The 56535-nt window shown below is 69.2% G+C and carries 53 protein-coding genes and 3 tRNA genes (2 of these 56 running past the window's edge); 32 read left to right on the top strand and 24 right to left on the bottom strand.

Annotated features, from left to right (window positions below):
• Positions 1-934, bottom strand: partial view of an AI-2E family transporter gene (locus tag KE274_RS12900; RefSeq protein WP_211544341.1) — the 5' portion only. Its footprint begins 128 nt before the window's first position; 934 of the gene's 1062 nt are visible here — the first part of the coding sequence; the start codon lies at positions 932-934; its stop codon lies beyond the left edge, outside the window.
• Positions 935-1111: 177 nt separating this feature from the next.
• On the opposite strand from KE274_RS12900, the gene KE274_RS12895 reads away from it, so the two are divergent.
• Both KE274_RS12895 and KE274_RS12890 read left to right on the top strand, forming a co-directional pair.
• Positions 1112-3076 (top strand): glycosyl transferase, encoded by a 1965-nt coding sequence (locus KE274_RS12895; protein WP_211544339.1) that lies wholly within the window; start codon positions 1112-1114, stop codon positions 3074-3076.
• Positions 3073-4008 (top strand): tetratricopeptide repeat protein, encoded by a 936-nt coding sequence (locus KE274_RS12890; RefSeq protein WP_211544337.1) that lies wholly within the window; start codon positions 3073-3075, stop codon positions 4006-4008. Before KE274_RS12895 ends, KE274_RS12890 begins: the two co-directional genes overlap by 4 nt.
• A 45-nt stretch (positions 4009-4053) precedes the next feature.
• On the opposite strand, the gene glgB is transcribed toward KE274_RS12890, so the two are convergent.
• The 3 genes from glgB to glgX all read right to left on the bottom strand — a co-directional run bounded on the left by glgB (position 4054) and on the right by glgX (position 10467).
• Positions 4054-6261 carry a 1,4-alpha-glucan branching protein GlgB gene (glgB, locus tag KE274_RS12885; protein ID WP_211544335.1) on the bottom strand — a complete coding sequence of 736 codons (2208 nt, stop codon included), beginning with the start codon at positions 6259-6261 and terminating at the stop codon, positions 4054-4056.
• The gene (locus tag KE274_RS12880; protein WP_211544333.1) at positions 6258-8330 is read right to left on the bottom strand and encodes an alpha-1,4-glucan--maltose-1-phosphate maltosyltransferase; all 2073 of its coding nucleotides are present in this window, start codon (positions 8328-8330) and stop codon (positions 6258-6260) included. Before KE274_RS12880 ends, glgB begins: the two co-directional genes overlap by 4 nt.
• A gap of 64 nt (positions 8331-8394) precedes the next feature.
• Positions 8395-10467: a glycogen debranching protein GlgX gene (gene glgX / locus KE274_RS12875; RefSeq protein ID WP_211544331.1), complete on the bottom strand. Its 2073-nt coding sequence runs from the start codon at positions 10465-10467 to the stop codon at positions 8395-8397.
• A gap of 104 nt (positions 10468-10571) precedes the next feature.
• On the opposite strand from glgX, the gene KE274_RS12870 reads away from it, so the two are divergent.
• From KE274_RS12870 to ligA, 3 genes are read left to right on the top strand one after another with little or no spacing between them, the layout of a single operon-like run.
• Positions 10572-11747 carry a cysteine desulfurase family protein gene (locus KE274_RS12870; protein WP_211544329.1) on the top strand — a complete coding sequence of 392 codons (1176 nt, stop codon included), beginning with the start codon at positions 10572-10574 and terminating at the stop codon, positions 11745-11747.
• A gap of 9 nt (positions 11748-11756) precedes the next feature.
• Positions 11757-12854, top strand: a complete 1098-nt coding sequence (gene mnmA / locus KE274_RS12865; RefSeq protein WP_211544327.1) for a tRNA 2-thiouridine(34) synthase MnmA — start codon at positions 11757-11759, stop codon at positions 12852-12854.
• Between the two features lie 38 nt (positions 12855-12892).
• Complete coding sequence (gene ligA, locus KE274_RS12860) at positions 12893-15208, top strand: NAD-dependent DNA ligase LigA (protein ID WP_211544325.1); 2316 nt, start codon at positions 12893-12895, stop codon at positions 15206-15208.
• 16 nt (positions 15209-15224) lie between these two features.
• Here the strand turns inward: ligA and KE274_RS12855 are convergent, their stop codons facing one another.
• From KE274_RS12855 to KE274_RS12845, 3 genes are all read right to left on the bottom strand, one after another.
• Entirely contained in the window at positions 15225-15686 is a 462-nt protein-coding gene (locus KE274_RS12855; RefSeq protein ID WP_211544322.1) for a GNAT family N-acetyltransferase, read from the bottom strand.
• A gap of 2 nt (positions 15687-15688) precedes the next feature.
• Positions 15689-17521, bottom strand: a complete 1833-nt coding sequence (locus KE274_RS12850; protein WP_211544961.1) for a DEAD/DEAH box helicase — start codon at positions 17519-17521, stop codon at positions 15689-15691.
• A 63-nt stretch (positions 17522-17584) separates the two neighbouring features.
• Positions 17585-19285 (bottom strand): long-chain-fatty-acid--CoA ligase, encoded by a 1701-nt coding sequence (locus tag KE274_RS12845; RefSeq protein ID WP_211544320.1) that lies wholly within the window; start codon positions 19283-19285, stop codon positions 17585-17587.
• 64 nt (positions 19286-19349) lie between these two features.
• On the opposite strand from KE274_RS12845, the gene gatC reads away from it, so the two are divergent.
• From gatC to KE274_RS12815, 6 genes are read left to right on the top strand one after another with little or no spacing between them, the layout of a single operon-like run.
• Positions 19350-19649, top strand: a complete 300-nt coding sequence (gatC, locus tag KE274_RS12840) for an Asp-tRNA(Asn)/Glu-tRNA(Gln) amidotransferase subunit GatC (RefSeq protein ID WP_211544318.1) — start codon at positions 19350-19352, stop codon at positions 19647-19649.
• A complete protein-coding gene (gatA, locus tag KE274_RS12835) occupies positions 19646-21163 on the top strand; it encodes an Asp-tRNA(Asn)/Glu-tRNA(Gln) amidotransferase subunit GatA (protein WP_211544316.1) in 1518 nt (505 codons plus the stop codon). The genes gatC and gatA overlap by 4 nt, the downstream gene beginning before the upstream one ends.
• Positions 21163-22680, top strand: a complete 1518-nt coding sequence (gatB, locus tag KE274_RS12830) for an Asp-tRNA(Asn)/Glu-tRNA(Gln) amidotransferase subunit GatB (RefSeq protein ID WP_211544314.1) — start codon at positions 21163-21165, stop codon at positions 22678-22680. The genes gatA and gatB overlap by 1 nt, the downstream gene beginning before the upstream one ends.
• Before the next feature lie 47 nt (positions 22681-22727).
• Entirely contained in the window at positions 22728-23984 is a 1257-nt protein-coding gene (gene dinB / locus KE274_RS12825; RefSeq protein WP_211544312.1) for a DNA polymerase IV, read from the top strand.
• Positions 23985-24022: 38 nt separating this feature from the next.
• Positions 24023-24340 (top strand): hypothetical protein, encoded by a 318-nt coding sequence (locus tag KE274_RS12820; RefSeq protein ID WP_136031854.1) that lies wholly within the window; start codon positions 24023-24025, stop codon positions 24338-24340.
• The gene (locus KE274_RS12815) at positions 24324-24905 is read left to right on the top strand and encodes a hypothetical protein (protein ID WP_211544310.1); all 582 of its coding nucleotides are present in this window, start codon (positions 24324-24326) and stop codon (positions 24903-24905) included. Before KE274_RS12820 ends, KE274_RS12815 begins: the two co-directional genes overlap by 17 nt.
• A 16-nt stretch (positions 24906-24921) precedes the next feature.
• Here the strand turns inward: KE274_RS12815 and KE274_RS12810 are convergent, their stop codons facing one another.
• The 6 genes from KE274_RS12810 to orn form a co-directional block, all read right to left on the bottom strand.
• A complete protein-coding gene (locus KE274_RS12810) occupies positions 24922-25404 on the bottom strand; it encodes a DUF2017 family protein (protein ID WP_211544308.1) in 483 nt (160 codons plus the stop codon).
• Positions 25401-25697, bottom strand: coding sequence for an ATP-dependent Clp protease adapter ClpS (gene clpS, locus KE274_RS12805; RefSeq protein WP_211544306.1), 297 nt, complete (start codon positions 25695-25697; stop codon positions 25401-25403). Before clpS ends, KE274_RS12810 begins: the two co-directional genes overlap by 4 nt.
• Positions 25694-26041 carry a metallopeptidase family protein gene (locus KE274_RS12800; protein ID WP_211544304.1) on the bottom strand — a complete coding sequence of 116 codons (348 nt, stop codon included), beginning with the start codon at positions 26039-26041 and terminating at the stop codon, positions 25694-25696. The genes clpS and KE274_RS12800 overlap by 4 nt, the downstream gene beginning before the upstream one ends.
• A gap of 34 nt (positions 26042-26075) precedes the next feature.
• The gene (locus KE274_RS12795) at positions 26076-26705 is read right to left on the bottom strand and encodes a LysE family transporter (protein WP_211544302.1); all 630 of its coding nucleotides are present in this window, start codon (positions 26703-26705) and stop codon (positions 26076-26078) included.
• A gap of 88 nt (positions 26706-26793) precedes the next feature.
• Positions 26794-26866 (bottom strand) — tRNA-His (locus KE274_RS12790).
• A 36-nt stretch (positions 26867-26902) separates the two neighbouring features.
• The gene (gene orn, locus KE274_RS12785; protein WP_211544300.1) at positions 26903-27529 is read right to left on the bottom strand and encodes an oligoribonuclease; all 627 of its coding nucleotides are present in this window, start codon (positions 27527-27529) and stop codon (positions 26903-26905) included.
• A 61-nt stretch (positions 27530-27590) separates the two neighbouring features.
• On the opposite strand from orn, the gene KE274_RS12780 reads away from it, so the two are divergent.
• Positions 27591-27663, top strand: a tRNA-Arg gene (locus KE274_RS12780).
• A gap of 24 nt (positions 27664-27687) precedes the next feature.
• On the opposite strand, the gene KE274_RS12775 is transcribed toward KE274_RS12780, so the two are convergent.
• The gene (locus tag KE274_RS12775) at positions 27688-27957 is read right to left on the bottom strand and encodes a hypothetical protein (protein ID WP_211544298.1); all 270 of its coding nucleotides are present in this window, start codon (positions 27955-27957) and stop codon (positions 27688-27690) included.
• Positions 27958-28162: 205 nt separating this feature from the next.
• Here KE274_RS12775 and KE274_RS16580 point away from each other — a divergent pair, with 205 nt between their 5' ends.
• The 4 genes from KE274_RS16580 (at position 28163) to KE274_RS12755 (ending at position 31579) form a co-directional block, all read left to right on the top strand.
• Positions 28163-28783: a single-stranded DNA-binding protein gene (locus KE274_RS16580; protein ID WP_249186316.1), complete on the top strand. Its 621-nt coding sequence runs from the start codon at positions 28163-28165 to the stop codon at positions 28781-28783.
• Positions 28784-28831: 48 nt separating this feature from the next.
• Entirely contained in the window at positions 28832-29326 is a 495-nt protein-coding gene (locus tag KE274_RS12765) for a DUF6993 domain-containing protein (protein WP_211544296.1), read from the top strand.
• An 81-nt stretch (positions 29327-29407) separates the two neighbouring features.
• Positions 29408-31087: an energy-dependent translational throttle protein EttA gene (ettA, locus tag KE274_RS12760; RefSeq protein ID WP_211544294.1), complete on the top strand. Its 1680-nt coding sequence runs from the start codon at positions 29408-29410 to the stop codon at positions 31085-31087.
• Positions 31088-31090: 3 nt separating this feature from the next.
• Entirely contained in the window at positions 31091-31579 is a 489-nt protein-coding gene (locus KE274_RS12755) for an acyl-CoA thioesterase (RefSeq protein WP_211544292.1), read from the top strand.
• 42 nt (positions 31580-31621) lie between these two features.
• On the opposite strand, the gene KE274_RS12750 is transcribed toward KE274_RS12755, so the two are convergent.
• The gene (locus KE274_RS12750) at positions 31622-32512 is read right to left on the bottom strand and encodes an acyl-CoA thioesterase (protein WP_211544290.1); all 891 of its coding nucleotides are present in this window, start codon (positions 32510-32512) and stop codon (positions 31622-31624) included.
• Positions 32513-32561: 49 nt separating this feature from the next.
• Between KE274_RS12750 and KE274_RS12745 the strand changes: the two genes are divergently transcribed.
• Positions 32562-33227, top strand: a complete 666-nt coding sequence (locus tag KE274_RS12745) for a hypothetical protein (protein WP_211544288.1) — start codon at positions 32562-32564, stop codon at positions 33225-33227.
• Positions 33228-33239: 12 nt separating this feature from the next.
• On the opposite strand, the gene KE274_RS12740 is transcribed toward KE274_RS12745, so the two are convergent.
• The 4 genes from KE274_RS12740 to pepN all read right to left on the bottom strand — a co-directional run bounded on the left by KE274_RS12740 (position 33240) and on the right by pepN (position 39051).
• Complete coding sequence (locus tag KE274_RS12740) at positions 33240-34904, bottom strand: FAD-binding dehydrogenase (RefSeq protein WP_211544286.1); 1665 nt, start codon at positions 34902-34904, stop codon at positions 33240-33242.
• The gene (locus tag KE274_RS12735; RefSeq protein WP_249186425.1) at positions 34901-35392 is read right to left on the bottom strand and encodes a globin; all 492 of its coding nucleotides are present in this window, start codon (positions 35390-35392) and stop codon (positions 34901-34903) included. Before KE274_RS12735 ends, KE274_RS12740 begins: the two co-directional genes overlap by 4 nt.
• Positions 35347-36420, bottom strand: a complete 1074-nt coding sequence (locus tag KE274_RS12730) for a mechanosensitive ion channel family protein (RefSeq protein ID WP_211544282.1) — start codon at positions 36418-36420, stop codon at positions 35347-35349. The genes KE274_RS12735 and KE274_RS12730 overlap by 46 nt, the downstream gene beginning before the upstream one ends.
• Before the next feature lie 78 nt (positions 36421-36498).
• Positions 36499-39051: an aminopeptidase N gene (pepN, locus tag KE274_RS12725; protein WP_211544280.1), complete on the bottom strand. Its 2553-nt coding sequence runs from the start codon at positions 39049-39051 to the stop codon at positions 36499-36501.
• Between the two features lie 166 nt (positions 39052-39217).
• On the opposite strand from pepN, the gene KE274_RS12720 reads away from it, so the two are divergent.
• From KE274_RS12720 to KE274_RS12700, 5 genes are read left to right on the top strand one after another with little or no spacing between them, the layout of a single operon-like run.
• On the top strand, positions 39218-40402 hold the full coding sequence (locus tag KE274_RS12720; protein ID WP_211544278.1) for a ferrochelatase: 1185 nt from the start codon (positions 39218-39220) through the stop codon (positions 40400-40402).
• A gap of 38 nt (positions 40403-40440) precedes the next feature.
• Positions 40441-40926: a ribose-5-phosphate isomerase gene (locus KE274_RS12715; protein ID WP_211544276.1), complete on the top strand. Its 486-nt coding sequence runs from the start codon at positions 40441-40443 to the stop codon at positions 40924-40926.
• 1 nt (position 40927) lies between these two features.
• Positions 40928-41926 carry an Fpg/Nei family DNA glycosylase gene (locus KE274_RS12710; RefSeq protein ID WP_211544274.1) on the top strand — a complete coding sequence of 333 codons (999 nt, stop codon included), beginning with the start codon at positions 40928-40930 and terminating at the stop codon, positions 41924-41926.
• 38 nt (positions 41927-41964) lie between these two features.
• Complete coding sequence (locus tag KE274_RS12705) at positions 41965-42606, top strand: FMN-binding negative transcriptional regulator (protein WP_211544272.1); 642 nt, start codon at positions 41965-41967, stop codon at positions 42604-42606.
• Complete coding sequence (locus KE274_RS12700) at positions 42603-44108, top strand: amidohydrolase (RefSeq protein WP_211544270.1); 1506 nt, start codon at positions 42603-42605, stop codon at positions 44106-44108. The genes KE274_RS12705 and KE274_RS12700 overlap by 4 nt, the downstream gene beginning before the upstream one ends.
• A 52-nt stretch (positions 44109-44160) precedes the next feature.
• Here the strand turns inward: KE274_RS12700 and KE274_RS12695 are convergent, their stop codons facing one another.
• Positions 44161-44646, bottom strand: a complete 486-nt coding sequence (locus KE274_RS12695) for a Dps family protein (protein ID WP_211544268.1) — start codon at positions 44644-44646, stop codon at positions 44161-44163.
• 132 nt (positions 44647-44778) lie between these two features.
• Here KE274_RS12695 and KE274_RS12690 point away from each other — a divergent pair, with 132 nt between their 5' ends.
• The 4 genes from KE274_RS12690 (at position 44779) to KE274_RS12675 (ending at position 47140) form a co-directional block, all read left to right on the top strand.
• Positions 44779-45333 (top strand): gamma carbonic anhydrase family protein, encoded by a 555-nt coding sequence (locus KE274_RS12690; RefSeq protein ID WP_211544266.1) that lies wholly within the window; start codon positions 44779-44781, stop codon positions 45331-45333.
• Between the two features lie 13 nt (positions 45334-45346).
• Positions 45347-45420, top strand: a tRNA-Ile gene (locus KE274_RS12685).
• Between the two features lie 84 nt (positions 45421-45504).
• Positions 45505-46722, top strand: a complete 1218-nt coding sequence (locus KE274_RS12680) for a globin domain-containing protein (protein WP_211544264.1) — start codon at positions 45505-45507, stop codon at positions 46720-46722.
• A gap of 157 nt (positions 46723-46879) precedes the next feature.
• On the top strand, positions 46880-47140 hold the full coding sequence (locus tag KE274_RS12675) for a DUF6458 family protein (RefSeq protein WP_211544262.1): 261 nt from the start codon (positions 46880-46882) through the stop codon (positions 47138-47140).
• Between the two features lie 53 nt (positions 47141-47193).
• Here the strand turns inward: KE274_RS12675 and KE274_RS12670 are convergent, their stop codons facing one another.
• Entirely contained in the window at positions 47194-47511 is a 318-nt protein-coding gene (locus KE274_RS12670) for a DUF7882 family protein (RefSeq protein WP_211544260.1), read from the bottom strand.
• Between the two features lie 174 nt (positions 47512-47685).
• The gene (locus KE274_RS12665; RefSeq protein WP_211544258.1) at positions 47686-48603 is read right to left on the bottom strand and encodes a helix-turn-helix transcriptional regulator; all 918 of its coding nucleotides are present in this window, start codon (positions 48601-48603) and stop codon (positions 47686-47688) included.
• Positions 48604-48718: 115 nt separating this feature from the next.
• Between KE274_RS12665 and KE274_RS12660 the strand changes: the two genes are divergently transcribed.
• Complete coding sequence (locus KE274_RS12660) at positions 48719-49618, top strand: alpha/beta fold hydrolase (RefSeq protein WP_211544256.1); 900 nt, start codon at positions 48719-48721, stop codon at positions 49616-49618.
• On the opposite strand, the gene KE274_RS12655 is transcribed toward KE274_RS12660, so the two are convergent.
• Entirely contained in the window at positions 49578-50063 is a 486-nt protein-coding gene (locus tag KE274_RS12655; protein WP_211544254.1) for an Lrp/AsnC family transcriptional regulator, read from the bottom strand. The genes KE274_RS12660 and KE274_RS12655 overlap by 41 nt on opposite strands.
• A 171-nt stretch (positions 50064-50234) precedes the next feature.
• Between KE274_RS12655 and pdhA the strand changes: the two genes are divergently transcribed.
• Genes pdhA through KE274_RS12640 form a run of 3 tightly spaced genes read left to right on the top strand, consistent with a single transcriptional unit; the run spans position 50235 to position 53726 of the window.
• Positions 50235-51350 (top strand): pyruvate dehydrogenase (acetyl-transferring) E1 component subunit alpha, encoded by a 1116-nt coding sequence (gene pdhA, locus KE274_RS12650; protein ID WP_211544252.1) that lies wholly within the window; start codon positions 50235-50237, stop codon positions 51348-51350.
• Position 51351: 1 nt separating this feature from the next.
• On the top strand, positions 51352-52362 hold the full coding sequence (locus KE274_RS12645; protein WP_211544250.1) for an alpha-ketoacid dehydrogenase subunit beta: 1011 nt from the start codon (positions 51352-51354) through the stop codon (positions 52360-52362).
• The gene (locus KE274_RS12640) at positions 52359-53726 is read left to right on the top strand and encodes a dihydrolipoamide acetyltransferase family protein (RefSeq protein WP_211544248.1); all 1368 of its coding nucleotides are present in this window, start codon (positions 52359-52361) and stop codon (positions 53724-53726) included. The genes KE274_RS12645 and KE274_RS12640 overlap by 4 nt, the downstream gene beginning before the upstream one ends.
• On the opposite strand, the gene KE274_RS12635 is transcribed toward KE274_RS12640, so the two are convergent.
• Positions 53719-54321, bottom strand: a complete 603-nt coding sequence (locus KE274_RS12635; RefSeq protein WP_211544246.1) for a TetR/AcrR family transcriptional regulator — start codon at positions 54319-54321, stop codon at positions 53719-53721. The two genes, KE274_RS12640 and KE274_RS12635, sit on opposite strands and share 8 nt — an antisense overlap.
• Before the next feature lie 112 nt (positions 54322-54433).
• Here KE274_RS12635 and KE274_RS12630 point away from each other — a divergent pair, with 112 nt between their 5' ends.
• Complete coding sequence (locus tag KE274_RS12630) at positions 54434-55987, top strand: carboxyl transferase domain-containing protein (RefSeq protein WP_211544243.1); 1554 nt, start codon at positions 54434-54436, stop codon at positions 55985-55987.
• A 5-nt stretch (positions 55988-55992) separates the two neighbouring features.
• Positions 55993-56535, top strand: the beginning of a protein-coding gene (locus KE274_RS12625) for an acetyl/propionyl/methylcrotonyl-CoA carboxylase subunit alpha (RefSeq protein WP_211544241.1). It continues 1377 nt past the right edge of the window; the window shows 543 of its 1920 coding nt (coding positions 1-543); its start codon is at positions 55993-55995; its stop codon lies off the right edge, out of view.

Genomic DNA, 56535 nt, shown 5'->3' with positions numbered 1-56535 from the left:
CGACCGCGCCGGGGACCGACACCGCACGGCTCATGATGCGCGGGGAGATGACGTAGGCCTCGATCTGCATGTAGATCAGGTAGTAGATGCCGGCGGCCAGCGCCGTGGCGGGGGAGCCCAGCCCGGGGATCAGGCAGACGAGAACGATGATCGTGGAGCCGGTGAGCGTGCCGACCAGGGGGATGAGCGAGAAGAAGAAGGCGATGACCGCGAGGACTGCGGGGAACGGCGCCTCGATGATCGTCAGGTAGATGGCACTCAAGACTCCGTTGATGACGCCCTGGGACACCTGGCCCATGACGTAGTAGCCCACGGAGTCGGTGATCTGCTCGGACAGGTCGATGAAGCGGTCGCGCTTCGACGACGGGACGAGCTGGTACACGGCGCGCTTGAGCGAGGGCGTGGAGGCCGTGAGGTAGATCGTGAGGATGAGCACGATGAAGGCGCCGAACACACCGCTGAGGACGGCGCCACTGGCGATCAGGACTCCCTGCCCGATCGAGCCGCCGATCTCCGCCAGGTTCGTGGTCAGCCAGTCCTCGATGTAGTTGAACACGTCGTCGACGAGCAGGTTCGGGAAGGTCTCCTGGATCCAGTCCTTGAGATCGTCGATCGCGGTGCCGCGCTGGACGATGGTGGTGATCTGTGCGATCAACTGCGAGATCTGGTCGACGAGAACCGGCAGGACGATCAGGATGATGCCCACGAAGATCGCCAGCACGGCGAGGATCGTCACGAGCACCGCGAGCCACCGCGGCAGGCGCCGTCGTTCGAGGAACGACACGAGGGGGTCGAGGCCGAGGCTCAGGAACAGGGCGGTGCCAATGTAGAGCAGCACCGTCGACAGGGTCTGCACGCTGCTGATCAGCAGGATCCCCAACCCCACACCGAGCGTCGCCACGAGGGCGGTGCGGAAGGGGTTGTGGATCTTCATGCGGACTCCTCGCGACGGCTGCAGCAAGGCTATCGACCCTGGCACGCCGCGCCGTGGCGACGTGCCGTTCGTCGCGCATGCGAACTGCTCGTGGGCAACACACAGGTGACTTCGCTAGTCTGAAATGTCGAGTGTGGCGTCGCGGGCGGGTATTCGCGATGCGTGAGGAGACTATTCGTGCGTTTCGTATGGGCCGTGGTGGCCTTCGTGCTGGCTGCCGTGCTGATCGGCGCGGGGATCGCTCAACGGACGGTCTTCATGGGCCCATCGAGCCAGCAGGAGCGCGTCTCGATCGAGGAGCCCGCCCCGTTCGTCCTCATGGACGGTGACGTGCTGCGCACGAACCCCGGGGCGCAGAAGCTCGCGGTCAGCGGCGAGGGCGAGATCTTCGCCAGCTATGGGCGCACCGCCGACATGCAGGCGTGGCTGTCGGACTCCGACTACAACCACGTCTCGGTCGGGAAGGACGGCGAGTTCCGCGTCGAACACCTCGCGGCCGCCGACGAGACGGCAGACCCGGGTGAGGATGCGGGCACCACTCCGGCGCCGGAAGAGACGCCGGCGACGGATCCGACCGCGGAGGAGCCCACCGGCCGCAATCCGGTCGGCTCCGACCTCTGGCTGGATTCCTTCAGCCAGGAGAATCTGCTCACGGTCGACAACATGCAGCTTCCGGAGGGCACCAGCGTGCTCATCGCCTATGACGGCACGAAGGACGCGCCGGATGACATCGTCGTGTCGTGGCCGGTCGACAACAGCACCCCGCTCGCCGGACCGTTGATGGTCGCCGGAGGTGTCGTCCTCCTCATCGGCCTCATTCTGTATGTGCTGGCGATCCGTCACCAGCGTCGTGGCCGCGGTCCTCGCCGTAAGGGTCCCGGGCCGCTGCCGATGACGGAGCCGATCGAGGTCGCTGCTCTTCCGGCCGGGGAGCGCGCCGCCCTGGACGCCGGTGACACGGCGAACGCCAGTGCCCCTTCCGAGCCGGTCGTCAAGGATGCGGAGGTCGTGGAGGACGAGCCCGGCACGCGCACCGAGCCCGACGGGAAGTCGTCCATGCGCGCTACCGGCCCGACTCGCCGTCGCCGCATGCTGGCGCTGCCGGCACTCGGCCTCACGGCGCTGCTCGCTGCGGGGTGCTCGGCGGACTCCTGGCCGCAGCTGGGCGACGCGTCCGCTTCGCCGTCGCCGTCTCCCACGGTGATCGCTCCCGAGAACCAGAAGCCACCGGCGGTGACCGAGGCACAGGCGAAGCGCATCCTGAAGAACCTGTCGGAGACCGTGGCCGAGGCGGACAGCACGCTCGACGCGGACTTGGCGGGTACGCGTCTCGCCGGTCCCGCGCTCGAGGAGCGGGTGACCGACTACGCCGTCCGGGCGAAGGTCACCAACGACGCGCCGCCCGTCGCGATCCCCACGGATGATGTGCGCGTCGTGCTGCCCGAGGCCACCGACCGCTGGCCGCGCACGGTGCTCCTGCTCTCGCAGAACAAGGACGACGACACTGTTCCACCCGTACTGCTCACGATGACACAGGACGACCCGTGGTCGAACTACAAGGTGACCAACCTGGCGCAAATGGCCGCCGACGCGCAGTTCCCTGAGGTCGCGGCGAGCTGGCTCGGCACCTCGATGGTGCCCGCCGACTCGGCGTTCCTCACGCTCCCGCCCGACCAGGTGGCTGCGGCGTTCTCCGACGTGGTCGACAACGTGGAGAAGAGCCAGTACTACGGGCAGTTCGACGATCTGTCCCTCGCCGTTGCCCAGTCCATCCGCGACGGGCGCCAGACCGTGGTGCAGGGACTCGCGGACGCCAACGCCGCAGAGACCTCGAAGGCAGCGTTCAAGGCCCTGCCATCGGATACGGAGCCCGTCTCCATGACCACTCTCGACAGCGGGGCGATCGTCGCGGTCTCGGTGCTCGACGTCGAGACGATCACTCCGGTCAACTCCGACGTGGTGATCCGTTTCGGTAGCAACGAGCAGGCCAAGGCGCTCACGGGTGCGACCGAGTCGGCGACCGGCGTCGAGACGACTTATCTGAGCCAGTTGTTCTTCGCCGTCCCCTCGCAGGGGTCGAGCGAACCGATGAAGCTCCTGGCCTCCACCCAGGACCTGCTCTCCGTGAAGGTGATCAAGTGACCGACATCTCTCCCGCGGCCCTCCGAGGCGCGGTCGATCTCTCCAGCCTCCGTAATCGTCCCGCGGCCCCCGCCGCCGGCGCGCCCGCAACGCAGGGGCAGGGCGTCGCCGACGTGGTGGTCGACGCGACCGATGAGACCTTCGGACAGGTACTGGAGATCTCGCGCACGGTGCCGGTCGTCGTCGACCTCTGGGCCGAATGGTGTGGGCCGTGCAAGCAGCTGAGCCCGATCATCGAGAAGGTCACGCGCGAGCTCGGCGGCCGGGTGCTGCTCGCCAAGGTCGACGTCGACGCGAATCCGCAGCTCGCCCAGAGTTTCCGCGCGCAGTCGATCCCGATGGTCGTCGCGCTCATCGCGGGGCAGCCGGTGCCGATGTTCACAGGGGTCGTGCCGGAGCAGCAGGTGCGCGAGGTGTTCGCGCAGCTGCTCCAGGTCGCCGCGCAGAACGGCGTTTCCGGGACGCTCTCGGTCGGGGGAGACGCCGGGCAGGATGCACCCGAGCCCGTCGAGCCCGAGCTGCCGCCGCTGCACGCCGAGGCCTACGCCGCGATCGAGGCCGGCGACTACGCCGCGGCCATCCGCGCATACGAGAAGGCGCTCGCAGAGAACCCGCGCGACGAGGAGGCCAGTGCCGGACTGGGGCAGGTGAAGCTGCTCCACCGCGTGCAGGGCCTGGATCTGCAGGAGGCGCGCGCCGCTGCTGCCGCGGCCCCGCTCGACGTGCAGGCGCAGTTCGACGTGGCTGACCTCGATCTGGCCGGGGGCCACGTGGATGACGCGTTCGCGCGGCTGCTCGATCTGTTCGCGCAGCTTCCCTCGGACCAGCGTGCACCCGTGCGTGAACGACTCGTGGAGCTCTTCGGGCTCATCGGTGCGGCCGACCCTCGAGTCGTGTCGGCACGCAACCGCCTCTCGTCACTGCTGTTCTGACGTCGCCCGGCGCCCCGGCGCTGCGCCGACGGGCGCCGCGGGCCCTCACCCGTGGTTCACGGTGGGTACGTGCGGCTCGGGCTGAAAACGCAGCCACAGGGTCGACAGTGCCGGGAGAGTGATGGACCCCACCGGGGTGCTGCTGTCGTCGGGAGCAGCGACCACCATCCCGAGATTGCCCGACCCCCACCCGCCGTACTCGGCGGCGTCGGAGTTCAACACCTCCTGCCACACGCCTTCGCGAGGCAGCGCGAGGCGGTAGCCGGTTCGCTCGACCCCGGCGAAGTTGCTCACGACCGCCAGCCGCCCGCCGTGGGCGTCACGGCGCTCGAACGCGATCACGGACGGATCCCAGCTCGGTGCCCCGAGTCGTGTGAAAGAGGAGCCATCGCCGTCTCGCTCCCACAGCGGTGCCTGGGCGCGGTACACGGTGTTCAGTGCTGCCACGAAGTCCTGCAACTGGGCGTGCGACGGCTGGTCGCGCAGCCACCAGTCGAGTTCCCGTCCCTCCGACCACTCGGCGAGCTGCCCGAACTCCTGCCCCATGAACAGCAGCTTCTTTCCCGGATGCCCCCACATGTAGGCGAGGTAGGCGCGAACGTTCGCGAGCTTGTGCGCGTGGTCCCCGGGCATCTTCGCGAGCAGGCTGCCCTTGCCATGCACGACCTCGTCGTGGCTTATCGGCAGCACGTAGTTCTCCCCGAAGGCGTACACGAACGAGAAGGTCATCTCGCCTTCGTGGTGCGCGCGGTACATCGGATCTCGGACGATGTACTGCAGCGAGTCGTTCATCCAGCCCATGTTCCACTTGAACCCGAAGCCCAGGCCCGCGTGGTCGGTGGGAGCGGTGACGCCGGGGAAGCTGGTCGACTCCTCCGCGATCATGAGAATTCCCGGGTGCAGGCGGTATGCCGTGGCGTTGACCTCCTGCAGGAAGCGAATGGCCTCCAGGTTCTCGCGCCCGCCGTGGATGTTCGGCTCCCACTCGCCGGCACTTCGCGAGTAGTCGAGGTACAGCATCGAGGCGACGGCGTCCACGCGCAGCCCGTCGATGTGGAACTCCTCCAGCCAGTAGAGGGCGTTCGCGACGAGGAAGCCACGCACCTCCGGACGGCCGTAATCGAAGATGAGCGTTCCCCAGTCCTGGTGCTCGCCCCGGCGCGGGTCGGGGTGCTCGTAGAGGGGCTGGCCGTCGAATCGGGCGAGCGCGAACTCGTCCTTGGGGAAGTGCCCGGGCACCCAGTCGAGGATGACGCCGATGCCCGCCTGGTGCAGCCGGTCGATCAGATACCGCAGGTCGTCCGGCGTGCCGTACCGACTCGTGGGCGCGTAGTAGCCGCTGACCTGGTAGCCCCACGAACCCCCGAAGGGGTGCTCGGCGAGTGGCAGGAACTCCACGTGGGTGAACCCCGTCTGCTGAACGTGCTCGATGAGCGGGTCGGCCACGTCCCGGTAGCCGAGGCCTCCGCGCCACGAGCCCAGGTGCACCTCGTACACGGAGAGCGGCTGCGCGACCGCGTGGGTGGCGGCGCGACGGGTCATCCACGCCCCGTCCTGCCACGAGTACGACGAGGCGGTGACGACCGAGGCCGTCTCGGGAGGCACCTGCGCGGCCAGAGCCATCGGGTCTGCCTTGAGGATCCACGCGCCGCTGCGGGTGCGGAGCTGGTACTTGTAGCGCGTGCCGACGGCCACGTCGGGGATGAACAGCTCCCACACCCCACTGGCACCCATCGATCGCATCGCGTGCGTCTCACCGTTCCAGCCGTTGTGGTCGCCGACCACGCGCACCGCGGTGGCGTTCGGTGCCCAGACCGCGAACGCGACGCCGGACTCGCCGTCGTGCGTACGGGGATGAGCGCCCAGCACCTCCCACAGGCGTTCGTGGCGACCTTCCGCGATCAGGTGCAGGTCGAGGTCGCCGAGCGCGGGGGAGTGACGGTACGGGTCGCCCGCGACCGCCTCCTCGTCCACGTCGCGGTACCGGGTCGCCAGCCGGTATGGAACGGGCGGACCGGGGTGGCGTCCCTCCCACAGCCCGTGCGTGACGTGTGCGAGCTCGAGCCGGGTGCCGTCGGCGAAGACGGCGGCGACGGAGGCGGCGAGCGGACGCCGCGCCCGGATGATCGTGACCGTGCGACCGGCGGCGTCCTCACCGGGGTGGATGCCCAGGACGGCGTGCGGGTCGTGGTGGGCGGCTTCGGCGACAGCGACCCACTCGGCGGATGCGATGGCTTCTTCGGCGTAGCTCATGCTCGGTCCCTCACCTTCAGGATGTGCACGGGCTCGGCGAAGGCGTCGAGCCGCACGTAGTTGTGGTCGCTCCAGGTCCAGACGCTCCCGGTCAGCAGATCCTCCACCTCGAAGGGCTCACCGGGAGTCACCCCCCAGAGCGTCGTGTCGAGGTGCACGGTGGTCTCGCGGACGGAGTGCGGGTCCACGTTCGCGACGACGATGATCGTGTCCGCGCGTCCGGTGCCCGTGAACTCCGCATCGAGGTGCTTGCTGTAGACGAGAACCGCGTCGTCGTCGCTCCAGTGCGTCTCCAGGTTGCGCAGCTGGCGCAGCGACGGATGTTCGGCGCGGATCGCGTTGAGCCGGCGCAGCAGCGGAGCGAGTGACTCGCCGCGCTCCTCGGCACCGCGCCAGTCGCGGAACTTGTACTCGTACTTCTCGTTGTCGATGTTCTCTTCGGACCCGGGGCGCGCCACGTTCTCGAACAGCTCGTAGCCGGCGTAGACGCCGTAGACGGGGCCCGCGGTCGCCGCGATGCAGGCTCGGATGCGGTAGGCCGCCCGTCCGCCGAACTGCAGGTACTCGGTGAGGATGTCGTGCGTGTTCACGAACAGGTTCGGACGCATGTAGTCCGCCGTGTCGTGGGAGATGCTGGTGAGGAACTCCTCGAGCTCGGCCTTGGTGTTGCGCCAGGTGAAGTAGCTGTAGCTCTGCTGGAACCCCACGGCGGCGAGCGCGCGCATGACCGCTGGTCGGGTGAAGGCCTCCGCAAGGAACACGACCCCCGGATCGGCCTCGTTCACGGTGCGGATGAGCCATTCCCAGAAGCGCAGCGGCTTGGTGTGCGGGTTGTCGACGCGGAAGATGCGCACACCCTGGGCCACCCAGTGCTGCACCACCCGCAGCATCTCCGCCGCGATGCCGTCGGGATCGTTGTCGAAGTTGAGGGGGTAGATGTCCTGGTACTTCTTGGGCGGGTTCTCCGCGTAGGCGATCGTCCCGTCGGGGAGCGTGGTGAACCACTCCGGGTGTTCACGCACCCAGGGGTGGTCGGGGGACGCCTGCAGCGCCAGGTCGAGCGCGACTTCCAGACCCTCCCTCTGCGCGGAGCGGACGAACGCGCGGAAGTCCTGGGCGCTGCCGAGGTCGGGGTGGATGGCGTCGTGTCCGCCCTCCGGCGCTCCGATCGCGTAGGGGGAACCGGGGTCGCCCGGTTCCGCGGTGAGGGTGTTGTTGCGGCCCTTGCGGTTGGTGGTGCCGATGGGGTGGATGGGCACCAGGTAGATCACGTCGAACCCCATGGCGGCGACGTCGGGCAGACGCTTCGCGGCCGTGCGGAACGTGCCGCTGCGGACCGTGCCGTCCTTCAGGCGGCGGGCGCCCTCCGAGCGCGGGAAGAACTCGTACCACGCGCCGACCCCGGCCCGGGTGCGATCCACATGGAGGTGCTGGTCCGCCGACGCCGAGCGCAGCGTCATCAGCGGCCGTTCGGCGAACACGGTCGCGAGGTCGTCGTCGGCCGCGACGGCAGCGGTGGCGGCAGGATCCCCCGCACGCAGGGTCTCGGCGAGCTCGCGCAGCCGGCGGCGCTGTACCTGGGGACGGTCCTTCTCGGCGGCTGCACGGGCGAGCAGCTCCGCGCCCAGAGCGGCCATGACCGGAACGTCGACGCCGGCGGCGACCTTGAGGCGGGCGGCGTGCGCCCACGTGGCGAAGTCATCGGAGAACCCCTCGAAGCGATAGCGCCACGGGCCCTCCTCGTCCAGGGCGATCGACACGGCCCATCGGTCGGTGCCGTCCGCGAGCGGGCTGAGCCGGTGCAGGCTCTCGCCCCCGCGAGGGTCCGTGAGGCGCACGTGCACGCCGATGAGGTCGTGCCCTTCCCGGAACGACACCACACCGAACGGCACGACCTCGCCGGCGAACGCCTTCGCGGGGAAGCCGCCTGGAACGGCGGGGGATCCGTCGAGCAGGGGGATCCGCGTCGTGCGCAGCTCGCCCGGCAGGTCGGCGTCGGCGAAGGCGCGCAACGGGATCTGAGCGGGGCTCCGCAGAGCCGAGGACCGGGTACCAGCGCGTGCACTCACAGTGCGAATCTACCGCTCCGGTGTATCGGAACCTACCGCTCGACCGTGGCGCAGAACCGTGCTATCACTCCACCCGGAAGAGCCGCATCGACGTGCCGGGGACGGACAGCACGTCGCCGGGCTCGAACACTTCCGCCTGCTCGGACGGCTGCTCCTCCGCACTCGACCACAGGGAGACGAACCGCGTCGCCCCCTCGATCTCCACGGGCAACCGGACGTCGATCGGGGCCTCCGTGCCGTGCACGATCAGCAGGATGCGATTCGCGGCCTCGGTGTCGGGGGTCGAGGCGGCGACGTACTGCAGTGTGCGGTTGCCCGGGTCGTTCCACTGTCCCGGCTCCATCGTCTCGCCGTCCTGGTCGTACCAGTCCATGACCGACGCGTTCGGGATGTGTTCGCCGAGCCGTGCATAGCGACTCGGACGCAGCGCGGGGTTCTCCTGCCGCAGCCGGATCAGCCGGGTCACGTGGGCCCGGAGGTCTTCCTGCCAGGGTTCCAGCTCCCAGCCGAGCCAGGACAGCGGCGAGTCCTGGGCGTAGGCGTTGTTGTTGCCCCGCTGGGAACGACCGACCTCGTCTCCGGCCGTGAGCATGGGAATGCCGGCGGAGAGCAGCACGGTGCCGAGGAGGTTCCGCATGGCCTTGCGGCGGGCGGCGAGGATCGTGGGATCGTCGGTCGGCCCCTCCACGCCGTGGTTGAACGCCCGGTTGGTGTCGGCACCGTCGCGGTTGTTCTCGCCGTTGGCTTCGTTGTGCTTGACGTCGTAGGACACGAGGTCGTGCAGCGTGAAGCCGTCGTGCGCCGTGACGAAGTTGATGCTGGCGAGTGGGCCGCGCTCCTCGCTGAACGTGTTGGAGGAACCGGCCAGGCGCGTGGCGAAGCCGCCGATGCCGACCGGAGCCGAGGCGCGTCGCGCATAGTCGATGTCGCTCAGCCAGAAGTTGCGCACCCGGTCCCGGTAGCGGTCGTTCCACTCGTGCCACCCCGCGGGGAAGTTGCCGGTCTGCCAGCCGCCCAGTCCCACGTCCCAGGGCTCGGCGATGAGTTTGGCGTCGGCGAGCAGCGGGTCGGCGGCGATCGCGCGGAGCAGCGGGTGGTCGGGGGTGTAGGTGTGCGCGGCGTCGCGGGCGATCGCGGTGGCGAGGTCGAACCGGAACCCGTCGATCTGCATCTCCTCGGCCCAGTAGCGCAGCGAGTCGAGGACGAGGCGGGCACCCGCGTCGGTGCTCGTGTTCAGCGTGTTCCCGCACCCGGTCGTGTCGATGTAGACGCCGTTCGCGTCCTGCCGGTAGTAGCTCGCATTGTCGATGCCCCGCAGGCTGGATCGCGGACCCCCGATGCCCTCTTCGGAGGTGTGGTTGTAGACCACGTCGAGGATCACTTCGAGGCCCGCCTGATGCAGGAGCTTCACCATGCCCTTGAACTCGGCGATGATCGCCTCCGGTCCGCGCTTGCGGGCGTCCTCGGTGGCGTACGCGGCGTGGGGCGTGAAGAAGTTGAGGGTGTTGTACCCCCAGTAGTTCGTGAGGCCGCGCTCCAGCAGACGGGGCTCCGGCACGAACGCGTGGACGGGGAGCAGCTCGATGGAGGTGACGCCGAGCGAGTGGAAGTGCGCGATCATCGCGGGGTGCGCGAGCCCGGCATAGGTTCCGTGCAGCGCGGGCGGAACCTCGGGGTGCCGCTTCGTCATGCCTTTCAGGTGGCCCTCGTAGATGACGGTGCGGTCCAGCGGGATCCGCGGTTTGACGGTGTCGCCCCAGTCGAAGCCGTCCACGATGACGACCGACCGCCACTCCTGGTACCCGTGCCCCTGCGCAAGGCCTCGGGCATACGGATCGAGGAGCAGCGTCTCCGGGTTGAAGGTGTTCCCCGGTCCGTGTGGTCCGCCGACGCGGATCGCGTAGCGGGTGCCCGGCTGCAGCAGCGGGCTCGTCACCTCCCAGACGCCGCCGGGGCGCCGCTCGAGCGGAGCCTGATCCGTGACCCAGTCGAGGTCGGTGGCGTCGAACACGACGAGCTCCATCGACGCGGCGTTGCCCGACCAGACGCGCAGGGTGCCACCACCGTCGTGGAGGCGGACACCGAGATCGTCGAGGGCGGATCCGCCGGGGACGACGGGAACGCGGGAGGCAGGCATGCATACACCCTAGGCGTGTTGCATTTCCGTCTCATGTCAGGGCGGACCCGGTCTCGCGCGTCGTCGCGCGTCCGAGCGGTCGCGGATCGGGGGAGAATCGTTGCATGCGGCACTACCTCGACCACGCGGCGACGACGCCTCTGCGCGCGGAGGCCCGCGACGCCTGGCTCGAGGCCGCGACCGTCGTCGGCAACGCCTCCTCGACCCACGGCTCGGGTCAGGACGCGCGGCGCCTGCTGGAGGAGTCGCGGGAGCGGGTCGCCGCCGTGCTCGACGCCGACCCGATCGAGGTCGTGTTCACCTCGGGCGGCACCGAGTCGATCAACCTCGCCCTGCAGGGACTGTGGCGCGCGCGAGCAGAGGGAACGTCCGCGATCGTGCTGCCGGACGGAGAGCATCACGCCACGATGGACACGGTCGCGGCGCTCGCGGACGAGGGGGCCGAGGTGCGGGCGGTGCCGATTTCGGCGGAGGGCCGCATCGACCGTGACGGCTTCGCCGCCGCGCTGCCCGGGTCCGCGCTCGCGACCGCTCTGGTGGCCAACAACGAGGCGGGGACGATCAACGACGTGGCGACGCTCGCGGCGGAGTCGGCCGACGCCCTCGTGCCGCTTCACCTCGATGCGGTCGCGGCGCTCGGCCACGTGCCCCTGTCGTTCCGGACGCTGCGCGGGGGAGCGGTGGGCCACGGCGGGCTCGTCGCGTTGAGCATCGCGGGCCATAAGGTCGGCGCGCCGGTGGGGACGGGAGCGCTCGTCGTCGCCCGGTCCGCGCGGCTCGCCCCGCTCCTGCGCGGAGGCGGCCAGCAGCGTGGGCTCCGCGCCGGCACGCAGGACGTTCCGGGTGCCGCGGCGCTGGCCACCGCGGTCGAGCTGGCCGAGGGGGAGCGCGACGCCGAGAACCGGCGGTTGCGCGTCCTGCGCGACCGACTCGTGGCGGGCATCCGCGAGCGCGTCCCCGCGGCCGAGCTGCTGGGCGACCCGCACGACCGCCTCCCGGGCAACGCCCACCTGCTCTTCCGTGGAGCCGTGGGGGAGAGCCTGCTCTTCCTCCTCGACGTCGCCGGGGTGTCGGTGTCCACCGGGTCCGCCTGCCAGGCGGGGGTCGCGGAACCCTCGCATGTGGTGATGGCGATGGGCAGGTCCGAGCGCGATGCCCGCAGCGTGTTGCGCTTCTCGCTCGGGCGCACCTCCATGGAGGAGGACGTGGAGGCCGTGCTGTCGGTCATCGCCGAGGCATATTCGCGAGCATCCGGGGCCGGCTCAGCCGCGCGCTCGTAGACTGGACACATGCGGATTCTTGCGGCGATGAGCGGCGGTGTCGACTCCGCCGTCGCCGCGGCGAGGGCGGTCGAGGCCGGTCACGACGTGGTCGGCGTGCACCTCGCGCTGTCCAGGGCCGGCGGCACGCTCCGCACCGGCAGCCGCGGCTGCTGCACCATCGAGGATGCCCTGGACGCCCGTCGCGCCGCCGACCTGCTGGGTATCCCGTTCTACGTCTGGGATTTCTCCGAGCGGTTCCGCGACGACGTGATCGACGACTTCATCTCCGAGTACCGCGCCGGCCGCACGCCCAACCCGTGCATGCGGTGCAACGAGAAGATCAAGTTCGCCGCGCTTCTGGAGCGGGCGATCGAGCTGGGCTTCGACGCCGTGTGCACCGGCCACTACGCGACGCTGATCGACGGGCCCGGCGGTCGGGAGCTCCACCGCGCATCCGACAACGCCAAAGACCAGTCGTACGTGCTCGGCGTGCTCACGGCCGAGCAGCTCGCACACACCTACTTCCCGCTCGGCACGACACCGTCCAAGGCGGTGGTGCGCGCGGAAGCCGCGGCCCGCGGGCTGACGGTGGCGCAGAAGCCGGACAGCCACGACATCTGCTTCATCCCCGACGGCGACACCCGCGGGTGGCTGGCCGAGAAGGTCGGCGCGGAGACGGGCGAGATCGTCGACCGCAGCGGCGCGGTGGTCGGTGAGCACGAGGGCGCGCATGCGTTCACGGTCGGGCAGCGCAGGGGGCTCAAGCTCGGTGTGCCGGCGGCGGATGGCAAGCCCCGGTTCGTGCTGGAGGTGCGGCCGGTGTCGAACACGGTGGTCGTCGGGCCGAAGGAGGCGCTCGCGATCGCCGAGATCGCGGGCGAGCGGTTCAGCTGGGCCGGTGCGGCACCGGTCGATCCCTCGTTCGCGTGCGACGTCCAGATCCGCGCTCACGCTGAGCCGGTCCCGGCCACGGCGACCGTGAGCCGCGATGGCGTACGCGTGATGCCGGACGAGCCGCTCGACGGAGTCGCCCCGGGGCAGACGGCGGTGCTGTACGTGGGCACGCGAGTGCTCGGCCAGTTCACGATCGACACCACGGTTTCGGCGGTTCCGGTCGGCGTCTGATCCCCGCGGATGTCGGTGGCCGCTCCTAGACTGGCGAGGTGGCGGAGAACATCTCACTGGAAGACGCTCGCATCGAGGCCGAGGAGCTGACGACCCGCATCCTCGAGGCGAAGGACGCCTATTACGGACGCGATACCTCTCTCGTCGACGACGCGACCTACGACGGCTGGATGCGGCGGCTCGAGGAGCTCGAGCGTCTGCACCCCGAACTCCAGGGCCAGGACTCGCCGACGCAGATGGTCGGAGCAGCGGAGGTCACCGGCCTCGCCACGATCGAGCACGCCGAACGCATGCTCAGCCTCGACAACGTGTTCTCGGTCGACGAGCTGCGCGAGTGGGCAGCCAAGACCCGTGCGGCAGCCGGTCGCGACGTCGACTGGCTCACGGAGCTCAAGATCGACGGTCTGGCGATCAACCTGCGCTACGAGAACGGCGTGCTCACCTCGGCCGCCACGCGCGGTGACGGCCGAGTCGGAGAGATCGTGACGGAGAACGCACTCCGCCTGCCCGAGATCCCTCAGCGGCTGAAGGGGGAAGGGCATCCGCCGATCGTCGAGGTGCGCGGCGAGGTGTTCATCCCGGTGGCCGCGTTCGAACGGCTCAACGCCGCGCAGGCGGCCTTCCGCGAGCGGGCCTACGCCGACGCGCTCGCCCGGTGGGAGGCCCGCGGTGGGGTCAAGAAGCCCTTCGACGAGGAGAAGGCCCGCACGGCGGCCGCTCGGCGTTTCCCGGCGTTCGCGAATCCGCGCAACGCCGCGAGCGGGGGTCTTCGCCAGCAGATCGACAAGAAGGACGGTCTCGAACTGGAAGCGGGGCTGCTGCGGATCGAGTCGCTCGCGCTGTACGTGCACGGCATCGGCGCGTGGACGAACCCGCCGGTGGCCGCGCAGAGCCAGGTGTACGAACTGTTGGCCGAATGGGGCCTGCCGACCAGCCCGCACACGCGGGTGTGCCACAGCATCGATGACGTGGTCGAGTTCGTGGAGTACTTCGGTGAGCACCGGCACGACATCGAGCACGAGCTCGACGGCATCGTGGTGAAGGTCGATGAGCTGGAGCTGCACGACGAACTCGGTGCGACGAGCCGGGCGCCTCGGTGGGCGATCGCCTACAAGTATCCGCCCGAGGAGGTGCAGACGAAGCTCCTCGACATCGTGGTGTCGGTGGGCCGCACGGGTCGTGCGACACCGTTCGCGGTGATGGCGCCCGCTCATGTCGCCGGATCGGTCGTGCGACAGGCGACACTGCACAACAAGGACGTCGTGAAGGCCAAGGGCGTGCTGATCGGCGACACCGTGGTGCTGCGCAAGGCCGGAGACGTGATCCCGGAGGTGCTCGGGCCGGTGGTGGAGAAGCGCGACGGCTCGGAGCGCGAGTTCGTGATGCCCGCGAACTGCCCGGAGTGCGGAACGCCGCTGCGTCCCATGAAGGAGGGCGATATCGACCTGCGGTGCCCGAATGCGCGCTCGTGTCCGGCGCAGGTCCGGGGCCGCGTGGAGCACATCGGCTCGCGTGGGGCGCTCGACGTGGAGGCGCTGGGCGAGGTAACGGCCGCAGCTCTCACGCAGCCGACTTCGCCGGCTGTCCCTCCGCTGGAGACCGAGGCCGGGCTGTTCGCTCTGACCCTCGACCAGCTCGTCCCGATCGAGGTCGTGGTGCGCGACGCGGAGACCGGACTGCCGCGCGAAGACGACGACGGGCTCGTGAAGACGCGGGCGCCGTTCCGCCGCAATCCCACGGCGGCCGAGAAGAAGGCGGGTCGGGAGGGCCCGCAGCCGTCGTCGCAGGCACTCACGCTCCTCGCCGAGCTCGAGAAGGCGAAGACGAAAGACCTCTGGCGGCTTCTCGTCGCGCTGAACATCCGTCACGTGGGGCCGGTGGCGGCCCGGGCCCTGGCGCAGTGGTTCGGCTCGCTCGACGCGATCCGCGCGGCCTCGCGAGAGGAGCTCGCCGCGGTCGAGGGTGTGGGCGGGATCATCGCCGACTCTCTGCTCGCATGGTTCGAGGTCGACTGGCACCAGGAGATCGTGCGCCGCTGGAGTGAGGCGGGCGTCCAGTGGGCGACGCCGGGTCACCCCGGTCCGGGGGCCGCCGTCGCGGAGGGAGGAGTGCTCGACGGGCTCACGGTCGTCGCGACCGGCTCGCTCGACGGATACACGCGCGAGGGCGCGCAGGAGGCGATCATCAAGGCGGGCGGCAAGGCGGCCTCGAGTGTGTCCAAGAAGACGGACTTCGTCGCGGCGGGCCCGGGCGCCGGCTCCAAGCTCGCGAAGGCCGAGGAGCTGGGAATCCGCATCCTCGACGCGGCGCAGTTCCACGTCCTGGTGACCGAGGGCCCCGACGCCCTCGGATGAACCGGCCGCCTGCGGCTCAGGTGTCCGTGGGTGGGAGGAACTGCAGCAGACGTGGCGAGTCCGCGAAACCGAGCCCGCGGTAGAGCGGCACGGCCTGTTCGCTCGAGTGCACGGTGACGCGCCCGGCGCCGAGCGACACCGCGTGCGCGCATGCCGCGGCGACCAGCGCCGTGCCGATACCGTCGCCTCGGTGCTCCGGCAGCACGAACACGCTCTGCAGGTCCGCGGAGACCCGGTGCGCGGCGCCGGGGCGCGGTACGCGGGGGAGGATCGCGACCCACGCGACGCCGACGAGCTCGCCGTCGTCGGCCCTCGCCACGAACGCGCTGTGCGTCGTGTCGTGAGCGTCCCACCAGGCGGCGAGCTCGGCCGCGAAGTCGTCGAACGACCGTCCCGTCGTCAGCTCATCCGGAACATCTCGCCACTTGAGCAGGGCGAGTCCGGCGACGTCTCCGCGGCCGGCGCGGTCGATGCGCATGATCAGTTCTTGTGGCGGGGCTTCCGGAACGGCTTGTCCTCGCGCGGGCCACGGCTGCTGCGGTCGTCGCGGTCCCGACGGTCGCCCCGGTAACCGCGACCGGCGTCGTCGTTCCCACGGTCGCGCGGTGCGCCCCGACGTGCGCCAGGGCCACGGTCGGGCGTGATCTCGATGAGCCGCCCGGAGATGCGGGTGTCGCGAAGCTTCTTGAGCACGGCGGGGTCGAGGTTCGCCGGGAGCTCGACGATCGAGAAGTCGGGCCGGATGTTGATGGCACCGAAGTCGTCACGGCCGAGGCCGCCCTCGTTCGCGAGCGCGCCGACGATCTGCCGGGGCTCCACGCGGTGGCGTCGTCCGACCTCGATGCGGTAGGCGGCGTAGTCGCCGCGCCCGCGGCGCTCCCGCGGCTCGCGTGTCTCGCGCGTGTCCCGCGTCGGACGCTCGCGCGGCGGGCGGTTGTCGGCGGCGACGGCTTTCGCGAGGGGGTCGTCGGCGGGGTCGAGCAGGAGCGGCCTGTCACCCTGGGCGACCACGGCGAGAGCCGCAGCCACGTCGCTCTCCGGCACGTCGTGGTGACGAACGTAGTGGTCGATGATGTCGCGGAACGCGTCGATGCGGGCGGTCTCGGACAGCGCGGTGGTGATGGCGTCGTCGAAACGGGCGAGGCGCGTCGTGTTGACGTCTTCGGTGGTCGGCAGCTGCATCTGGGTCGGGGTCTGACGCGTGGCCTTCTCGATGTGCTTGAGCAGGTAACGCTCGCGCGGGGTGATGAAGCTGATCGCGTCGCCCGTGCGTCCGGCCCGGCCTGTGCGTCCGATGCGGTGCACGTACGACTCGGTGTCGGTCGGGATATCGAAGTTGATGACGTGGCTGATGCGCTCCACGTCGAGTCCGCGCGCGGCGACGTCGGTGGCGACGAGGATGTCGAGCTTGCCGTCCTTGAGCTGGTTGACGCTGCGTTCGCGCTGCACCTGCGGTACGTCGCCGTTGATGGCGGCGGCGGAGTACCCGCGGGCGCGGAGCTTCTCGGCGAGCGTCTCGGTCTCGTTCTTGGTGCGGACGAACACGATCATGCCGTCGAAGTTCTCCACCTCGAGGATGCGGGTGAGGGCGTCGACCTTCTGCGCGTAGGAGACGACGAGGTACCGCTGGGTGATGTTCGTGTTGGTCGCGGTCTTCGACTTGACCGTGATCTCCTCCGGGTCACGGAGGTACTGCTGCGCGAGGCGGCGGATCTGCGCGGGCATCGTGGCCGAGAACAGCGCGACCTGCTTCTCCTCCGGCGTCTGCGCGAGAATCTGCTCGACGTCCTCCGCGAAGCCCATCTTCAGCATCTCGTCCGCCTCGTCGAGCACGAGGTACTGCAGCTCAGAGAGGTCGAGCGTGCCCTTCGCGAGGTGGTCCATGATGCGGCCCGGGGTGCCGACGACCACGTGCACGCCGCGGCGCAGTGCCGACAGCTGCACGCCGTAGCCCTGGCCTCCGTAGACGGGCAGCACGTGGACGCCCTTCATGCGTGAGGCGTACGACTCGAACGCCTCGCAGACCTGCAGCGCAAGCTCGCGCGTGGGGGCGAGCACGAGCGCCTGCGGAGTCTTCTGCGCGGTGTCGAGGCGTTCCAGCACGGGGAGGGCGAAGGCCGCGGTCTTGCCGGTGCCGGTCTGCGCCATGCCGACGACGTCACGCCCGGACAGCAGGGTCGGGATGGTCGCGGCCTGGATCGGGGAGGGGGTCTCGTAGCCGAGGTCCCGGATGGCCTTGAGGACGGGCCCGGTGATGCCGAGCTCCTCGAATCCGGGGGTTGCGGGGGACTCGTCGGGGGCGTCGGTCGGCACTGCGTCTTCAGGGGTCACTTCCCAAGGGTAGCGCGCCGCCGTCGTGCGTGCCGGTGCCCGCTCTCAGGCGCCGGTGGTGAGCGCGAGCAGCTTCTCCTTGACCTGGCGCCGCAGCACCTTGCCGATCAGCGACTTCGGCAGCTCGTCCACCACGAAAACCCGACGCGGCACCTTATAGGGCGTGAGGATGCTGCGGGCGTAGGCCCGGATGGCCTCCACGTCCACGTCGGCGCCGCCGTCGATGACGATCGCGGCTACGACCTCCTCGCCGGAGTGCTCGCTCGGCAGGCCGACGACGGCGGCGTCCGCCACCGCGGGGTGCTGGCGCAGCGCGTTCTCGACCTCGGTGGGGGCGACGTTGAAGCCGCCCGTGATGATCAGTTCCTTGATGCGGTCGACGATGCGCACGAACCCGGCCTCGTCGATCGTGACGATGTCTCCCGTCCGATACCAGCCGTCGACGAACACGGCCTCGGTCTCCTCCGGCTTCCCGTAGTAGCCGCCGAACACCTGCGGGCCGCGGACCACCAGCTCGCCCGCCGAGCCTGCCGGCACGTCCTGCGTCGGGTTCTCGGGATCGACGACGCGGCATTCGGTGCCGGGCAGCGGAAGGCCGACCGTGCCGGGCACGCGGTTGTCCGCCACGGGGTTCGCCATCAGCACCGGCGAGCACTCGCTCAGGCCGTAGCCCTCGACCAGGTAGCCGTGCGTGGCGGCCTCGAAAGGCACGACCAACTCGTGCGGCAGCGCCATCGCGCCGGAGATCGCGACCTCGATGCCGTCCAGAGAGACCCCCTTGGCCTGTGCCGCCGCGAGCAGCCGGTCGGCGATCGGTGGCACGAGCGGGAGGAAGGTCGCGGGGTGCTTCTTGATGACGTCGAGCACGAGATCCGGGTCGAACTTGGGGAACAGCACGAGTCGCGCGCCCATCGACATCGCGAACGTGAGGCACAGCGTCAGCCCGTAGGCGTGGAACATCGGCAGCACGGCGTAGACCACGCAGCCCTTGCCGCGCTGGATCGACGGCACCCATGCCCTCGCCTGCGCCGCGTTCGCGAGCAGGTTGCGGTGCGTCAGCGCCGCCCCCTTCGGCGTGCCGGTGGTGCCCGACGTGTACTGGATGATCGCGAGGTCGTCTGTGCCCGGTCGAGGGTGCGACGCGGGGAGCGGGTCGGACGCCACGAGCGACTCCCACACCACGGTGCCGCGGACCCGCTCGGTCAGCGCGGCCCTGGACTCGCGCGCCTTCGCGACCGGCAGCCGCAGGGCGAAGCGGGTGAGCGCGGGCATCGCGCGGGTCACATCCACGGAGACGAGGTTCGTGACCGCGAGGTCGGCGGGGAAGTCCTGCACCGTGGCGACGACCTTGTTCCAGACGATCGCGTGCTTGGCGCCATGATCCTCGAACTGCTTGCGCAGCTCGCGCGGGGTGTACAGCGGGTTGTGCTCGACGACGACCGCGCCGAGGCGCAGCACCGCGTAGAACGCGACGATGTGCTGCGGGCAGTTGGGCAGCACGATCGCGACGGGATCGCCGGCGCGCACACCGAGGTCGCGGAGACCGGCGGCCGCGCGGTCGATCGCGTCCTGCAGCTGCGCATAGGTGGTCTCCCGCCCGAAGAACTGGAGCGCGGGAGCGTCGGGGTAGTCGCGTGCGGACGCCGCGACGATGTCGACGAGAGAGCCGGTGACGGGGGCGAGATCCTCCGGGACGCCGTCTGCGTAGCTGGCGGTCCACGGGCGAGGAGGCTGGAACGTGCTCACGCGCCCAGCTTAGGCGGGCCGCGGCGGACCGAGCGGGCGACGGCACCCCAACTAGACTGGGGGCGTGTCTGAAATCACCCCTGATCTTGTGCGCCATCTCGGCGTGCTCGCGCGCATCCAGCTGAACGACGACGAGGTGACGCGGCTCACGGGCCAGCTCGATGCCATCGTCGACAACATCGCCAAGGTGTCGGAGGTGGCCACGGCCGATGTCGTCGCCACGAGCCATCCGATTCCGCTGAGCAACGTGTTCCGTCCCGACGTCGTCGGGCAGACGCTCACGCACGAGCAGGTGCTGCAGAACGCCCCGGACGCCGCGGACGGCCGTTTCCGGGTGACCGCGATCCTGGGAGAAGAGCAGTGAGCGACATCATCCGGCTGACCGCGGCGGAGCTCGCCGACAAGCTCGCCGCGCGCGAGGTCTCCAGTGTCGAGGCCACACAGGCGCACCTCGACCGCATCGCCGCGGTCGACGGGGACGTGCACGCGTTCCTCCACGTCAACGAGCACGCGCTTGCTGCGGCTGCCGACGTCGACGCCCGCCGTGCGGCGGGGGAGGAACTCGGTCCGATCGCAGGTGTCCCGCTCGCGATCAAGGACGTGCTCGTCACGACCGACCAGCCGACCACGAGCGGTTCGCGCATCCTCGAGGGGTACCGTTCGCCCTACGACGCGACCGTCGTGGCACGCTCGCGCGCGGCGGGCCTCGTTCCTCTCGGCAAGACCAACATGGACGAGTTCGCGATGGGTTCGTCCACCGAGCACTCCGCGTACGGCCCGACGCGCAACCCGTGGGATCTCGACCGCATCCCGGGCGGCTCGGGCGGTGGTTCGGCCGCGGCAGTCGCGGCGTTCGAGGCCCCACTGGCACTGGGCTCCGACACGGGCGGCTCGATCCGTCAGCCCGCGCACGTGACCGGAACGGTCGGCGTCAAGCCCACGTACGGCGGTGTCAGCCGCTATGGCGCGATCGCCCTCGCGTCGAGCCTCGACCAGGTCGGCCCCGTCACCCGCACGGTGCTCGACGCCGGACTGCTGCACGACGCGATCGGCGGGCACGACCCGAAGGACTCCACCTCGCTCGACGAGCGGTGGCCGTCGTTCGCCGAGGCCGCTCGTCAGGGTGCGCGTGGCGACGGGCTGAAGGGCTTGCGCGTCGGCGTGATCCGCGAGCTCCCCGACAGCGGTTTCCAGCCCGGGGTGGCGGCCTCGTTCCGCAGCGCGCTGGCGCTCCTGGAGGCACAGGGAGCGGAGATCGTGGAGATCGACGCCCCGCACTTCGAGTACGGCGTGGCGGCGTACTACCTGATCCTCCCGGCGGAGGCCTCGAGCAACCTCGCGAAGTTCGACTCGGTGCGCTTCGGACTGCGTGTGACGCCCGACGGCAACCCGACCGTCGAGGACGTGATGTCCGCCACGCGCGACGCCGGCTTCGGGGACGAGGTCAAGCGGCGCATCATCCTCGGCACGTACGCGCTGTCGGCCGGGTACTACGACGCGTACTACGGCAGCGCGCAGAAGGTCCGCACGCTGATCCAGCAGGACTTCGCCGCGGCCTTCGGATCGGTCGACGTGATCGCCACGCCGTCCGCGCCGACCACGGCGTTCAAGCTCGGCGAGAAGATCGACGACCCGCTGCAGATGTACCTCAACGACATCACCACGATTCCGGCGAACCTCGCAGGTGTCCCCGGCATCTCGATCCCGAGCGGCCTGTCCGACGACGACGGTCTGCCCGTCGGCATCCAGTTCCTGGCCCCGGCGAGGGAGGACGCGCGTCTGTACCGCGTGGGCGCCGCACTGGAGACGCTTCTCGTCGATTCGTGGGGAGCGCCGCTCCTCACCCGTGCACCCGAGCTCGCAGGAGGGAACCGCTGATGGCCGCCGCAGCCAAGCTGATGGACTTCGACAAGGCCCTCGAGCTGTTCGAGCCCGTCCTCGGGTTCGAGGTCCACGTCGAGCTCAACACCAACACCAAGATGTTCTCCGACGCACCCAACCCCGCGAACGAGGCGTACCACGCGGCTGAGCCCAACACGCTCATCGCCCCGGTCGATCTGGGGCTGCCCGGCTCGCTGCCGGTCGTGAACGAGACGGCCGTGCGTTCGTCGATCAGCCTCGGTCTCGCGCTGGGCTGCTCGATCGCGGAGTCGAGCCGCTTCGCCAGGAAGAACTACTTCTACCCCGACCTCGGCAAGAACTACCAGATCTCGCAGTACGACGAGCCGATCGCGTTCGAGGGCTCGGTCGAGGTCGAGCTCGAGGACGGCACGATCGTGACGATCCCGATCGAGCGGGCGCACATGGAAGAGGACGCGGGCAAGCTCACGCACATGGGTGGCTCGACCGGGCGCATCCAGGGCGCCGAGTACTCGCTGGTCGACTACAACCGCGCGGGCGTGCCGCTGGTCGAGATCGTCACGAAGACGATCTTCGGAACGGAGCATCGTGCACCCGAGGTGGCGAAGGCGTATGTCGCCGCGATCCGTGACATCGTGCGCGGTCTGGGAATCTCGGAGGCCCGTCTCGAACGCGGCAACCTTCGGTGCGACGCGAACGTGTCCCTGCGTCCGCGCGGCCAGGAGAAGCTCGGCACGCGCACCGAGACGAAGAACGTCAACTCGATGCGTTCCGTCGAACGTGCCGTTCGGTACGAGATCCAGCGTCAGGCGCAGATCCTGGCCGACGGTGGCACGATCATCCAGGAGACCCGTCATTGGCATGAGGACACCGGCACCACGTCGCCCGGCCGTCCGAAGTCCGACGCGGACGACTATCGCTACTTCCCCGAACCCGATCTCCTTCCGGTGCAGCCCGCAGCGGAGCTGATCGAGGAGCTGCGCGCGGCGCTGCCGGAGCAGCCCGTGGCTCGTCGTCGTCGGCTGATGGCGGAGTGGGGCTTCACCCCGCTCGAGTTCCAGGACGTGCGCAACGGCGGCCTCCTCGAGGTCGTGGAGGCGACGATCGCCGCGGGCGCCACCCCGGCCACGGCGCGCAAGTGGTGGACCGGCGAGATCAGTCGCCTGGCGAACGCGCAGGAGAAGGACGCCGCGGAGCTGATCAGTCCGGAGAACGTCGCGGCACTGCAGAAGCTGGTCGACGAGGGCACCCTCACCGACAAGCTGGCGCGTCAGGTGCTCGAGGGCGTGATCGCAGGGGAGGGTACGCCGCAAGAGGTGGTCGACGCCCGCGGTCTGGCGGTCGTGTCCGACGATGGTGCGCTCATCGCGGCGATCGACGAGGCCCTCGCGGCGCAGCCCGACGTGATGGCGAAGATCCAGGACGGCAAGGTGCAGGCGGCCGGTGCGATCATCGGTGCCGTCATGAAGGCGATGAAGGGTCAGGCGGACGCCGCACGGGTCCGCGAACTCATTCTCGAGCGCGCTGCAGAGTAGCGGCCTCTCCCGGGCCGCGTGTCGGCGGCCCGGGAGAGAATGGGTGCATGGGACACGGTGACGGCAGGGGGCGCATGGTGTCCTCGGCCGACGCCGATGACACGGGGACCCGCATCCTGCACGTCGACATGGACGCGTTCTATGCCGCGGTGGAGGTGCTCGACGATCCGAGCCTGCGGGGCCTGCCGCTCATCATCGGCTCGCCGGACGGACGTTCGGTCGTCTCCAGCGCGTCGTATGAGGCGCGGCGCTACGGCGTGCGGTCCGCGATGCCTGTGTCTCAGGCGCTGCGCCTGTGCCCGACGGCGCGCGTGGTGCCGCCGCATTTCCACCGCTATCAGGCGGTCTCTCGGCAGGTGATGGCGATCTTCGAGTCGTTCACGCCTCTCGTGGAGCCCTTGTCCGTCGACGAGGCGTTCCTGGACGTGCAGGGCGTGCGGCGTCTGTGGGGGAGCCCGGCCGCGATCGCGGCACAGATCCGGGAGCGAGTGCTCGCGGAGGTCGGTATCACCTGCAGCGTCGGGGTGGCAGAGACGAAGCACGTGGCGAAGATGGCGTCGACGATCGCGAAACCCGACGGCATGCTCGTGGTGTCGGCGCCCGAGACCCTCGACTTCCTCGCTCCACGTTCGGTGCGTGCGCTCTGGGGCGTCGGCCCGAAGGCGGCCGAGGCCTTGGAGGCACGCGGGATCCGGACGATCGGCGACATCCGGACGACCTCGTCGGACATGCTCGACCGCGCCGTCGGCCCTGCCCTGAGCGCCCGGCTCGCTGAGCTCTCCTGGGGCCGCGACGCGCGAGCGGTGGACACCGAGCGCGTGGAGAAGAGCGTCGGTCACGAGGAGACCTTCGACGTCGACATCGACGATCGGGTCTTTCTGCGCGCCGAGCTGCTGCGCCTGGCCGATCGTGTGGGTGCGCGCCTGCGCCGAGCGGGATGGGAGACATCGACCGTGGCGATCAAGATCCGCTTCGCCGATTTCCGCACGCTCACCCGGTCTCAGACGCTGAGCGAGCCGACGGCGGTGAGCCAGCGCATCGGCGAAGCAGCGCAGAGCCTGTTCGAGTCGATCGATCGGCGTGACCCCATCCGGCTGGTCGGTGTGCGCGGGGAGCGCCTGCAACCGGCGGGCGGATCTGCGCTCGCGCTGTGGGATGACGACGAGGACTGGCGCCGCGTGGAGGGGGCGGTGGACGAGGCCATCGCACGCTTCGGCACGGCGACGATCAGCCGCGCGCGCCACATCGGGCGCGGCGAGGGGCGCGGGGCTGCGCGACATCCGAAAGACCACGGCGTGGATTGAGGGGCGCGCGCGACGGCCCGGTCGGCTACCGTGGGATCATGCCGAATATTGCACTGGAACTCGGGAAGCAGGTCGCGTCTTTCGGCGTGAAGAGCGCCTATGGAGAGCCGCAGGACGTCGACGGCGTGAGCGTGACGCCTGTCGCGTTCACGTACTCCGGTTTCGGCGGAGGCAGCGGTGACGGCGCGGAGGGCGGCGGCGGAGGCGGCGTGTCCATCCCTGTCGGCGTCTACGTGCGTCGCGAGGAGGGGCTGCGGTTCGAGCCGAACATCGTGACGCTGCTCGTGGTTGCGGTGCCCTTCGTGTGGGTCACCGGTCGCGCTCTCACGCGCATCATCCGTGCCCTCAAGAAGTGAAGACCCGGTCGGGGCAGCGCTTCGTGGTGCAGCGGCACTGATCTCCCGCGACATCCGCGACCTCGCGGCCGCGAACCCGATGGTCATCATCGACGGTGGTAGTGGAGCGGGGAAGACCTCTCTCGCAGAACTGCTCGCCCGTGCGTGGCCGTTGGCCGGCCGGGTGCAGGTGATCGCGCTGGATTCGCTGTACCCGGGGTGGGATGGGCTCGAATCCGGTGTGGAACGAGCGGTCGACGGGATCCTCCGGCCTCACGGTCGTGGTGTGCTCGGTTCGTGGCGCCGATGGGACTGGGAGCAGAACGCCGAGGCGGAGAGCCATGCGGTCGACCCGTCGCTCGGGGTGATCGTGGAGGGCAGCGGCATACTCCGCCCGGCCACGGCCGACCTCGCCGATGTGCGCATCTGGGTGGAGGCGGGAGAGGAGTCCCGGAAGGCGCGGGCGCTCGCGCGGGATGGAGATACCTACCGCCCGCACTGGGACCGCTGGGCCGAGCAGGAGCGGCAACATCGCCTCCGTCACGATCCCCGGGCTCTGGCGACGCGGATCATCACGGTGCCGTGACCGCGCGCTTCGGGTGTCAGGCGCCGACGTCGTCGGCTGCTTCGATCAACAGCTCCAGGCGGTAGCCGAGCCAGTCGTAGACGGCCATTCCCTCGCCGTCGGCGCTCGGCTCCTCCACTGTGATACCGAGTCGCGTCGCGATCACCAGGCGGATCGCCGTGAGGGTGCGGAGCCAGGCGTCGACGTCGGTTCGACGGATCGTGACCTCGCGTGGCTCGCGTGCCTGGTCCGCTGTCAGCGTGGACTCCGGGTCGAACGCGGACAGGCCCGCGCGCATGGTACGCGCGTCGAGGAGTCGCCGATCGATCAGATCGTCGTGCGTGGCTGCGGCGAACTCGGCGGACGCGTCGTCGTCGTCCGGGTAGGGGGTGGGGGTGAGGCGAGTGATCGCGGGGTCGCCCGGATCGGCCTCTGCGAGGAGCGCGAGGAAGTCGTCCACGATCCGCGCGAGTTGTGCGCCTTCGATGGCGGCGACGGTGAGGACGACGGGCGCGGTCACGCGAACGCCTTCCGCACGGTCGCCCACAGGCCGTAGTCGTGCATCGCCTGCGCGTGCACTTCCATGGTCTCGCGTGGGCCGGTGGCGACGATCGCGTGCCCGTCGTTGTGCACGGCCAGCATGAGCGCGGTCGCGTGCTCCTCGGTGTAGCCGAAGTACGTGCGGAAGACGCGCACCACGTAGCTCATGAGGTTCACCGGATCGTTCCAGACGACGACCTGCCACGGCTCGAGGGGCGCGGCGGTGAGGTCCGTGCTCTCGTCGAGGTCGGGAAGTGCGGTGCTCATGGTCATGCCCATCCCAGTTCGTGCAGTTGCGCGTCGTCGATGCCGTGAAAGTGCGCGATCTCGTGCACCAGCGTCGTGTGGATCTCGTCGCGGAGCTCGTCGAGCGTCTCGCACTGCGCAAGATGGGGTTCGCGATAGAGGATGATCCGGTCGGGAAGCTCGCCCATCCCGTACTGCGTCCGCTCGGTCAGCGCGAGGCCGTCGTAGAGGCCGAGCAGGTCGAGGCTGCCGTCTTCGGGGCGATCTTCGACGACGAATACGACGTTGTCGAGGTGTTCCACCATGTCGTCAGGCAGCAGATCCAGTTCCTCGATCACGAGGGATTCGAAAGCGCCGGCGTCCATGTCCATCCCCACCAGCCTAGGGGCCATCGCGGGCTGCCGGTCAGTGCAGCAGGACGAGCAGTGCCGCGACGACGATGAACAGGCCGCCGAAGACGCCATTGAGGATCCGCTGGCCACGCGGCGAGGCGGTCAGGCGACGGAAGGGCCGCGCCGCCACGGCGAAGAAGCCCCACATCACCAGCACGTCCACGACGACCACGGTTGCGATCAGCGCGAGGTACTGCGGCAGCTGCGGTTGGTCGAGTCGGACGAACTGCGGGATGAACGCGAGGAAGAAGACGATCGCTTTGGGATTGAGGAGGTTGACCCAGAAACCACGACGCATCATCGACCAGCGGCTCTCCTGCGGTGGCGCCGGGATCGGCGCGTCGTCGAGGGGAACCGTGGGGCGGCTCAACAGAAGGCGGAGGCCGAGGAAAACGAGGTAGGCGGCACCCGCGTACCGGATCACGTTGAACAGGACTTCGGACCGGGACACGAGAAGGCCGACGCCCGCAGCGACGATCACGACGTGAACGATCAGGGCGATCTGCTGCCCGATGATGCCCCAGATCGACCGTTTCCAGCCGTGGGACAGCGAGTTCGACATCGTGTTGATCGCGCCGGCGCCCGGCGTGAAACTGATCACCACCGACGCGGTGAGAAGGGAGAACCAGACCGCCAGTGACACGGCTCAAGTCTAGGGCCGCGAGGCATCGACGATCCGCGCCATGACGTGGAAGAAGCCCGGTTCCACGGAACCGGGCTTCTTCTCTCCGGGTGAGTAACGGGGCTTGAACCCGCGACCTCCTGGACCACAACCAGGCGCTCTACCAGCTGAGCTATACCCACCATGCGCCCACCTGAGCGGGCAACCCTACGAGTCTATTACATGTTCGGGGTGAACTCCGACACCGTACGCGTCGCGATCTCCTTGGCGTCGTCGCTCGACGGTCCTGGTTCGTCGACGAACACGGCCTGCCGGTAGTAACGGAGTTCGCGGATGGACTCGAGAATGTCGGCGAGAGCACGGTGCCCGCCGTCCTTCACGGGCGCCTGGAAGAACACGCGGGGGTACCAGCGCCGCGAAAGCTCCTTGATGCTCGACACGTCGACGTTGCGGTAGTGCAGCCACTGGTCGACCTGCGGCATGTACTTGGCGAGGAACATGCGGTCGGTGCCGATGGTGTTGCCCGCGAGAGGCGCCCTGCGTTCCAGCGGAACGAAGCGCCTGATGTAGGCGAGGGTCTGCTCCTCCGCCTCCTCCAGGGACACGCCGCCGGGGATCTCGTTGATGAGCCCCGACGTCTCGTGCATCTTCGTGACGAAGTCGTTCATGTGGGACAGCGCCTCGTCGCTGGGCCTGATCACGATCTGGAACCCCGGATCAAGGGGGCGGAGCTCGAAGTCCGTGACCACGACCGCGATCTCGACGAGCTCATCCACGGAGAGATCAAGGCCCGTCATCTCGCAGTCGATCCAGACCAGGCGATCGTTCTCGGAGGCAGCTACCATGTCGTCATCCTATCGAGGGCACCGACATCGTCCGCCTGACCGCGGTACGGTAGGACTGTCCGCCTCCGTAGCTCAGGGGATAGAGCAGGAGCCTTCTAATCTCTTGGTCGCAGGTTCGAATCCTGCCGGGGGCGCGTGAGATCGGCACAGTTCTCGCCTCAGCAGTGGCGAAGCGCGGCCACCGCGTCATCCGCTCGCCAGAATTCGCCGATCAGGCGGAAACGACCGGTCGCGAGGTGCAGGCGCTCCGCTCGATAGCGAATCCCCAGAGGGTCGGGGACGATCCGCAGGTGGCCGAGGACGTGCTCGCGGGTGTCCTGCACGCGCCACAGGTGATCGGCGGCCCGAACCAGGTGCTCCTTCTCCGACGAGAGCCGAGGTGCGGCGAAGGGCACCTCGGGGGCCGCCGCGGTCTTCCGTTCAGACATCGATTTCTCCCTTCCTGGCTCAACGGTAGAACCGGCCACCGACATTCGCGTCGTGTTGCGGAACCCCCTCTGACCGGGCCCTTCCTCCACAATTCTGGCGACGTGTGCACCGGTCCCCAGCGAGCGCTGAAGCGGACCGTGCCGGGTCATCCCGCACCTCAGGGTGGAGACAGCCGGAGCGGTTCCGGCAGTAAGGGAGAGCACAATGACAGAGACGATCACCGTGGTGGGCCGAGTCGCGACCGACCCCCATCCGGGGAGCACAGGGGCAGGCGTGCCGGTGACGAACTTCCGCCTGGCCAGTACGCACCGCCGCTTCGACGCGGCGACGCAGGCCTGGGTCGACGCCGAGACGAACTGGTTCTCGGTCGCCGCCTTCCGTCAACTCGGGCAGAACGCTGGCTCCTCCCTGCGGGCGGGCGACAGCGTCGTCGTCACGGGGCGTCTGCGAATCCGCAGCTGGGAGAGCAACGGGAAGCACGGTACGAGCGCCGATATCGAGGCCGATGCGATCGGGCATGATCTGCGCTGGGGGACCACCGCCTTCCGTCCGACGCCTCGCCGATCGAAGGAGGTCGAGACGAAGGACGCCGAGGATCAGGCGCCTGCCGACGAGGATGCCCCGCGGGGAGGACCGTCCGGGCTGGCCGAGGCCGGCGACGTGCTGCGCGATCTCTGGGGCCTCGACGACTCCCTGGAGTCCAACCCCGATGGTGACAGCGCGTGTGCTGCTCTTATCGGTGCCGGCACCCCGGCGGATCCAGTTCAGCGGTCGGATCGCGCGGGGCACGGCGGAGTGGGCGGCGGGGAGGCCATCCGGCACTAGCGTTCGCCCCAGCGCGCGGGGGCGGGTGCGGCGACGTAGACTCTGCTCGTGCTCCGAACCGCCCCGTCCCCCGCCCGGATCGCGCGCCTCCTCGCGGGCAGCGGTGCGGCGCTGGTCCTCTTCGCCGGTTGTGCGGCAGGCCCGGGGAGCAGCCTTGATTCGCCGGTCACGTCGTCCCCCACGCCAGCGGCATCGCAGACGTCGGCACCGAGTCTGAAACCGGAGGGGACGGCGGAGGAGAACCTGCCGCTCTTCCGCGCCGTCGTCGAGAGCGTATGGGGATCGGAGCAGCGAGCGGAGGGTCGTGCGTACATCGACGCCCTTGTGGCGGCGGGTTTTGATCGCGGCGCGATGCAGGTCACTCCCGACACGACGACCGTGGGAAACCCGGTCGAGAGCCTGCAGTTCTCGGTGCGCTGGGGCGACGACTTCTGTCTGGTCGGACAGGTCGGTCCGTCGACCGGGCAGGCTGTGACCACGGTCATGCCGCAGCTCGCCGAAGGGCGCTGCCTGGTGGGTATGACCCGCCCGATCGACTGGTGAGCCCTCGGTCACGAACGGTGCTGCTATCGGCCGGTAGGCTGGAGTGTCGATCTTCGACGCCAACAGAAGGAGCGGTTTTCGGTGGCTGAGTACATCTACTCGATGGTGCGTGCGCGCAAGGCAGTGGGCGAGAAGCTCATCCTCGACGACGTCACGATGGCGTTCCTTCCCGGAGCGAAGATCGGCATGGTCGGCCCGAACGGGGCCGGTAAGTCGACGATCCTCAAGATCATGGCGGGTCTCGATACACCGTCGAACGGAGAGGCGAAGCTCTCGCCCGGATACTCCGTCGGGATCCTGATGCAGGAGCCGGAGCTGGACGAGTCCAAGACGGTGCTGGAGAACATCCAGGACGGCATCGCGATCAAGGCGAAGCTGGACCGTTTCAACGAGATCTCGGCGCTGATGGCCGACCCCGATGCCGACTTCGACGCGCTGCTGGCCGAGATGGGCACGCTGCAGGAGGAGATCGACGCGGCCGACGGCTGGGACCTCGACTCGCAGCTGGAGCAGGCCATGGATGCGCTGCGGACCCCTCCGGGGGACGCGGCGATCGCACCCCTGTCCGGAGGTGAGAAGCGTCGCGTGGCCCTCGCCAAGCTCCTTCTCCAGAAGCCCGACCTGCTGCTGCTCGACGAGCCGACCAACCACCTCGACGCGGAGAGCGTGCTCTGGCTCGAGCAGCACCTGCAGTCGTACAAGGGCGCGGTCATCGCGATCACCCACGACCGGTACTTCCTCGACCACGTCGCCGAGTGGATCGCGGAGGTCGACCGCGGCCGGCTGATCGGCTACGAGGGCAACTACTCGACGTACCTGGAGAAGAAAGCCGAGCGTCTCGACATCCAGGGCAAGAAGGACGCGAAGCTCGCCAAGCGACTCAAGGACGAACTGGAGTGGGTCCGCTCCAGCGCCAAGGGCCGTCAGACGAAGTCGAAGGCGCGTCTGGCTCGTTACGAGGAGATGGCTGCTGAGGCGGAGCGGACGCGGAAGCTGGACTTCGAGGAGATTCAGATTCCGGCCGGTCCGCGACTCGGCAACGTCGTCATCGAGGCGAAGAACCTGCAGAAGGGGTTCGACGGACGGTCGCTCATCGACGGCCTCAGCTTCAGCCTGCCGCCGAACGGCATCGTCGGCGTGATCGGCCCGAACGGCGTCGGCAAGACCACGCTGTTCAAGACGATCGTCGGTCTCGAGCCCCTCGACGGCGGTGACCTCAAGATCGGTGAGACGGTCAAGATCAGCTACGTCGACCAGTCGCGTTCGTCGATCGACCCGAACAAGACGCTGTGGGAGGTCGTGTCGGACGGGCTCGACTTCATCACCGTCGGCAAGACCGAGATCCCCTCGCGGGCCTACGTGTCGAAGTTCGGCTTCAAGGGTCCGGACCAGCAGAAGAAGGCCGGCGTGCTGTCGGGCGGTGAGCGCAACCGACTGAACCTCGCGCTCACCCTGAAGGAAGGCGGCAACCTGCTGCTCCTCGACGAGCCGACCAACGACCTCGATGTCGAAACCCTGAGCTCGCTCGAAAACGCCCTGCTGGAGTTCCCCGGCTGCGCCGTCGTCATCACCCACGACCGGTGGTTCCTCGACCGCATCGCGACGCACATCCTGGCGTACGAGGGCACCGACGAGAAGCCCGATCAGTGGTACTGGTTCGAGGGGAACTTCGAGGCCTACGAGCAGAACAAGATCGAGCGCCTCGGTCCCGATGCGGCCAAGCCGCACCGCTCGACCCACCGCAAGCTCACGCGCGACTGAGCCATGACCGCGTCGTCGCCGGGAACCCGCCTGCACATCCAGATCCACCTCCGCTGGGGGGATCTGGATGCGTTCAACCACGTCAACAACACCTCGATGCTCAAACTGCTCGAGGAAGCACGCGTTCGCGCGTTCTGGCGGGCGGGTCCCGGTGAAGAAGCGCCCTCGACCGCGGTGCTGGACTCGGGCATCGACGAGGGGATCCTGACGCTGATCGCCCGGCAGGAGATCGAGTACCTCGCACCGGTGCCCTACCAGCGCCGCCCGCTCGAGGTGCAGATGTGGTTCGGCAAGCTCGGCGGGTCGAGCGTCGAGGTGTGCTACGAAGTGCACAACGATCCGACCGCGGAGCCGCGCGTGCTGTACGCGCGATCGACCGCGATCATCGTGCTCGTCGATGCCGGCACCGGCCGACCGACGCGGCTCACGGCGGAGATGCGGGAGGCCTGGGAGCCCTACGTCGGACCGTCGATCGAGTACACGCACCGCTGACCCGATCCGCAGGATCGTCCGGGTCGCGGATCGAGGGGCCGGTCAGGGTGTCTCGGAAGGCACCCGGATCATGATCTCCTGTGCCACGCTCGCCACCAGCGAGCCGTCGCGCGTATAGATGCGCCCCGTCGCCAGACCTCGCCCGCCGCGCGCGTTCGGGGACTCCTGGGCGTAGAGCAACCACTCGTCGACCCGCGCTGGCCGGTGCCACCACATCGCGTGGTCGAGGCTCGCCACCTTGAGGCCCTCGTGGGCCCAGGACACTCCATGCGCCCGCAGAATGGACTCCTGGATGGTCATGTCGCTCAGGTACGCCAATGCCGCGCGGTGCAGCCGCTGATCGTCGGAGAGCGGGGCCCGCAGCCGCATCCACACAGCCTGCCGCGGTAGCCGGGCGTCGTCGTTCGGAAGGTACAGCGGTGAGTCCACGTGGCGGATATCCGCCGCTCGATCGGTCAGCATCCGGCGGGCGCCTCCGGTGAGACCCGGCACGCGGTCCTCGTCGGGGGAGAGCGTCTCCGGATCGGGTACGCCCTCGGGCATGGGCTCCGCGTGCTCGACTCCCGGATCCGCGTCCTGGAACGACGCGATCATCGAGAAGATCGGCACCCCGTTCTGGTAGGCCTGCGTGCGGCGCGTGGAGAACGAGCGGCCGTCGTGGATGCGGTCCACGGCGATCGTGATGCCCTGGCTCGCGTCGCCGGGCCGCAGGAAGTAGCCGTGCATCGAGTGGACCGCACGATCCTCCGGCAACGTGCGCTCGGCCGCCAGAAGCGTCTGTGCCAGCACCTGGCCGCCGTAGATGCGTCCGCTCGGCATCGGGTGCGAGGAGCCCGTGAAGATGTCCTCGGTGGTCCGCGCCTGGGTGACGTCGAGGTCGAGCACCTCGAGGAGTCGATCGACGGTCTGTCTGGCGTGGTCGTCCGCGCTCATGGGTTCCTCTCCGCGACCGCAGGCGCCGCACCTTGGTAGTTTAGAACGCGTGCCGCATACGCTCCCGCTCGCCGATCCCGAAACGGCGAAGGATGTCCTGACGTTCGTGGGCCGGGCGGGCCGCGTCGGCGATGCGGGCGTCCGCCTCCAGGCCGCGGGTGGCGTCCTCGCGCTGACCACGGCGGTGCTCTCCCCGCAGACCCTCTTCGATCAGACGCCGACGATCCTGGCGATGCGCATCGTCCACGCCGATCCCGAGCTCGAGTGCGACGTCGTGGTGGAGGGACTCACGCCGACGGAGTCGCCTGAGCGTCTCGCGTTTCCCGACACCGGCCTCTCGCCGTCTTGGGCGGGCATGTCGCCCCCACGCCGGGGGTGGGTCGTGGAGGCCTCTCTGGACGCGTCTGTCATCGCACAGCGAGCGCAGTGGGGCATCTCCGCCGTGGCGCGCGGCGCGGGCGTCGGCTCAGGGGAGGAAGCGGTCCGCTCGTTGCGGGCGGCGATCTGGGGCGAACCCGATGACGACCTCGATGGGCTGCCGCGCGGAATGGCCTTCGCCGCGGATGCCATGGGGTTCATCTCTGGCGAGGAGGGCGTCGCGGTGTCGCGCGCCGGCCGCTGGACGCGGCTCGCCTTCCGCCGCGGTCATGTGCTGGCGCGTGGTCCCGTCGCGACGGGCCTCACGGGCGTGCGGGAGACCGGCACTCAGGGCTGAACGGGAACGGGTTCAGCCCGTTATCGCGGCCGCACGGCCTGCCTGCCGCCCGGAGAACAGGCACCCACCGAGGAACGTGCCCTCCAGTGCCCGATACCCGTGAACGCCGCCTCCGCCGAACCCGCTGGCCTCACCTGCGGCGAACAACCCTGGGATCGGCAGGCCCTGCGGGTCTAGCGCCCGGCCGTCGAGGTCGGTCTGGATGCCGCCGAGCGACTTGCGCGTGAGGACATGAAGCTTCACGGCGATGAGTGGTCCAGCCGAGGGGTCTTGCAGTCGGTGAGGCGCGGCCGTGCGGATGAGCTTGTCGCCCCGGTAGGCGCGCATCGAACGAAGCATGCCGATCTGTGCGTCCTTCGTGAACTCGTTGTCGATCTCCCGGTCGCGCGCCTGCACTTCGCGTCGCACGGTGTCGAGGTCGAGCGTTTCCCCGCCGTCCTGACGGCGCATCTGCTCGAGCAGCGACTCCAGGTCGTTCTCCACGATGAAGTCCGGGCCTTCGTCGAGGAACGCCTGTACGGGGCCGGTCGGTCCTTTCGCGAGCCGCGACCGCAGCAGCAAGCCGACATCTTTACTGGTGAGGTCGGGGTTCTGCTCGCTGCCGGACAGCGCGAACTCCTTCTCCACGATCTGCCGGGAGGTGACGAACCACGAGTGGTCGTGGCCCGTACGCCGCAGGTGTTCCAGCGTGCCGAGTGTGTCGAACCCGGGGAACAGCGGCACCGGGAGGCGCTTTCCTGTCGCGTCGAGCCAGAGCGAGGACGGTCCGGGAAGGATGCGGATACCGTGTGCGGGCCACACCGGGTCCCAGTTCGTGATGCCCTCGACGTAGTGCCACATCCGATCGCCGTTGATGAGCCGGGCTCCAGCCTCTGCGGCGACGGCCTGCATCGAGCCGTCGACGTATGCGGGAACACCCGAGAGCATGTGCGTCGGCGGGGTGCCGAGTCGTTCGGGCCAGGCCGCCCGGACCAGCTCGTGATTGCCGCCGATGCCGCCGGAGGAGACGACGGTCGCCGTTGCGGTGATCTCGAACTCGCCGATCACCTCCCGTGACGACGGGGCACCGCGCTCCGCCCCGCTCGAGGCGAGGACCGAGCCGCGTGCACCGGTGACGCGACCGTCGGCCACGATGAGCCCGTCGACGCGGTGTCGGGGGAGGACCGTCAGCCGCCCCCGTCGTTCGCCTTCCTCGACGGCGGCGACGAACGGCGCCACGATCCCCGGGCCCGTGCCCCAGGTGATGTGGAAGCGCGGCACGGAGTTCCCCGGGCCGATCGCACCATAGCCTCCGCGCTCCGCCCAGCCCACCACGGGGAAGAAGCCCACGCCGAGTCCGCGCAGCCAGGAGCGTTTCTCTCCCGCGGCGAACTGGAGGTACGCCTCTGCCCACCGGCGCGGCCACTCGTCCTCGGGGCGATCGAAACCGGCGTTCCCGAACCAGTCCTGGGTGGCGAGCTCGAGCGAATCCTTGATGCCGAAGCGGCGCTGCTCGGGGGAGTCCACGAAGAACAGTCCGCCGAACGACCACCACGCCTGTCCGCCGAGGTTCGTGCGTGGCTCCTGGTCGACGATGATGACGCGTCGCCCGGCGTCGAGCGCCTCGGCCGCGGCCACGAGCCCGGACAGCCCCCAACCGATCACCAGGACGTCTGTGGTCGGGGGCATCGTCGTCATGTGTTCTCCGTTGATTCCTGACGTGTACGGGTCTCGAGCGTGGGCCGTCCGTGCGGCTCGGCGCCGATGCCCGACGGCTCGAATGTGTTCACCATGGCATAGGCCGCGCGCTCGAGGTAGTCCCACAGCGTGGATTCGTGCAGCGGAGACAACTGCGCTTCATCGACGGCCGTGCGCATGTGACGAAGCCAACGATCACGGGCGTCCGGGTCGATGTGGAACGGCATGTGCCGCATCCTCAGCCGGGGGTGACCGCGGGTCTCGCCGTAGGTCGTCGGGCCGCCCCAGTACTGCTCCAGGAAGAGACGCAGCCGATCCTCCGCCGGGCCCAGATCTTCCTCCGGGTACATCGGCTTGAGCACCGGGTCGAGTGCCACCTCGCGGTAGAAGGCCGACACGATCTTCCGGAACGTCTCGTGCCCGCCGACCTCGTCGTAGAACGTCACTGCTCGGCACTCCCATCTGTCGACGGCTTCTTGCGGCGCCAGATGCCGCGTTCCGGGACGGCCGGGACTCCGGTGACCGCATTCGGACGCGTCTTGGGCGGGTTCGCGCCGCGCACCCGTCGGGCGCCCTCGAGCCCGGTCGGCACCACGTCGGACATGTGCGGTACGGCGATCTCCTTCTCGAGCAATGCGGCACGCAGACGGCGACGCAGCTCCTGGGCGACGTCGTCGCGCGCGTTCGCGCGGGTCTTGATGACGACGCGGACGACGAGGGCGTCCCCGTCGATGGACTCCAGGCCCCACAGTTCGGGCTTCTCGACCACGCGCGTCCGCCATTTGGGGTCCTTCGCGAGCCCCTGCGCGGTCTCGAGCATGATGTGCTCGACCTGTTCCAGGTCCGCATCCGCAGCGACGCCGGTATCGACGATCGCCCGCGCCCAGCCCTGCGACATGTTGCCGATACGGGTGACCTCACCGTTGCGCACGTACCAGAGCGTGCCGTTGACGTCGCGCACCTGGGTGATGCGCACGCTCACGTACTCGACCACGCCGCTGGCGAGTCCGAGGTCGACGACGTCGCCGATGCCGATCTGGTCCTCCGCGACCAGGAAGATGCCGTTGAGGACGTCCTTGACGATGTTCTGCGCACCGAAACCCAGACCGGCGCCGACGGCCGCCGTGAGCAGGGTGAGCGACCCGAGCAGACTGTTGTCGATCGCATTGACGATCAGCACGATCGCGATCACGACCAGCATGACGTTCACGATGTTCTGCAGAATTGTGCCGAGAGTCCTGGTGCGTTGCACCAGGCGCATGTCGGCCAGCGGCGAGCGTTCCAGTGCCTGCGTGTCGTCGACGGAGGCCTTGTTCTTGGCGCTGTCCACGATCCGGTGCACGACGCGCTTGATCACCCGGCGCAGGATGAGGGCGATCAGCACGCACGACGCGATGATGATGGCGACGACGAGAACCTTGCCGCCGATGTGACCGAGGGTGGCGAGCAGCGCCTGCACCCAGTCGGGAAGAGGCGTTGGTGCGGGAGGTTCGGTGGTCTCGAGGGGGATGAGCATCGTCCACGAGTTTACCGAGCGGGCCTCTGCCCCGGCTGGAAGCACGGCGGCAGAGGCCCGGTTCGGGGGTGCGGAAGGTCAGTCCTCCGCGTCGCGCGCCTGTGCGGCGAGGGCGCGCTCGACGTCAGCCAGGTTCTCCAGCACGAGGCGCCGCAGCGCGGGCGGGGCATCCTGGTGCGCCGACAGCCAGCCGCGCGTCGCATCGCGCAGGGCGATGTCTGCGAGCGCGGTCGGGAACAGGCCGACCACGAGGTACTGGGCGATCTGGTACGTGCGCGACTCCCAGACCGGCAGCAGCATGTCGAAGTACTTCGGCACGAAGTCGCCGAGCACAGCGGTGCCCGCGGGGTGGACGAAACCGAGAGCCGCCGAGCGGACGATGGTGTTCGGAGCGTCGTCCCGCTCGATCAGCGACGCCCATGCGGCCTGCTTCGAAGCGGCGTCGGGCAGGGCGGCACGTGCCTGCGCCGCGAACTCTGCGCCCTTGGCCGTGTTGTCCGCCGCCAGTGCCGCGTCGATCGTCGCCGCGTCGGTCGCACCGATGGTGGCCAGGCCGACGAGCAACTGCCAGTTGAGGTCGGCGTCGATCTCGAGCCCGGGGAGCGATTCCTCGCCCGACCGCAGTCGCCCAACGATGCCCGCGTGCTCGGGTGTGACCAGCGCGTTCGCGAACGCCGTGACGAACTGGAGCTGGCTGTCGCTGCCGGCCTCCGCGGCCTCCGCCAGTGCCCAGAGACCGTCCGCGACCTTGAGGCGCGCGGCCTCGCGCTCCTCCGGCCGCACGTACAGCGTGGCCGCCGTGCGCAGCTGGGCGAGGGTCGTTCGCACCGTGGTGGACTCGGTCTCGCGGCCGATGTTGCCCAGCACGAGGTCGATGTAGTCCGACGCGGCCGTCTCCGCGTCACGCGTCTGATCCCACGCCGCGCCCCACACGAGCGACCGCGCGAGCGGGTCGTGGATGTCGGCGAGGTGCGCGATCGCCGTGGCCAGCGACTTCTCGTCGAGACGGATCTTCGCGTAGGCGAGGTCGTCGTCGTTCAGCAGGATGAGGTCGGGACGCGCGAGGCCCTGGAGCTCCGGCACCTCGGTGCGGTCGCCGTCGACGTCGACCTCGATGTGATGCACGCGGGTGAGCGTGCCGTCCTGCAGCGAGTAGAAGCCGATGCCGAGACGGTGCGGGCGGATCGTCGGGTAGTCGGCCGGTGCCGTCTGCGTGATCGCGAAGCGGGAGATCTTGCCGTCATCGCCCTCGGCCACCACGGGCTCGAGCGTGTTGACGCCGGCCGTCTCCAGCCACTTCTTCGACCACGTGCTCAGGTCGCGGCCGCTGGTGGCCTCGAGCTCGGAGAGCAGGTCGCTGAGCTCGGTGTTGCCCCACGAGTGCTTCTGGAAGTACTGCGACACCCCGGCGAAGAACGCCTCGATCCCGACCCAGGCCGCAAGCTGCTTCAGGACGGAGCCGCCCTTGGCGTAGGTGATGCCGTCGAAGTTCACCTGGACGTCTTCCAGGTCGTTGATCTCGGCGACGATCGGATGCGTCGAGGGGAGCTGGTCCTGACGGTAGGCCCAGGTCTTCTCCATCGCGTTGAACGTGGTCCACGCCTCGGTCCACTCGGTGGCCTCGGCGGTGGCGATGGTGGAGGCCCACTCCGCGAACGACTCGTTGAGCCAGAGGTCGTTCCACCACTTCATCGTGACCAGGTCGCCGAACCACATGTGGGCGAGCTCGTGCAGGATCGTGACGACCCGCCGCTCGCGGACCGCATCGGTCACCTTGCTGCGGAAGACGTAGGTCTCGGTGAACGTGACGGCGCCTGCGTTCTCCATGGCGCCCGCGTTGAACTCGGGCACGAAGAGCTGGTCGTATTTCGCGAACGGGTAGGGGACGCCGAACTTCTCCTCGAAGTACGCGAAGCCCTCGCGGGTCTTGTCGAAGATGTAGTCGGCGTCGAGGTGCTGCCACAGGCTCTTGCGGCCGTAGACACCCAGCGGGATCACGCGGCCGGAGGCGCTGGTGAGCTCAGAGAAGGTTGACTCGTACGGTCCCGCGACGAGGGCAGTGATGTACGAGGAGATGCGGGGCGTCGGCTCGAAGCCCCAGGTGGCCGTGACCTCGTCGTCGTGCACGATCGGCTCGGGAGTGGGGGAGTTCGACACGACCTTCCAGGCCGCAGGTGCCGTGACCGTGAACTGGAACGTGGCCTTGAGGTCGGGCTGCTCGAACACCGCGAAGACCCGGCGGGAATCGGGCACCTCGAACTGCGAGTAGAGGTACACCTCGCCGTCGACCGGGTCCACGAAGCGGTGCAGACCCTCGCCGGTGTTGGTGTAGAGGCAGTCCGCGTCGACTACCAGGACGTTCTCGGCCTGGAGCCCCGACAGCGCGATCCGCGAGTCCGCGAACACATCCTGCGGGTCGAGCTGCTCTCCGTTGAGCGAGATCTCGCGCACGTCGCGGGCGATCAGGTCGATGAAGGTGAAGCTGTCGGGCGTCGCGGAGAAACGCACGACGCTGCGGGAGCCGAACACCTCGGCGCCCTTGGTCAGATCGAGGGCGACCTCATAGGAGTGCGTGTCGATGACATCGCGGCGCTCCTGCGCTTCGATTCGGGTGAGGTTCTCTCCAGGCAAAGCTGTACTCCCAGGGGTGAGGGGATGTAACCGGGGTCGGCGCAGTTGGCGCCGACGGCAACCATGACAGCCTACGCCAGTGCGTGCGAGGCGCTCGCGTTCGGACGCGCATTGTCACGGCGACGTGCGGGTAAACGCACGCGCGCAGAGGTGGGAAGATGGAGGGGTGACTGCGATCGAGCCGAATGTCGTCCCCTTTGCCTCGCCTGCCGCCGCCAGCGGCGCGCCCTTCGTGACCACCCCCGTCGCCTATGACGCGATCCTCCTCGCCGGTTTCGGCGGGCCGGAGGGCCAGGAGGACGTGATCCCCTTCCTCCGCAACGTCACGCGTGGCCGCGGCATCCCCGACGAGCGCCTTGAAGAGGTGGCGCATCACTACCGCCACTTCGGAGGCGTGAGCCCGATCAATGGACAGAACCGGGTGCTCAAGGACGCGCTGCAGAAGGCACTGACCGCGCGCGGCATCGACCTGCCGGTGTACTGGGGCAACCGCAACTGGGCGCCCTACCTGGAAGAGGTCGTGCCCGAGGCCGCGCGAAACGGACACACGACGCTGCTGGCCTTCGCGACGAGTGCCTATAGCTCGTTCTCCAGCTGCCGCCAGTACCGCGAAGACTTCGCGCGGGTGCTGGAGGAGACGAACCTGGGCGACACCGTCACGATCGACAAGATCCGCCCGTTCTATGACCACCCGGGCTTCGTCGAGGCTTTCGAGTCCGGGGTTCGCGAAGCCATCGAGGGGTTCCTCGCGCAGGACATCGCCGCGCAGGACATCCAGATCCTCTTCTCCACGCACAGCATCCCGACGGCCGACGCCGAGCGCTCGGGCGCCCGCGACATCCACTGGGGTGAGGGCGGTGCATACGCCGCGCAGCACCTGGCCGTCGCGGCCTGGGTCATGGACCGGGTGCGTCAATCCGTCCCGGCCGCTGCCGACGTCGCCTGGGAGCTCGTCTACCAGTCGCGTTCCGGCCCCGCCTCGCAGCCGTGGCTGGAGCCCGATGTGTGCGACGTCATCGGAGAGCTGCCCGCTCGCGGCCGCAAGGCTGTCGCTGTCGTCCCGGTCGGATTCATGAGCGACCACATGGAGGTGCTCTGGGACCTCGATACGGAGGCGGCCGAGGTGGCGGAGGAAGCAGGACTCGCCTTCACCCGCACTCCGACTCCCGGTGTGGCTCCCAGCTTCGTCGAGGGGATCGTCGATCTCATCGAGGAGCGGCTGCAGGGGCGCCCGAACGAGGAGCGTGCCCACGTGACCTCGCTTCCTGGCGGATTCGACGTCTGCCGTCCGGGCTGCTGCGAGAACATCAGGGCGGGGTTCAAGCCGGCGGCCGCCGGCGTCGCTCCGTGATCTGAGCGCTGTCTGCGCTGGCTTCTAGGATGGGAGTCATGCGCATCCACATCGCCACCGATCACGCCGGACTCGACTTCTCCACACAGTTGCAGGAGCACCTGCGCACCGCGGGGCACGAGGTCGTTGATCACGGTCCGGTCGAGTACGACGCGCTCGACGACTACCCCGCGTTCTGCATCCGGGCTGCACAAGCGGTGGTGGCGGATCAGGCCGCGGGTGTCGAGGCGCTGGGCATCGTGTTCGGCGGCTCGGGCAACGGCGAACAGATCGCGGCCAATAAGGTGGCGGGGATCAGGGCAGCGCTGGTGTGGAACCTGTCGACGGCTGAGCTCGCGCGTGAGCACAACGACGCCAACGTGATCTCTATCGGCGCGCGGCAGCACACCTACGACGAGGTGACCGCCTTGATCGACCGGTTCATCGCGACCCCCTTCTCCGGCGACGAGCGTCACGTCCGGCGCATCGGGCAGATCGCCGACTTCGAGCGCGACGGCTCGCTGCTTCCGGACCCGCGAGCCTGACATGCCCGAGGGCCACTCCGTACATCGCATCGCCCGGCAGTTCGACCGAAACTTCGTCGGCAAGGTGCTCAGCGCGTCCAGCCCGCAGGGGCGCTTCGCGGAAGGGGCGGCGATCCTCGACGGCCGGACCGCCACGAGCGTGCAGGCCGTCGGCAAACAGATGTTCCTGGAGACCGACGGCGACCTCTGGCTGCGGGTGCACCTCGGGCTCTACGGGGCGTGGGACTTCGCGGGGGAGATCCTGGTCGACCCCACGATCGCCTCGGCGAACGGTCGCATGGGTCAGACCAACCAGCGGGGCACCGTGCTCGACGAGACGATCCTGGACGATGCCGGCGAGAACTCCCTGGCGTCGATCGGTGCCCCCCGGCGGACTCGCGTCCACGTGCGGATGTCCGAGCAGACCAAGGGCCTCGCGGACGAGGGGGCAGAGTGGCCTCCGCCGGTGGTCGGTCAGGTGCGACTTCGCCTCATGACCGACATCACGGCAGCCGATCTGCGCGGTCCCACCGCCTGCGTGCTGCAGACGCCGGAGGAGATGCTCGCCACCGTGGCGAAGCTCGGGCCCGACCCGCTGGTGGGCGATCCCGGAGAGAACGAGGAGCGCTTCGTGCGCGCCGTCCGCAAGAAATCGACGCCCATTGCGCTGCTGCTGATGGATCAGGCCGTCGTGAGCGGTATCGGCAACGTGTACCGAGCCGAGATGCTGTATCGCCAGCGGCTCAACCCGCACACTCCGGGTCGCGACGTTCCGGAGGAGACCGTGCGCGCGCTGTGGCATGACTGGGTACGTCTGCTCGCGATCGGCGTCGAGACCGGACAGATGATGACGATGGACGACCTGTCGCCGGAGGAGTACCGCGCGGCAATGGCCAGCCGCGACGATCGGCACTGGGTGTACCACCGCGCGGGGCTACCCTGTCGGGTCTGCGGGACGGAGATCGCGCTGGAGGAGATCGGTGCGCGAAAGCTCTACTGGTGCCCGCGCTGCCAGGCGTGAGTCGATCCGCAGCATTCCCGCGGCCCTAGGCTGAATCCATGCGACAGAATCCGAGCTTCACGCTCGCCGACGTCACCGAGATGCGGCGCGTGATCGAGGCCAATCCCTGGGCGACCATCGTGAGCTCGACCGACGAGGGGCTCGTTGCTTCTCACTACGCGGTGCTGCTGGACCACGAGCGGGACGACCTCACGATCGTCGCGCATGTCGGGCGCCCCGACGACCTCATCCATGGGCTGGGGGAGCGGGAACTGCTGGTGATCTTCCAGGGCCCGCACGGCTATGTGTCGCCCGGTTGGTACGGTGACGTGCCCGCGGTTCCCACGTGGAACTACACCGCCGTCCATCTGGCCGGCACTCCGGAGATCCTGTCCCCGGAGGAGAACCTGCAGGTGCTGGACCGTCTGGTCGAGCGCTTCGAGACGGTCATGCCGGAGCCGCGTCTGATGTGGCAGCGTCCGAACGACTCCGCGTTCGTGGAGCGTCTCGCCGCAGGAACGGTGGGCTTCCGTCTGACCCCGAGCCGTGTGATCGCGAAGCGGAAGCTCAGCCAGAACAAGCCGGTCGAGACGGTCGAGTCGGTGATCACGGCCCTGGAAGGCGAGGGGCCGTACGCCAACCGTTCCCTGGCAGCCGAGATGCGCCGCGCTCAGGGCGCTCGAACCGGTGCACGTTCGTGACCGCGCGGAACGACACGATCGGCACGATCCGAGCCGTTCGCCTGGCGGGGCCGGGCCGGGAGTTCCTGATCGATGACGAGCCGGTGGACCTGCACCTCGACGGTGGACTCATCGCCGACATCGCGCCGACCGGAGCCCTGCCCGCTCGGGGACAGATACTCGAAGCCGAGGGGGCCTGGGCGGTGCCCGGTCTGTGGGACAACCACGTCCACACGGTCCAGTGGGCGTTGGCCGCCGAACGCGTTCCGCTGCACGACATCGAATCCGCGGCGGCCGCAGCCCGGCGGATGAGCGACGCGCCCACTCTTCCGGACGGACGGCGCGTGGGCACCGGATTCCGCGATGCGCTGTGGCCGGACCGGCCGAGCCTCGCACTGCTCGACGCGGCGACGGGAAGCACGCCCACTTATCTCATCAACGCCGACGTGCACAGCGTGTGGTTGAACTCGGCTGCTCTGACACGTGAGGGCTTCCGTGCCGATGACGGAGTGCTGCGGGAAGAAGACGCCTTCGAGATCTCGCGCCGCCTCAATGCGGTGGATCCGGCGCACAGCGACCAGGCCGTGATCCGCGCCGGTGAGGCGGCGGCTGCGCGGGGTGTCACGGGGCTCGTGGATTTCGACATGGCGTGGAACGCCGAGGCGTGGCCGCGCCGTGTCCGCGCGGGATTCGCGTCGCACCGGGTCGAGTTCGCGTTCTATCCCGCTGACCTCGATCGGGCCGTCCGGGAGGGTCTGCGCAGTGGCGAGACACATGAGGAACCCGACGCGCCCGCCGACGCACGAGGTCTGATCCGCGTCGGGTCCCTCAAGGTCATCAGCGACGGCTCGCTCGGGACTCGTACGGCGGCGTGCTCTCATGCTTACCCGGACGATCCGGGAAACTACGGAATGCTGACCGTTCCCGGCGCGGAGCTGGTGGCGCTGCTGACCGCGGCGACGGGGGCCGGCATCACCGCCGCGGTGCACGCCATCGGCGACCGCGCGGTCACGTCGGCCCTTGACGCATTCACGGTCTCCGGCGCGAGCGGATCGCTCGAGCACGCCCAGCTCGTGCGGCACGCCGACCTGCTCCGGTTCGCGCGCCTCGGGGTGATCGCGAGTGTGCAGCCGCAGCATGCGCTCGACGACCGCGACTTCGTGGAGCACCACTGGGCGGGGCAGACGTCGATCGGTTATCCGCTGTCGTCCTTGGTCGCGGCAGGCGCGGAGCTCCGTTTCGGCTCCGACGCGCCTGTCGCCCCCCTCGATCCGTGGCAGGCGCTCTCTGCCGCGGTGTGGCGTACCGACGACGACCGAGCGTCGTGGCACCCCGAGGAGAGCCTCACCGTCGACCAGGCCCTGTCCGCCAGCGTGCGCACGGCTATCCGCCCGGGAGCGCCGGCGGATATCGTTCTCACAGCTGCGGATCCGCGAACGGCCGACGCCACCACTCTCCGTCGCATGCCGGTTGTGGCCACTGTGCTCGCGGGACGCGTGACGCACATCGACGGGGCCGACTGACGCGAAAGGGCGGCCCCGGAAGACGGGGCCGCCCTTTCGCGCGTACGTCTGATCAGGCCGCGATGTGCGACACGAGGAACCAGCGGTCCTTCTCGAGCCCGCGCTGGATCTCGATCGCGACGTCCTGGCTGGTGAGGTCGACCTCGTCGAGACCCTCGACGGCCGCCTTCACGTCGACGAGGATCGCGTCGATGTCGGCGATCACCGCGCGGATGAGCTCGTCGGACTGGGCGAAGCCCGCAGCGACAGCCGTCGAACCGGCCTTCTCGGCCACAGCGGTGACACGCGCGTCGATCGGCAGGCCGAGGGCGACGATCCGCTCGGCGGCCGTGTCGGCGAAGTCACCCGCGTGCGCGACGATCGTGTCGAGAAGCTCGTGCACACCGACGAAGTTGGCGCCGCGCACATGCCAGTGCGCCTGCTTGCCGTTGATGGTCAGAGCCTGCAGGCCGAGAACCACCGGGGAGAGGAACTGCGCCGCGCCGGCGGCGACGGTGGGGTCGATGGCGGTGGGGGAAACGGTCTGTGCCTTGCTCATCTTGTGCTCCTCCGGGAGATCATCGTGTCTGATGGGAACAACGCTACTCAGCTGAAAATGTTCCGCAAGCAAGATGAGGCATCGCTTACCCCGGGCGAAAGGGTCGGTGCCCGGCGACGTTAGAGTCGCTGCATGAGCGACGAAGCGACGATCCTGTCCCTGCCCGGCCGCACTCCCGACATCGATCCGACGGCGTTCCTCGCCGCCGGAGCCAGGGTCATCGGCGACGTCACGCTGGGAGAGGGATCCAGCGTCTGGTACAACGCGGTCCTTCGCGCGGACTCCGATGCGATCACCGTCGGTGCGGGCAGCAATGCGCAGGACAACGTGTCGATCCACGTCGACCGCGGGCAGCCCGTCGTGATCGGCGACGACGTCTCGATCGGTCACAACGCGGTCGTCCACGGCTGCCGGATCGGTGACGGCTCGCTCATCGGTATGGGTGCGGTGGTGCTGTCGGGGGCGCGCATCGGATCGGAATGCCTCGTCGCCGGCGGGGCGCTCGTGCTCGGTAACGCCGAGGTGCCCGACGGTTCGCTGCTCGCCGGGGTCCCTGCGCAGATCCGGCGTGCGCTGACCGCGGACGAGCGGGCAGGTCTGCGAGAGAACGCCCGCGTCTATCGCGCGCACGTCGCCACGCATCGTGCTGCGTACCGTGCGGACGGCGACGACGCGCCCGGGCGGTAGTCTCAAAGGACAGGGGGCGGTGGCCAAGCTGGTTAAGGCAGTGGGCTCATAACCCAACGATCGTCGGTTCAAGTCCGACCCGCCCTACGACGGGTATTTGCACGGAATCCGGAACGCCAGACGGCGTGGCGGACAGGGAGGCTGAGAGCGTCCTCACTCCGAAAGGAAGCCATGCAGCTCTCACCCACATCCGAAGCCGTCGTTCGCCAGACGGCGGACGTCGTCGCCGCCCGCGCCAAGGAGATCACGCGGCTCTTCTACCCGCAGATGTTCGCGGCGCACCCGGATCTTCTCCGCGTCTTCAACCGTGCGCATCAGGTGCAAGGTGATCAGCCCAGAGCCCTCGCGGCCTCCATTGTCGCGTTCGCCGTCAGCCTTGTCGATCCGTCCGCGCCGGACTTCAGACCCGTGATGCGACGCATCGCGCACAAGCACGTCTCCCTCGGGGTCCGTGCCAGGCAGTACACGATCGTGGGCCACCACCTGCTCGATGCCGTGGGCTCGGTGCTGGGTGGCACGATGACGCCGGAGGTTCGCGCCGCCTGGGATGAGGTGTACTGGTTGTTCGGGTGCTCGCTGATCGCGGAAGAGGCGAAGCTGTACGCGCTGAGCGGGACCGACCCTGAGCACCCCTGGCGCCCTCACCGTGTGATCGAACGGATTCAGGAGACGGCGGACGTGATCACCCTGGTGCTTGAACCCGCGGATGGCAGCAGGGTCGCTGCCCACCGGCCGGGGCAATACGTCGCACTGGCCGTCGATCTTCCGGACGGGTCGCGGCAACCCCGTCAGTACACGCTCTCCGCCGCGCCCGACCATGAAACACTGCGCGTGACGGTCAAGCGGGTCCGTGGAGCGGATGGCGCCCCGGACGGCCAGGTCTCGACGTGGCTGCACGAGCACGCGACGCCGGGCGTGGTGCTGGACGTCTCGCAGCCGACCGGAGACGTCGTCCTCGAACGATCCGACGATCCGCTGGTGCTGATCTCGGCGGGCATCGGGGTGACGCCGGTGGCCGCGATCGTGGATGGCCTGCGGCATTCGCATCCGGAACGCACCGTGCGGCTGTTCCACGCCGATCGGACTGCGGCGTCGCACGCGCTCCTCGGGGCGCTGCAGGACAGCCTCCGCGAACTGAGTGACGCGCGGGCCACGACCTGGTACACCTCCGGAGCCGCGCACGATCACGAGTCCGACTCCGTGCGTTCCGGTCGGATGGATCTGGCGGACGAGGAACTCCCGGATCAGCCGCAGGTCGTCCTGTGCGGTCCGCTCGGCTTCATGCGAGACATGCGTCGCGTGCTGATCGGACGAGGAATCCCGGCGAACCGCATCGACTACGAGGTGTTCGGTCCCGATACGTGGGCGCCGCCGCGACCCGCCGCGTGATCGCTCTGCCTTCACCGATATCGCCGTTCAGCGGCTATTTCTCGTTGCGGAATCACCGTCGAACCGACCGATGAGCCCCGTGTCAAGCCCCTCCTGCGGGCCGTGACGACGCGCCACGCTCAATCTGTGCGGCGTCCGCCGCTGAACGGGAGGCAACATGAGCATCGGCACCGGAATCGTGCTCTTCGTGATCGGGGCGATCCTGGTCTTCGCGGTGAACGTCGAAGTGACCTGGGTGAACCTCGACATGGTCGGATACATCCTCATGGGCGCAGGAGTCGTCATCTTCCTGATCGGCATCGTGCTGCTGGCGCGTCGCCGTCGGACGGAGACCGTCTCGCGCACGTATGTCGACCCCGCCACGGGGGAACCGACCACCCGACGGTCGGTGAGCTCGAGCTCCGACGACGGACTCTGAGCAACGACAGAGGTGGCTCGCGGGAACCCTGGGCCCCGCGAGCCACCTCCGTGTCAGGTGAGTTCGGCGCCTTCGAGGTGCTCCTCGACGAGCGTGATGCCGCCGCTCGAGTTCGCGGAATGGGCGAGTTCTTCGATCCACCGTCGGCTGAGCTCGGGGGTCTCCGGTTCGTCGAACACGAAGCGGAGAGGGATGGAGGGATGCAGCCACAGCGTGGATCGGCCGGGCGCGTCTCCTTCAGGGTGGCGCCAGGACAGCGTGAAGCTCTCGTTCCGGCGAAGCTTGGTGGCGATGACGACCTTGAGGTGAGCGAGAGCCCTGTCCTCGATCTGGATCGGTGTCTGGGTATCTCCGTAGTACAGGCTTCCCATCGTCAGCCGACCCTGTGGTCGCAGGGGGTTGCGGTGTTCATGGCGGCTCCTCGCGGCATGCTCTGGGGAGCCAGATGGCGGCACCCGGTACTTCGGACTCTAATCCGCCGAGCGGCGAGCAATGCGCGTGGCGCGCCACGCGCCGTCACGCACGAAAGAACTGTGCGCGCGGTGTCACGTCCGCGCGAGTGTGGGCGGCGTCGCATACGCCTCGCGGTATGCCGCGGCGAAGCGTGACGAGTTCGTGAATCCCCACCGCCGCGCGACCGCGGCGACGGAAGCCCCGTTGCCCGCCAGCAGATCGCGGTGGGCGCCGTCGAGGCGAGCGCGGCGCAGCGCCTCCGCGGGGGTCATGTCGAGCGCCCGGCGGAAGGCGTACTGCAGACCGCGCGTCGACATATAGGCGGCGGCAGCCACGTCGTCGATCGTGATCGGGAGGTGCGCGTTGTCGTCGATGTAGGCGAGAGCCCTCCGCACCGAGGCGGGCGCGCCGGCGCGCTGGCCCGGGCGTCGCAACGCCCCGCTGAACGTCGTCGAGAAACTCGACATCGTGAGCATGAGGGCGTGGCGCTCCAGCTCCTTCACCACCAGGGGGTCGAGGGCCTCGCCTTCGACGAAGGTGCTGTCGAGGTACGCGAACATCGCTCCCCATCGATCGCCGTCCGCGCGCGTGTGCGGCGACAGTCCCGTGGCCTTCAGCTCGAGGCGGTCGTCTCCGGTCACCTGGCGCATCGTTGCTTGAGCGGCCGCGCGATCGAACACCACCGCGCGCACGCGAGCGCCCTGCTCCCACGTGGCGTCGACCTGCAGGCCATCCGTGAGCCAGGGTGCGCCCGCATCCAGCGGTTGCCGGTGCGACCACACGCGCGCGTCGGGCGCCTCCACACCGCACACCAACAGCTGGTCTTCCGGCTGCGCTCGTGCGTGTACCTGCGCGGAGAGTTCGTATCGCACCAGCGTGGTGGCCCCGAGTTCGACCGAGCGCCAGTCGAAGCGGAAGCGCTGGGGATCCACGTCCTCCAGAGTGGCGGAGGGAACGAACTGCTTCCAGGTGGGTTCCACCTGCGCGACATCCCTGGACGTGAACTGCACCTTCTGCTCCTCATCGGGTGACCGACCCGGGGAAGGAAGGCCACTTGGGAAGATAACCCATTCCGCCGACACCGGGGGAGCGGTTACTCGCAACAACGGCTCGTAGACTCGGATCATGACCGTGCCTTCCCCCTATGCGGACCGCCTCAGGAGCCTGCCCGTGCGGCGTCACGAGGTCGCCGTCCGCGGCGGCGTCACGGCCTACTGGGAATACGGTCCGCACGATGCCGAAGCGACCGTCGTCGCCGTGCACGGCTTCCGCGGGGAGCACCACGGCCTCGAGCCCGTGCTCGCCTATCTGCCCGAAGTGCGAGTCCTGGTCCCCGACCTTCCGGGGTTCGGCGAGACGGCGCCTCTCCCGGGACACCGGCACGACCTCGACACGTATGCGGAGTGGCTGTCGGACTTCGTGGCCGTGACGGCCCCCGGTGCCGTGATCCTCGGGCACTCTTTCGGCTCCATCGTCACAGCGGCCGCCGTAGCGGGCGGGCTCGCGACGCCGCGACTGATCCTGCTCAATCCCATCGGGGCGCCCGCACTGGAGGGGCCCAAGGGGATCATGACCCGGCTTGCCGTGCTGTACTACGCGCTCGGGGCCAAGCTCCCCCCTCGTCTCGGCACCGCGTTGCTGCGCAACCGCATCATCGTGCGGGTCATGAGCATCACGATGGCGAAGACCCGTGATCCGGAGCTGCGCCGCTTCATCCACGACCAGCACGACACCTACTTCTCCCGGTTCTCCGACCGTGACGTGCTGCACGACGCCTTCGTGGCGAGCGTGTCACACGATGTGCGCGAGTTCGCCCCGAAGATCGACGTGCCCACTCTGCTGGTCGCGGCGCAGCGGGACGACATCACCCCGATCGAGGCAGAGCGACGGCTGGCGGCGCTGTTCCCGGATGCCGAACTGGTCGAGATCGCTCACGTCGGGCATCTCATCCACTATGAAACCCCCGTCGAAGCCGCCGGGGCGATCAGGCGCTTCCTGAGGATTCCCGTCGCGCGAGGCCGATGAGCCCGGCGACCCGGAAGGGAATGACTTCTCCCATCGCCAGGGAGGTCTCGGTGCGCTCGACACCGTCGATCGACAGGATGCGCGCATCGGTATCGAACAGGTGTCGGGCATCGCGGCAGGCGACCCTTGCGAGAAGGTCGATCGATCCGCTCAGCCCATGCGCCTGCACGACCTCCGGGATCCGCGCGAGCTCGGTGATGATGCGGGGGAGCTCGGTCTGGCGGACGCCGATACTCACGAACGCCTGCAGCGGGAAGCCGAGCACATCGGGCGAGAAGGCGCGTTCGTAAGAGAGGAACACGCCCGTCTGGTCCAGGCGCGCCATGCGCGCCTGGATGGTGTTGCGCGAGAGTCCCATCTTCTCCGCGAGCGCGACGATCGTGATCCGCGGATCGTCGGCGAGCGCGGTGAGCAGCTCGAGATCGATACGGTCCAGTCCTGGCATAGTGCCAAACCTTAGCAGCCTCCCGCTGGCGAAAAATGAGCAACATGCTCAAGCATGAGCCAGTTGCTTGAGCGAGGTGTTCAGCGGTCGTACCCTCAGACCAAGCCGGTGATGATGCCGGCACCGTTGCGCGAAGCCCCACAAGGGCCGCCAGGGACGAGGAGGACGACGATGTCACCGCAGGCCACTCCCATCGCAGATACCGCTCAGGATCTGGAGCTCTCGGAACGCATCCTCGCTCCCGACGGATCGCGGGTCTCGAACCCGCGACTGGATCCCTTCGTCGCTGACGTCGACGCCGCGCAACTTCGCGCACTCCACCGCGACATGGTCGTGCTCCGCCGTATCGACGCGGAGGGCGTCGCCCTGCAGCGGCAGGGTCAGCTCGGGCTCTGGGCACCGTGCCAGGGTCAGGAGGCGACGCAGATCGGCACGGCACGCGCCCTCGACCCGCGCGACTTCGTGTTCCCGAGCTATCGCGAAACGGGGGTGATCTACGCGCGCGGTGCACAACCCGGCGATTACGTGCGCATGTGGCGCGGTGAGGAGGGATCCGCATACGACCCTGCGGCTCTCGGCGTCGCCCCGCTGCAGATCATCATCGGCGCGCAGACCCTCCACGCCGTGGGCTACGCGCTCGGGATCCAGCACGAGAAGGCGCCCGAGGTCGCCGTCACCTACTTCGGCGACGGGGCGACGAGCCAGGGCGACGTGAACGAGGCGATGATCTTCGCCGCCTCGTACCGGGCGCCCGTCGTCTTCGTGTGCCAGAACAACCACTGGGCGATCTCCGAGCCCGTGGCCGTGCAGTCGCAGTACCCGATCGCCGGACGGGCGCCCGGCTTCGGAATCCCCAGTCTCCGGGTGGACGGCAACGACGTGCTCGCGTGCCTGGCGGCGATGCGCTGGGCGCTCGACCACGCCCGCTCCGGCAAGGGGCCCGCCTACATCGAGGCCGTGACCTACCGCATGGGTCCGCACACGACGGCGGACGACCCCACGCGGTACCGCGACGAGGCCGAACTGGAGGCGTGGCGGCGCCGTGACCCGATCGCGCGGCTCGAGGCGCACCTGCGTGGCCTGGGCGAGCTCAGCGACGAGCACGTGGTGGAGACGCAGCAGACGGCCGACGCGGTGGCGAAGGAGATGCGGGCGGCCTGCCTCGGCATGGTCACCCGACCGCCGCTCGCGGTGTTCGACGGCGTCTATGCCGAACCGCACACGGGCGTGGAGCGGCAGCGCGACGAGTACGCCGCCTACCTCGCCACCTTCGAGAGCGAGGTGTGAGATGACGGAACTCACGCTCGGCAAGGCGCTCGGCGCCGGACTGCGCCAGGCCATGCGCGACGACGAGAAAGTGGTGCTGCTCGGAGAGGACATCGGCCGGTTGGGCGGAGTGTTCCGCATCACCGACGGCCTCCTCGACGAGTTCGGCGCCGCGCGAGTGATCGACACACCGCTCGCCGAGTCGGGGATCGTCGGCACGGCGGTGGGACTCGCGTTCCGCGGTTACCGACCGGTGGTCGAGATCCAGTTCGACGGCTTCGTCTATCCCGCGTTCGACCAGATCGTGTCGCAGGTGGCGAAGCTGCACTACCGGACCCAGGGCCGGGTGAAGATGCCGCTCACGATCCGCATTCCCTGGGCCGGCGGTATCGGCGCGGCCGAGCATCACTCGGAGTCGCCGGAGGCCTACTTCGCACACACCGCCGGTCTGCGCGTCGTCGCGGTGTCGAACCCGGAGGATGCCTACCGCAGCCTGCGGCAGGCGATCGCCTCGGACGACCCCGTCGTGTTCTTCGAGCCCAAACGCCTGTACCACCACAAGGGCGAGGTCGATCTCGACGCGCCCCTCGCCGATGCGCCGCCGATGGGACTGGCGCGCGTGGTCCGGACGGGAACGGATGCGACGGTGATCACCTACGGGGCGATGGTCTCGACGGCGCTTCAGGCCGCGGAAGCCGCGGAGGATGAAGGGCTGTCGCTGGAGGTCGTCGATCTCCGCTCGCTCTCACCCGTCGACTACGACTCCGTCGCGGCGTCGGTGCGCAAGACGGGCCGCGTCGTGGTCGCGCACGAGGCGTCGAGGGAGGCAGGCCTCGGAGCCGAGGTGATCGCGAGCATCACCGAGCGCTGCTTCGAATACCTCGAGCACGCGCCGTTGCGGGTGACCGGCCACGACGTGCCGTATCCGCCCGCCAAGCTCGAGAAGTACCACCTGCCGGACCTCGATCGCATCCTCGACGCGGTCGACCGGGTCATGGATCGTCCGAACAGCCTGACGGGAGCGGGAGCATGATCGCGGAGTTCCGTCTGCCCGATCTCGGCGAAGGACTCACCGAAGCGGAGGTCGTGCAGTGGCTCGTGGCGCCGGGTGAGCAGGTGGCGCTGAACCAGACCCTCGCAGAGGTCGAGACGGCCAAGGCCGTGGTCGAACTGCCGTCGCCCTACGAGGGCACGGTGTCGTCGTTGCACGCCGAGGCCGGGCAGACCGTCGCGGTCGGCGCGCCGCTCATCGCGTTCGAGGTGGAGGGCGAGGAGCCGGAAGGCCAGGACGCCCCGGTGGGAGGGGAGGCGGCGGAGGGCGAGAAGGCGCAACCCAACCTCGTCGGCTATGGCGCGGCACCCAGCACCGCCGGACGCCCCGCACGACGCGCGCGCCGGATCGGCGGTACGCCCCCCGTCGCAGACACGGCAGTCCTGGAGGCCGCGCCGCACGACGCGGCGCCGTCCGCGTCGGTGGAGACCGTGGTCGAACGGCCGCGCTCGACACCGCCCGTTCGCGCCCACGCGAAGCGCTTGGGGGTCGACCTCGTGCTGGTTGCGGCCGAGGTCGGGGATCGGCTGATCACGCGCCACGACGTGGACGCGTACGCGCAGCGCATCGGCGCCCGCCAGGACGACACCGTCGCGTCGACGCCCGGTCCCTCGAGGGTACCGCGCCCGACGCGGGACGACCGCGCTCGCGAGACCCGCATCCCGATCCGCGGCGTGCGGAAGCACACGGCGGCGGCGATGGTGCAGAGCGCGTTCACGGCACCGCACGTGACGGTGTTCCACACGGTGGACGTGACGGCGACCATGGACCTGCTGGCGGGGCTGCGCGAGGATCGCGCGCTCAGCGGCCACCGCATCGGCCCGCTCGCGGTGGTGGCGAAGGCGGTGTGCCTCGCTCTCGCCGGCGCACCGGGCTTGAACGCGCGCTGGGACGAGGAGTCGGGCGAGATCGTCCAGTACGGCTACGTCGACCTGGGTATCGCCGCGGCGACGGACCGCGGCCTGATCGTGCCGATGATCCGGGATGCCGAGCGGCTGACCCTGGTCGAGCTGGCCGACGCGGTCGGCGCTCTCGCGGAGACCGCACGCGCCGGCAAGACCTCGCCGGCGGAGCTGGCCGGGGGCACGTTCTCGATCTCCAACATCGGCGTGTTCGGAGTGGAGGCGGGAACCCCGATCCTCCCGCCGGGGCAGTCGGGCATCCTCGCGATCGGTGCCGTCCGCCGACAGCCGTGGGAGTACCGAGGTGAGATCGCTCTGCGACAGGTGATGACGCTGAGCCTCTCGTTCGACCACCGTCTCGTGGACGGCGCCGAGGGCGCTCGCTTCCTGAAGGCCGTGGCCGACATCCTGGAGGAGCCCGGTCGGGCGATGCTGCTCAGCTGACGACGCGCAGTGCGGCCTCCGCCATCGCGACCAGCACGGTCGCGGTGGCGGAGTGCCGCCGGGTCGCGGCGCGGGTGCTGTGCGGTGTGGAGTTGATCAGCCCGAAGCACGCCTGGACCCGCAGCCGCAGCTCGTCCCTGGCGATCGCGTCGCGGTGATCGATCGCGGCGAGCGCATCCATCCAGAGTTCGATGTAGGCACGCTGGAGCCGCCGGACCTCGGCGCGGTCGGCGTCGGCGAGATGCGCCACGTCGCGGTCCTGCACCTGGATGACCTCGGCGTTCCCGAGCGCGAAGTCCACGTGGAAGCGGATGAGGGCTCGCATGCGCTCGTCGACGTCCGTCGTCGTGGCGGCGACCCGTTCGCCGCCGTCGACGAGGTCGTGGCTCACTTTGACGAGCACGGCGCCGAGCAGGGCCTGCTTGCCCGCGAAGTGGCGGTAGACGGCGGGACCGGAGACGCCCACCGCTGCGCCGATCTCCTCGAGGCTGACGCCGGTGTAGCCGCGGTCGGCGAACAGCCGGGCGGCGGCATGCAGCAACGCATCGGACCGCTCGGCCTTTGCGCGGTCTCGGGCGGTGAGCGGGCTTGTCATCTCAGTTAATCCTCGCTAACCTGAATCATCGGGTTAGTGAACACTAACCGAGAATGCGTGCACCGCGCCAGGACATTTCCGCGCGCGGGCGTGGGTCGAGGAGGACATCACGATGCCGGCAACCCAGGAGGACCTGGCGCACGAGCTCCGCGCACGGATCGCGGAAGCCGCCCGGGGTGGCCCCGAAGCATCGCGCGAGCGCCACGTCGCGCGAGGCAAGCTGCTGCCGAGGGACCGCGTGGCGCGGCTACTCGACGAGGGCAGCCCCTTCATCGAGATCGCCCCGCTGGCGGCCGACGGGCTGTACGGGGGAGAGGCGCCCGGAGCCGGCGTCATCGCGGGTATCGGACTCGTACACGGCCGCCACGTCATGGTGGTCTGCAACGACGCGACCGTGAAGGGCGGCACCTACTATCCGCTCACGGTGAAGAAGCACCTCCGCGCACAGGAGATCGCGCTCGAGAACCGCCTGCCGTGCCTCTACCTGGTCGACTCCGGCGGCGCGTTCCTGCCGCGTCAGGATGAGGTGTTCCCCGATCGCGATCATTTCGGGCGCATCTTCTACCACCAGGCGCGGTTGTCGGCTGCCGGCATCCCGCAGCTCGCAGCCGTGCTCGGATCCTGCACCGCGGGCGGGGCGTACGTCCCGGCGATGAGCGACGAGACCGTGATCGTGCGCGATCAGGGCACGATCTTCCTCGGCGGCCCCCCGCTCGTGAAAGCCGCGATCGGCGAAGTCGTGACCGCGGAGGAACTCGGCGGCGGGGAACTCCACGCCCGACGCAGCGGTGTCGTCGACCACCTCGCGGAGGACGACGAGCACGCGCTGGAGATCCTGCGAGACATCGTGGCGACGCTCCCGCCTCCCGCAGCACCGGCGTGGGAGGTGACGGAGAGCAGGCCGCCGTCCGAGGCGGGATCGCTCTACGACGTCGTCCCGGTCGACGTGAACGCGTCCTACGACGTCCATGTCGTGATCGACCGTCTGGTCGACGGCGACACCTTCCGGGAGTTCAAGGCCGAGTACGGCACCACCCTGGTGACCGGCTTCGCCCGGCTGCATGGGCACCCGGTGGGCATCGTCGCGAACAACGGCGTGCTGTTCAGCGAGTCGGCCCTGAAGGGGGCGCACTTCATCGAGCTGTGCGACCAGCGTGGCATCCCGCTGCTCTTCCTGCAGAACATCACCGGGTTCATGGTCGGATCCGACGCCGAGGCGGGCGGCATCGCGAAGGACGGCGCCAAGATGGTCACCGCGGTCGCGACCACCCGGGTCCCCAAGCTCACGGTGATCATCGGCGGATCGTTCGGCGCGGGCAACTACTCGATGTGCGGACGGGCCTACTCGCCGCGCTTCCTGTGGACCTGGCCGGCGAGTCGCATCTCCGTCATGGGGGGAGCACAGGCCGCGTCGGTCCTCGCCACGGTCAAGGAGGACCAGCTGGCCGCGCGAGGAGAGTCCTGGGCGAGCGAGGAGCGAGCGGCGTTCGAGGAGCCCATCCGCGAGCAGTACGAGCGCCAGGGCGAGCCCTACTACGCCACGGCGCGACTGTGGGACGACGGCATCGTGGACCCCGCGCAGACCCGCGACCTGCTCGGACTCGCGCTCGACGTCGTGTCCCGCACCCCGCTGCCCGAGCCGCGCTTCGGCGTCTTCCGGATGTGAGCCCCATGACCTCTTCTCTCGAACTGTCGTTCACCACCGTGCTCGTTGCGAACCGCGGCGAGATCGCGCGGCGTGTGATCCGCACGCTCCGTGCGCTCGGCATCCGCAGCGTCGCGGTCTACAGCGATGCCGACGCCGAGGCACCCCATGTGCGCGAGGCCGACCTCGCCGTGCGCATCGGCCCCGCACCCGCGGCCGAGTCCTACCTCGACATCGACGCCGTGATCGGCGCCGCACGAGCTACCGGTGCCCAGGCGATCCACCCGGGGTACGGGTTCCTGTCGGAGAGTGTCGGGCTCGCGGAGGCCTGTGCCGAGAGCGGCATCGTGTTCGTCGGTCCCTCCGTGACCGCTCTGCAGGTCATGGGGGACAAGGCGCGAGCGCGTGACCACGTCGCGCGCAGCGGTGTGCCGGTGGTGCCGGGGTTCGATGCGCGGGGGCTGTCCGATGCGGAGATCGCGGAGGAGGCCGCAGCCGTCGGGTTCCCGCTCCTGGTGAAGCCGAGCGCGGGCGGGGGCGGCAAGGGCATGGAAGTCGTGGCGGATGCG

Source organism: Microbacterium paraoxydans (assembly GCF_018224615.1).
GTDB classification, from domain to species: domain Bacteria; phylum Actinomycetota; class Actinomycetes; order Actinomycetales; family Microbacteriaceae; genus Microbacterium; species Microbacterium paraoxydans_B.
This window is presented reverse-complemented; position numbering and strand designations above follow the sequence as displayed.

Coding starts and splice junctions, on each gene's coding strand:
- KE274_RS12715 (WP_211544276.1), top strand. CDS start 40,441: ATGCGCATCCACATCGCCACCGATCACGCCGGACTCGACTTCTCCACA.
- KE274_RS12645 (WP_211544250.1), top strand. CDS start 51,352: ATGACGGAACTCACGCTCGGCAAGGCGCTCGGCGCCGGACTGCGCCAG.
- KE274_RS12870 (WP_211544329.1), top strand. CDS start 10,572: ATGCGGCACTACCTCGACCACGCGGCGACGACGCCTCTGCGCGCGGAG.
- KE274_RS12690 (WP_211544266.1), top strand. CDS start 44,779: ATGAGCGACGAAGCGACGATCCTGTCCCTGCCCGGCCGCACTCCCGAC.
- dinB (WP_211544312.1), top strand. CDS start 22,728: ATGGGACACGGTGACGGCAGGGGGCGCATGGTGTCCTCGGCCGACGCC.
- pdhA (WP_211544252.1), top strand. CDS start 50,235: ATGTCACCGCAGGCCACTCCCATCGCAGATACCGCTCAGGATCTGGAG.
- KE274_RS12680 (WP_211544264.1), top strand. CDS start 45,505: ATGCAGCTCTCACCCACATCCGAAGCCGTCGTTCGCCAGACGGCGGAC.
- gatB (WP_211544314.1), top strand. CDS start 21,163: ATGGCCGCCGCAGCCAAGCTGATGGACTTCGACAAGGCCCTCGAGCTG.
- glgB (WP_211544335.1), bottom strand. CDS start 6,261: ATGAGCTACGCCGAAGAAGCCATCGCATCCGCCGAGTGGGTCGCTGTC.
- KE274_RS12660 (WP_211544256.1), top strand. CDS start 48,719: ATGACCGTGCCTTCCCCCTATGCGGACCGCCTCAGGAGCCTGCCCGTG.
- KE274_RS12705 (WP_211544272.1), top strand. CDS start 41,965: ATGCGACAGAATCCGAGCTTCACGCTCGCCGACGTCACCGAGATGCGG.
- KE274_RS12655 (WP_211544254.1), bottom strand. CDS start 50,063: ATGCCAGGACTGGACCGTATCGATCTCGAGCTGCTCACCGCGCTCGCC.
- KE274_RS12630 (WP_211544243.1), top strand. CDS start 54,434: ATGCCGGCAACCCAGGAGGACCTGGCGCACGAGCTCCGCGCACGGATC.
- KE274_RS16580 (WP_249186316.1), top strand. CDS start 28,163: ATGACAGAGACGATCACCGTGGTGGGCCGAGTCGCGACCGACCCCCAT.
- KE274_RS12640 (WP_211544248.1), top strand. CDS start 52,359: ATGATCGCGGAGTTCCGTCTGCCCGATCTCGGCGAAGGACTCACCGAA.
- clpS (WP_211544306.1), bottom strand. CDS start 25,697: ATGACCATGAGCACCGCACTTCCCGACCTCGACGAGAGCACGGACCTC.
- KE274_RS12635 (WP_211544246.1), bottom strand. CDS start 54,321: ATGACAAGCCCGCTCACCGCCCGAGACCGCGCAAAGGCCGAGCGGTCC.
- KE274_RS12800 (WP_211544304.1), bottom strand. CDS start 26,041: ATGGACATGGACGCCGGCGCTTTCGAATCCCTCGTGATCGAGGAACTG.
- KE274_RS12775 (WP_211544298.1), bottom strand. CDS start 27,957: ATGTCTGAACGGAAGACCGCGGCGGCCCCCGAGGTGCCCTTCGCCGCA.
- KE274_RS12670 (WP_211544260.1), bottom strand. CDS start 47,511: ATGGGAAGCCTGTACTACGGAGATACCCAGACACCGATCCAGATCGAG.
- KE274_RS12730 (WP_211544282.1), bottom strand. CDS start 36,420: ATGCTCATCCCCCTCGAGACCACCGAACCTCCCGCACCAACGCCTCTT.
- KE274_RS12855 (WP_211544322.1), bottom strand. CDS start 15,686: ATGCGCATCGACCGCGCCGGCCGCGGAGACGTCGCCGGACTCGCCCTG.
- KE274_RS12675 (WP_211544262.1), top strand. CDS start 46,880: ATGAGCATCGGCACCGGAATCGTGCTCTTCGTGATCGGGGCGATCCTG.
- KE274_RS12710 (WP_211544274.1), top strand. CDS start 40,928: ATGCCCGAGGGCCACTCCGTACATCGCATCGCCCGGCAGTTCGACCGA.
- orn (WP_211544300.1), bottom strand. CDS start 27,529: ATGGTAGCTGCCTCCGAGAACGATCGCCTGGTCTGGATCGACTGCGAG.
- KE274_RS12695 (WP_211544268.1), bottom strand. CDS start 44,646: ATGAGCAAGGCACAGACCGTTTCCCCCACCGCCATCGACCCCACCGTC.
- mnmA (WP_211544327.1), top strand. CDS start 11,757: ATGCGGATTCTTGCGGCGATGAGCGGCGGTGTCGACTCCGCCGTCGCC.
- KE274_RS12750 (WP_211544290.1), bottom strand. CDS start 32,512: ATGAGCGCGGACGACCACGCCAGACAGACCGTCGATCGACTCCTCGAG.
- KE274_RS12755 (WP_211544292.1), top strand. CDS start 31,091: ATGACCGCGTCGTCGCCGGGAACCCGCCTGCACATCCAGATCCACCTC.
- KE274_RS12740 (WP_211544286.1), bottom strand. CDS start 34,904: ATGACGACGATGCCCCCGACCACAGACGTCCTGGTGATCGGTTGGGGG.
- KE274_RS12820 (WP_136031854.1), top strand. CDS start 24,023: ATGCCGAATATTGCACTGGAACTCGGGAAGCAGGTCGCGTCTTTCGGC.
- glgX (WP_211544331.1), bottom strand. CDS start 10,467: ATGCCTGCCTCCCGCGTTCCCGTCGTCCCCGGCGGATCCGCCCTCGAC.